This is a genomic window from Rahnella perminowiae, from assembly GCF_019049695.1.
GTDB classification, from domain to species: domain Bacteria; phylum Pseudomonadota; class Gammaproteobacteria; order Enterobacterales; family Enterobacteriaceae; genus Rahnella; species Rahnella perminowiae.
In genome coordinates, this window is record NZ_JAFMOT010000188.1 from 287,363 (window position 1) to 345,033 (window position 57,671).

Annotated in this window: 52 protein-coding genes, 1 pseudogene and 1 other annotated feature (2 of these 54 running past the window's edge); of the genes and pseudogenes, 16 read left to right on the forward strand and 37 right to left on the reverse strand. The window is 49.5% G+C overall.

All coding sequences use genetic code 11. The features are described from left to right. On the reverse strand, positions 1-909 hold the 5' portion of the coding sequence (locus J1781_RS24885; RefSeq protein WP_129951720.1) for a protein adenylyltransferase SelO. The gene continues 546 nt to the left of window position 1, outside the view; the window shows 909 of its 1,455 coding nt (coding positions 1-909); it begins with the start codon at positions 907-909; the stop codon falls past the left edge of the window. 142 nt (positions 910-1,051) lie between these two features. Next, positions 1,052-1,837, reverse strand: a complete 786-nt coding sequence (locus J1781_RS24890) for an EAL domain-containing protein (protein WP_238483617.1) — start codon at positions 1,835-1,837, stop codon at positions 1,052-1,054. Positions 1,838-2,515: 678 nt separating this feature from the next. Between J1781_RS24890 and J1781_RS24895 the strand changes: the two are divergent. Next, a pseudogene (locus J1781_RS24895) lies at positions 2,516-3,110 on the forward strand (IS3 family transposase); the annotation flags it as partial. Between the two features lie 402 nt (positions 3,111-3,512). Here the strand turns inward: J1781_RS24895 and J1781_RS24900 are convergent. The 24 genes from J1781_RS24900 to thrS all read right to left on the reverse strand — a co-directional run bounded on the left by J1781_RS24900 (position 3,513) and on the right by thrS (position 25,052). Beyond that, positions 3,513-3,998: an Hcp family type VI secretion system effector gene (locus J1781_RS24900; protein WP_129990440.1), complete on the reverse strand. Its 486-nt coding sequence runs from the start codon at positions 3,996-3,998 to the stop codon at positions 3,513-3,515. 15 nt (positions 3,999-4,013) lie between these two features. Next, complete coding sequence (locus J1781_RS24905) at positions 4,014-4,340, reverse strand: DUF1493 family protein (RefSeq protein ID WP_037037295.1); 327 nt, start codon at positions 4,338-4,340, stop codon at positions 4,014-4,016. Then, the gene (locus J1781_RS24910; protein ID WP_217218593.1) at positions 4,334-4,798 is read right to left on the reverse strand and encodes an STM2901 family protein; all 465 of its coding nucleotides are present in this window, start codon (positions 4,796-4,798) and stop codon (positions 4,334-4,336) included. The genes J1781_RS24905 and J1781_RS24910 overlap by 7 nt, the downstream gene beginning before the upstream one ends. A gap of 171 nt (positions 4,799-4,969) precedes the next feature. Further along, positions 4,970-5,206, reverse strand: a complete 237-nt coding sequence (locus tag J1781_RS24915) for a hypothetical protein (RefSeq protein WP_217219166.1) — start codon at positions 5,204-5,206, stop codon at positions 4,970-4,972. Between the two features lie 481 nt (positions 5,207-5,687). Further along, positions 5,688-6,167 carry an NlpC/P60 family protein gene (locus J1781_RS24920; protein ID WP_129951722.1) on the reverse strand — a complete coding sequence of 160 codons (480 nt, stop codon included), beginning with the start codon at positions 6,165-6,167 and terminating at the stop codon, positions 5,688-5,690. Positions 6,168-6,321: 154 nt separating this feature from the next. Then, positions 6,322-6,711, reverse strand: coding sequence for a 4-amino-4-deoxy-L-arabinose-phosphoundecaprenol flippase subunit ArnF (gene arnF / locus J1781_RS24925; RefSeq protein WP_129990444.1), 390 nt, complete (start codon positions 6,709-6,711; stop codon positions 6,322-6,324). Continuing rightward, positions 6,708-7,040, reverse strand: a complete 333-nt coding sequence (gene arnE / locus J1781_RS24930) for a 4-amino-4-deoxy-L-arabinose-phosphoundecaprenol flippase subunit ArnE (RefSeq protein ID WP_129951724.1) — start codon at positions 7,038-7,040, stop codon at positions 6,708-6,710. Before arnE ends, arnF begins: the two co-directional genes overlap by 4 nt. Beyond that, positions 7,037-8,707 carry a lipid IV(A) 4-amino-4-deoxy-L-arabinosyltransferase gene (gene arnT, locus J1781_RS24935; protein WP_217139154.1) on the reverse strand — a complete coding sequence of 557 codons (1,671 nt, stop codon included), beginning with the start codon at positions 8,705-8,707 and terminating at the stop codon, positions 7,037-7,039. Before arnT ends, arnE begins: the two co-directional genes overlap by 4 nt. Further along, positions 8,707-9,606, reverse strand: a complete 900-nt coding sequence (arnD, locus tag J1781_RS24940; protein ID WP_129990446.1) for a 4-deoxy-4-formamido-L-arabinose-phosphoundecaprenol deformylase — start codon at positions 9,604-9,606, stop codon at positions 8,707-8,709. The genes arnT and arnD overlap by 1 nt, the downstream gene beginning before the upstream one ends. Before the next feature lie 13 nt (positions 9,607-9,619). Continuing rightward, positions 9,620-11,602, reverse strand: a complete 1,983-nt coding sequence (arnA, locus tag J1781_RS24945) for a bifunctional UDP-4-amino-4-deoxy-L-arabinose formyltransferase/UDP-glucuronic acid oxidase ArnA (RefSeq protein ID WP_217139155.1) — start codon at positions 11,600-11,602, stop codon at positions 9,620-9,622. Continuing rightward, positions 11,602-12,582 carry an undecaprenyl-phosphate 4-deoxy-4-formamido-L-arabinose transferase gene (arnC, locus tag J1781_RS24950; RefSeq protein WP_129951728.1) on the reverse strand — a complete coding sequence of 327 codons (981 nt, stop codon included), beginning with the start codon at positions 12,580-12,582 and terminating at the stop codon, positions 11,602-11,604. The genes arnA and arnC overlap by 1 nt, the downstream gene beginning before the upstream one ends. Beyond that, entirely contained in the window at positions 12,582-13,724 is a 1,143-nt protein-coding gene (arnB, locus tag J1781_RS24955; protein WP_129951729.1) for a UDP-4-amino-4-deoxy-L-arabinose aminotransferase, read from the reverse strand. Before arnB ends, arnC begins: the two co-directional genes overlap by 1 nt. A gap of 360 nt (positions 13,725-14,084) precedes the next feature. Continuing rightward, positions 14,085-14,834, reverse strand: coding sequence for a vitamin B12 ABC transporter ATP-binding protein BtuD (gene btuD / locus J1781_RS24960; RefSeq protein ID WP_217218741.1), 750 nt, complete (start codon positions 14,832-14,834; stop codon positions 14,085-14,087). A gap of 19 nt (positions 14,835-14,853) precedes the next feature. Further along, complete coding sequence (locus J1781_RS24965) at positions 14,854-15,405, reverse strand: glutathione peroxidase (RefSeq protein WP_217156274.1); 552 nt, start codon at positions 15,403-15,405, stop codon at positions 14,854-14,856. Positions 15,406-15,477: 72 nt separating this feature from the next. Further along, a complete protein-coding gene (gene btuC / locus J1781_RS24970) occupies positions 15,478-16,485 on the reverse strand; it encodes a vitamin B12 ABC transporter permease BtuC (RefSeq protein ID WP_129951731.1) in 1,008 nt (335 codons plus the stop codon). A gap of 152 nt (positions 16,486-16,637) precedes the next feature. After that, positions 16,638-17,060 carry a DUF2502 domain-containing protein gene (locus J1781_RS24975; protein WP_217218740.1) on the reverse strand — a complete coding sequence of 141 codons (423 nt, stop codon included), beginning with the start codon at positions 17,058-17,060 and terminating at the stop codon, positions 16,638-16,640. 779 nt (positions 17,061-17,839) lie between these two features. Beyond that, the gene (gene ihfA / locus J1781_RS24980) at positions 17,840-18,136 is read right to left on the reverse strand and encodes an integration host factor subunit alpha (RefSeq protein WP_004089944.1); all 297 of its coding nucleotides are present in this window, start codon (positions 18,134-18,136) and stop codon (positions 17,840-17,842) included. A 4-nt stretch (positions 18,137-18,140) separates the two neighbouring features. Continuing rightward, a complete protein-coding gene (gene pheT, locus J1781_RS24985) occupies positions 18,141-20,528 on the reverse strand; it encodes a phenylalanine--tRNA ligase subunit beta (RefSeq protein ID WP_217234335.1) in 2,388 nt (795 codons plus the stop codon). Between the two features lie 14 nt (positions 20,529-20,542). Then, a complete protein-coding gene (pheS, locus tag J1781_RS24990; RefSeq protein ID WP_129951734.1) occupies positions 20,543-21,526 on the reverse strand; it encodes a phenylalanine--tRNA ligase subunit alpha in 984 nt (327 codons plus the stop codon). A gap of 100 nt (positions 21,527-21,626) precedes the next feature. Then, positions 21,627-21,751, reverse strand: a sequence feature (Phe leader region). After that, positions 21,702-21,746 (reverse strand): pheST operon leader peptide PheM, encoded by a 45-nt coding sequence (gene pheM / locus J1781_RS24995; protein ID WP_133845469.1) that lies wholly within the window; start codon positions 21,744-21,746, stop codon positions 21,702-21,704. (Overlaps the previous feature by 45 nt.) A 125-nt stretch (positions 21,752-21,876) precedes the next feature. After that, positions 21,877-22,233, reverse strand: a complete 357-nt coding sequence (rplT, locus tag J1781_RS25000) for a 50S ribosomal protein L20 (protein WP_013576134.1) — start codon at positions 22,231-22,233, stop codon at positions 21,877-21,879. Between the two features lie 42 nt (positions 22,234-22,275). After that, on the reverse strand, positions 22,276-22,473 hold the full coding sequence (gene rpmI / locus J1781_RS25005) for a 50S ribosomal protein L35 (protein WP_013576135.1): 198 nt from the start codon (positions 22,471-22,473) through the stop codon (positions 22,276-22,278). A gap of 95 nt (positions 22,474-22,568) precedes the next feature. After that, a complete protein-coding gene (gene infC / locus J1781_RS25010) occupies positions 22,569-23,120 on the reverse strand; it encodes a translation initiation factor IF-3 (protein WP_013576136.1) in 552 nt (183 codons plus the stop codon). 3 nt (positions 23,121-23,123) lie between these two features. Beyond that, the gene (thrS, locus tag J1781_RS25015) at positions 23,124-25,052 is read right to left on the reverse strand and encodes a threonine--tRNA ligase (RefSeq protein WP_095921433.1); all 1,929 of its coding nucleotides are present in this window, start codon (positions 25,050-25,052) and stop codon (positions 23,124-23,126) included. A gap of 289 nt (positions 25,053-25,341) precedes the next feature. Between thrS and J1781_RS25020 the strand changes: the two genes are divergently transcribed. Beyond that, complete coding sequence (locus J1781_RS25020) at positions 25,342-26,022, forward strand: MarC family NAAT transporter (RefSeq protein WP_129951735.1); 681 nt, start codon at positions 25,342-25,344, stop codon at positions 26,020-26,022. Positions 26,023-26,045: 23 nt separating this feature from the next. Here the strand turns inward: J1781_RS25020 and J1781_RS25025 are convergent, their stop codons facing one another. Continuing rightward, entirely contained in the window at positions 26,046-26,681 is a 636-nt protein-coding gene (locus J1781_RS25025; protein ID WP_013576139.1) for a transglycosylase SLT domain-containing protein, read from the reverse strand. A 322-nt stretch (positions 26,682-27,003) separates the two neighbouring features. Between J1781_RS25025 and J1781_RS25030 the strand changes: the two genes are divergently transcribed. Beyond that, positions 27,004-27,873, forward strand: a complete 870-nt coding sequence (locus J1781_RS25030; RefSeq protein ID WP_217218970.1) for a fructosamine kinase family protein — start codon at positions 27,004-27,006, stop codon at positions 27,871-27,873. Positions 27,874-27,978: 105 nt separating this feature from the next. Here the strand turns inward: J1781_RS25030 and J1781_RS25035 are convergent, their stop codons facing one another. Continuing rightward, positions 27,979-28,527 (reverse strand): YniB family protein, encoded by a 549-nt coding sequence (locus tag J1781_RS25035; RefSeq protein ID WP_129951737.1) that lies wholly within the window; start codon positions 28,525-28,527, stop codon positions 27,979-27,981. Between the two features lie 182 nt (positions 28,528-28,709). Here J1781_RS25035 and hxpB point away from each other — a divergent pair, with 182 nt between their 5' ends. From hxpB to J1781_RS25060, 5 genes are all read left to right on the forward strand, one after another. Next, positions 28,710-29,375 (forward strand): hexitol phosphatase HxpB, encoded by a 666-nt coding sequence (hxpB, locus tag J1781_RS25040; protein ID WP_217234336.1) that lies wholly within the window; start codon positions 28,710-28,712, stop codon positions 29,373-29,375. A gap of 305 nt (positions 29,376-29,680) precedes the next feature. Continuing rightward, the gene (gene kduI, locus J1781_RS25045) at positions 29,681-30,517 is read left to right on the forward strand and encodes a 5-dehydro-4-deoxy-D-glucuronate isomerase (RefSeq protein ID WP_129951739.1); all 837 of its coding nucleotides are present in this window, start codon (positions 29,681-29,683) and stop codon (positions 30,515-30,517) included. A 78-nt stretch (positions 30,518-30,595) separates the two neighbouring features. Next, positions 30,596-31,357, forward strand: coding sequence for a 2-dehydro-3-deoxy-D-gluconate 5-dehydrogenase KduD (gene kduD, locus J1781_RS25050; RefSeq protein ID WP_129952134.1), 762 nt, complete (start codon positions 30,596-30,598; stop codon positions 31,355-31,357). Between the two features lie 152 nt (positions 31,358-31,509). Next, complete coding sequence (locus tag J1781_RS25055; RefSeq protein ID WP_129951740.1) at positions 31,510-32,067, forward strand: metal-dependent hydrolase; 558 nt, start codon at positions 31,510-31,512, stop codon at positions 32,065-32,067. 188 nt (positions 32,068-32,255) lie between these two features. Continuing rightward, positions 32,256-33,647, forward strand: coding sequence for an L-cystine transporter (locus J1781_RS25060; RefSeq protein ID WP_217157171.1), 1,392 nt, complete (start codon positions 32,256-32,258; stop codon positions 33,645-33,647). Between the two features lie 87 nt (positions 33,648-33,734). Here the strand turns inward: J1781_RS25060 and kdgR are convergent, their stop codons facing one another. Next, positions 33,735-34,526, reverse strand: coding sequence for a DNA-binding transcriptional regulator KdgR (kdgR, locus tag J1781_RS25065; RefSeq protein ID WP_217157173.1), 792 nt, complete (start codon positions 34,524-34,526; stop codon positions 33,735-33,737). A gap of 239 nt (positions 34,527-34,765) precedes the next feature. Between kdgR and J1781_RS25070 the strand changes: the two genes are divergently transcribed. Then, a complete protein-coding gene (locus J1781_RS25070) occupies positions 34,766-36,163 on the forward strand; it encodes an MFS transporter (protein ID WP_129990452.1) in 1,398 nt (465 codons plus the stop codon). A gap of 55 nt (positions 36,164-36,218) precedes the next feature. On the opposite strand, the gene htpX is transcribed toward J1781_RS25070, so the two are convergent. From htpX to J1781_RS25090, 4 genes are all read right to left on the reverse strand, one after another. Continuing rightward, complete coding sequence (gene htpX / locus J1781_RS25075; RefSeq protein ID WP_129951744.1) at positions 36,219-37,100, reverse strand: protease HtpX; 882 nt, start codon at positions 37,098-37,100, stop codon at positions 36,219-36,221. Between the two features lie 289 nt (positions 37,101-37,389). Further along, positions 37,390-39,462 carry a carboxy terminal-processing peptidase gene (gene prc, locus J1781_RS25080; RefSeq protein ID WP_129951745.1) on the reverse strand — a complete coding sequence of 691 codons (2,073 nt, stop codon included), beginning with the start codon at positions 39,460-39,462 and terminating at the stop codon, positions 37,390-37,392. A gap of 19 nt (positions 39,463-39,481) precedes the next feature. Then, positions 39,482-40,171 (reverse strand): RNA chaperone ProQ, encoded by a 690-nt coding sequence (proQ, locus tag J1781_RS25085; RefSeq protein WP_015697850.1) that lies wholly within the window; start codon positions 40,169-40,171, stop codon positions 39,482-39,484. 95 nt (positions 40,172-40,266) lie between these two features. After that, a complete protein-coding gene (locus J1781_RS25090) occupies positions 40,267-40,764 on the reverse strand; it encodes a free L-methionine (R)-S-oxide reductase MsrC (RefSeq protein WP_129951746.1) in 498 nt (165 codons plus the stop codon). A gap of 257 nt (positions 40,765-41,021) precedes the next feature. On the opposite strand from J1781_RS25090, the gene yebS reads away from it, so the two are divergent. The 5 genes from yebS (at position 41,022) to J1781_RS25115 (ending at position 48,996) form a co-directional block, all read left to right on the forward strand. Continuing rightward, complete coding sequence (gene yebS / locus J1781_RS25095; RefSeq protein WP_129951747.1) at positions 41,022-42,269, forward strand: membrane integrity lipid transport subunit YebS; 1,248 nt, start codon at positions 41,022-41,024, stop codon at positions 42,267-42,269. Then, positions 42,238-44,868: a PqiB family protein gene (locus tag J1781_RS25100; RefSeq protein WP_217234337.1), complete on the forward strand. Its 2,631-nt coding sequence runs from the start codon at positions 42,238-42,240 to the stop codon at positions 44,866-44,868. The genes yebS and J1781_RS25100 overlap by 32 nt, the downstream gene beginning before the upstream one ends. Positions 44,869-44,952: 84 nt before the next feature. Further along, complete coding sequence (gene rsmF, locus J1781_RS25105; RefSeq protein WP_217234338.1) at positions 44,953-46,470, forward strand: 16S rRNA (cytosine(1407)-C(5))-methyltransferase RsmF; 1,518 nt, start codon at positions 44,953-44,955, stop codon at positions 46,468-46,470. A gap of 368 nt (positions 46,471-46,838) precedes the next feature. Continuing rightward, positions 46,839-48,560 carry a sensor domain-containing diguanylate cyclase gene (locus tag J1781_RS25110; protein ID WP_129951750.1) on the forward strand — a complete coding sequence of 574 codons (1,722 nt, stop codon included), beginning with the start codon at positions 46,839-46,841 and terminating at the stop codon, positions 48,558-48,560. A gap of 193 nt (positions 48,561-48,753) precedes the next feature. Beyond that, the gene (locus J1781_RS25115) at positions 48,754-48,996 is read left to right on the forward strand and encodes a YebV family protein (RefSeq protein ID WP_013576157.1); all 243 of its coding nucleotides are present in this window, start codon (positions 48,754-48,756) and stop codon (positions 48,994-48,996) included. A gap of 43 nt (positions 48,997-49,039) precedes the next feature. Here the strand turns inward: J1781_RS25115 and J1781_RS25120 are convergent, their stop codons facing one another. From J1781_RS25120 to J1781_RS25135, 4 genes are all read right to left on the reverse strand, one after another. Continuing rightward, positions 49,040-49,690, reverse strand: coding sequence for a hypothetical protein (locus J1781_RS25120; protein WP_129951751.1), 651 nt, complete (start codon positions 49,688-49,690; stop codon positions 49,040-49,042). A gap of 95 nt (positions 49,691-49,785) precedes the next feature. Continuing rightward, on the reverse strand, positions 49,786-50,178 hold the full coding sequence (locus J1781_RS25125) for an ASCH domain-containing protein (protein ID WP_129951752.1): 393 nt from the start codon (positions 50,176-50,178) through the stop codon (positions 49,786-49,788). Positions 50,179-50,274: 96 nt separating this feature from the next. After that, a complete protein-coding gene (locus tag J1781_RS25130; RefSeq protein WP_217234339.1) occupies positions 50,275-53,118 on the reverse strand; it encodes a WG repeat-containing protein in 2,844 nt (947 codons plus the stop codon). Then, on the reverse strand, positions 53,118-55,880 hold the full coding sequence (locus J1781_RS25135) for a WG repeat-containing protein (RefSeq protein ID WP_217234340.1): 2,763 nt from the start codon (positions 55,878-55,880) through the stop codon (positions 53,118-53,120). The genes J1781_RS25130 and J1781_RS25135 overlap by 1 nt, the downstream gene beginning before the upstream one ends. 516 nt (positions 55,881-56,396) lie before the next feature. On the opposite strand from J1781_RS25135, the gene J1781_RS25140 reads away from it, so the two are divergent. Then, positions 56,397-56,654: a DUF1883 domain-containing protein gene (locus tag J1781_RS25140; RefSeq protein WP_129951755.1), complete on the forward strand. Its 258-nt coding sequence runs from the start codon at positions 56,397-56,399 to the stop codon at positions 56,652-56,654. Positions 56,655-57,014: 360 nt separating this feature from the next. Continuing rightward, positions 57,015-57,671, forward strand: the 5' portion of a protein-coding gene (locus tag J1781_RS25145; protein WP_217234341.1) for a M20 aminoacylase family protein. 522 nt of this gene lie beyond the right edge of the window; the window shows 657 of its 1,179 coding nt (coding positions 1-657); its start codon is at positions 57,015-57,017; the stop codon falls past the right edge of the window.

The window sequence follows — 57,671 nt, forward strand, 5'->3', positions numbered from 1 at the left end:
TTGTGCCAGACGATGCAGATTCCAGAATGCCACCGCAGGCTGATTATCGTAGCTGTAGCGTCCCTGATGATCAGAGTGATTACAGATATAACCTGGCTGATAATCGTCGAGGAAGCCATAAGGACCGTAATCGATGGTCAGCCCGAGAATCGACATATTGTCGGTATTCATCACACCGTGGGCGAAACCAATACTTTGCCATTGCGCTATCAGCCGGGCAGTACGCTCCACCACCTCGGTAAACCATTGCTGATAACGTAACGCATCAGCCTGGTGATTTTCCAGCAACTGAGGCCAGTGATGTGCGATGACGTAATCTGCCAGCTGCTTCACCTGCTCAGGCTGTTTACGGTAATAGAAATGCTCGAAATGACCGAAACGGATATGACTTTCTGCCACACGAATCAACATCGCACCGCGCTCAGGCTGCTCGCGGAAAACCGGCTCATCACTGGTGGCAATCGTCAGCGCGCGCGTTGTCGGTACCGATAAATGATGCAGCGCTTCAGAGGCCAGAAACTCACGCACCACAGAACGTAAAACCGCACGGCCATCGCCCATCCGTGAATAAGGTGTCAACCCTGCCCCTTTAAGGTGCCAGTCGAAGCGTTTTCCTGAAGGTAAAACCTGTTCGCCCAGTAAAATACCGCGTCCGTCGCCCAGTTGCCCGGCCCACTGGCCAAACTGATGCCCGCTGTAAACCTGAGCCAGAGGTTCCATGCCCGGGAAAATTTTTTCACCGCACCAGTATTGGCGATGTTCAGCATCAAAAAGTGATTCATCCAGTCCCAGTTCACGCGCCAGCGGTTCGCTGTGATAAAGAAGTCGTGCGCCTTTTAGCGGCGTCGGTTGCAACTGTGTGTAAAAGCCAGGTAACTGCTCAGCATAATGATGTTCAAATCGCGGCATAAATCCCCCTTTTTGATAGTGTAGGACTGCAGGGCATTAATTAACACGGAGGAAATGCAGGGAGATTATTATCCGCAGATATCAAAAATCCCGGAACAGCAGGTGCTGGCCGGGATCCTGAGCGTAAAACTGCGTGTCACGACTAATGAAACTGAGCAGGCCGGATGAGCAGGCTGTCCAGTTCGGCGGGCTCTACACCAGGCCATAGCAATCCCTTCATTCCCTGTATGTCCGCTTTACGTAACGCGTCGAAATAGTCCTGCGAGTCTAGCCCGTCGACCACAATATTACGGCAAAATCGACTAACATTTCTTACCAGCGAGGGCATTACAATGGTGAAATTTTCACCCTCATATAACTGCCAGAAAAGATTTTTGTCGAGCTTCACCCACTGAAAAAGATGGTCAAAAATGGGTGCCATGGTGATGCTGCCTGAGCCGAAGTTTTCCAGCCACAGTGCAAAATATTTGTTTAATGCCACCACTTGTTCATTATTCCTGCCTTCGGAAAGTCGTGGAAACGACTCACTTAAATTCAGATGAATGAAAGTATATGTGCTGAAAGCATTGCGAAGATTTTCATCTTCCAGCAATAAGGCCACCTGTTTTTCCTCAACACTGATATTCAAAATAACCTGATTATCGGTAAACCATTGGGCATGCTCACACGCCCATATCTGTTGCTCAGTGAGAAATCGTAATAACTGCTGCGGTGTTAACAGGTTCAGAACCAGTTCTGTAGGCATCACTAACTTACTGTCAGCACTGGAAAAACGGCAAATTAATTCTACAGCCAGTAATTTCCCTTCAATGGTGTAAACCGGCTGGCACAGATAGCTGCTGTTAAAGGCCGTATCGAATTGTATTTTCATTTTTGTCCAAAACATCAACGGCACGGCTAATTGATTAATAACTTTTTTGACTATCAATCAGATCATAAAGATACCGGAGCCCCGGGGTATGACCAAAACATTAAAGAAATTGATATCAAGAAAGAGCCTCTCCGATTGTAAGGGTACTGCGACGATCACGCGAACGGCTGCGAAATCAAAGTTTTTTAAAATGCCCTGCGCCTTGCGGCCTTCTTTTTGAGCTTTATATCATTCAATGCAGACATTTCAGACTAATCTTATCGCCAGACATAAGAACGTGCAACTTGCCTCGTGAGCGCTACCCGTCATTTTTAATCAAGAATTTCTGTGGTGTTTTGTGCCGATGCACAATAATGGATGTTACTAAATATTTTAGCTAATGGTTATAGTGTCTTATGAAATATTGCGCAAGTAGGAGCATTCACCACCGGGCTTTTTAGGTGGGATCAGTGAGTTTTTATAACGTTTTAATAAACCGGCACTATCCGCCATCAGGCCGGTAACCATTGCGGAGAAAAAGTACAGGCGCAGTGCAATCTAGCAGCATCCGGAGGCCATCCTTTCAACGGCCTCCGGAATCCCCGCCGTTATCTGATACAGCGCACCAGCCAGTTTTGCAGTTCAGTCAGTTCAGCCTGCATCGCGGGATAGAGGGCCATGATATGCAGGCAGGTTTGCCTGACCTCCTGCGCATGATAGCGCGTTCCTGCCAGTTTTTCGGCTAGCCGGCCTGAGCTAGCCGGCCTGAGTGTGAAGCGCAGACGACGTCGTAAGGGTCTGGCGACTGAGCGGCTTCCGCTGCTTCGCCCGGATGCGCCCAATCTGACCTGGTCAATGGATTTCGTCATGGATGCACTGGCCACCGGTCGCAGGATCAAGTGCCTTACCTGCGTCGATGACTTCACAAAGGAATGCCTGACTGTCACTGTTGCCTTTGGGATTTCAGGCGTGCAGGTCACGCGTATTCTGGACCGTATTGCGCTGTTTCGCGGCTATCCGGTTACGATAAGAACTGACCAGGGGCCGGAGTTTACCTGTAGCACTTGACCAGTGGGCCTTTGAGCATTGCGTGGAGCTGCGGCTTATTCAGCCCGGTAAACCGACACAGAACGGATTTATTGAGAGTTTTAACGGACGCTTTCGCGATGAATGCCTGAATGAACACTGGTTTAGCGACATCAGTCATGCCAGGAAAACCATCAGTGAATGGCGTCAGGATTATAACGAATGTCGCCCACACTCCACGCTGAATTATCAGACACCGTCTGAATTTGCAGCGGGCTGGAGAAAGGGTAATTCTGAGAGTGAAGGATCCGACATTACTAACTGAGCCTTGTATCTAATACTGGGGGGAGGTCAATTTTCACAGCCTTTGTATTATCCATATTTAACAAGGAACAAATTGTAGAATTGGGTAGCTCATCTGATATTATTAGTGCTTTGTGTAATATTGCACTTGCAGCGACTGCTGTTTATGCCACTAAGAAGTGGTTTCAACAAAAACTATTATCTAACACATTAGATGTATCGCATAATCGACATTAACTCCAGTTACAAATTTGATTGAGTCATTACCCCCATGTAAAGTAAAGTGGGGGTTATATTATCCGATAACCCCCATCCTTCCAAACCTATATTTTTTATTTATTTCCACTCGAATAACTCTATTATTTGATAACTAATACTTACTGATCGTATTATATCAATAGGGGCTATATCAGCCCCAAATGTATTATGCTGTAGTTCGTTCGTTCCAAGCATCGGTATATTGAATGTTGCCATCAACATACTTCCAAGTGATTTTTTCATAACGTAGTGCAACGTTTTCCATATGGCCTGTGCCAGGACAGCCACGGGTATCGTGCATCATTGGAGTTACCGAAATGACTTTCACATTTTCAAGCAGAATGTTGAAGTACTCGACTTCCTGCCCTGCATCGTTGATACAATACCATTTGATTTCGGCAGAGTGTAACGTTTGACCTGTACCAACTGCCTTGTATAAGTAAGGACTTGATGAGTCGATTTCCTTATCAAACTGGAAAGGGGCATGTTGTCGAGTGCCTGTTAGCTTCCCTGTGTTGCTATCAGTTGGGATACTCAGGTTATGGTGAATCGATCTTAGTTCTATGCTTCCTTCACGATCCTTTACATCAGATGAACCACGGATATTTGCACCGCCATCGTCTTTAAGCCATAAGTGAACTGGTACAGCCATTGATTTAGCTCCTTGCTAATCGTACAACCATTTACCGGCTTTTGCCGACTCTATCAACATACCAATAGTAAAATCTGGTACCTGAACTGGAATTACTTTTTTGAATGGATTCCAAGAAACGCGTACATCTGGGTAATATGTTTCAGTACTATAATTACCTTTTTCAACATTGAACTTTGCAAAGTACTCATTCATTAAATCATCAATTTCATACTCATCAATGCTTAGGTCAGTATCGAGATCTGTATCAGGTGTTAGTTCTACCTTTTTAATATTGAACAAATATGTACCGGCATAAGGTCGGATGAAGTCATAGATTTGTTGTTCAACATTGTCTACCATAATTTATCATTTTCCCTTGCTATCATGTTGTAATCACGAATTGACTTGTAAGTGATTTCAGAAACATCAGCAGCAAGTACGATAATACCAAGTAAGGGAATACTCCGGCCTACGAATGGGGCTATATTACGTACCATGACTCGTCTTGTTGTCCAAGGCGTGTATCCCCCTAACCAAGTTGGTAGCGAGATTCCAAAAGGAAATTTCGACTTCTTAAAGACATTACGTGCTGCTTTAGATGCGTATGAAGTACCTTTAGTAGCCCCCATTGGTTTCGCTCTGGTTGATTGATCATTTCTGCCAGAAAGAATTGCAACTATAGCTCCGAAATCTACGATACCTAAACCGAATTGATCTACTGTATGTTCGCAGAAGATCATAAAAAGCATCTCACCAGCAGTTAAATTTGACTTACCCGCATAAAAGTAAGTTCCATTTAGTTCTTCAACCGTATCCATACCTTCCCCTTTTACGTGACGTCTAAAGAGTATACAACTGATTAAAATTATTAAATATTAAAAAGACTGTACGAAATATCTGAATTTACCTTCCTTCGTGATTTAGATCATTCAACGCGGTCTTCGTCTCATCATATAATTTCTAATATTCTGTTATGATGAACTATATTGTTACCCTTCTGCATTCATTAGTGATTTAATGTTATCAATACTGTCTTGTAGTTCTTTTAGTTGAGCATCAGATTTATCATTGTTTCCATATGCGTCTACAAACGCCGTGAGGCTGTTTAAATCTTTCTGTAGTGCTACGAGGTCTGTTACTAATAGATCGTCTGTAACGTTTTCTACGTAGCTTGTGTTAGCCATTAGGTAATCAGTACGTAATTCTGCTTTTGTTTTTTCTGCCATTTTATTTCCTTATAAGTTTTTGTAAAATTCTGCGGTAGCACGTAGTCCATATTTTTTATTCAAGTGTGTGTAACTTGCCGTGGTTCCCTTCTGTTCTTTGTATTTAGTCAGATAGTCCCTGATTACCTCCCTGAGTTCATTACCTATCGGGGAGCTATCACTTAGTGGGGATTTCTTGACAGTGTTATAAAGTCCGTTTGACTTCATTCCTTCTTTCTTCCAATTCGGTTTCCTTTTCTTCATAGTATGTTTCCTTAGTTGATGCCTTGCGGCGTGGCTCGGTGGCGACTTACGGATACTTGCCCAATCACTTTGTAGTAGTTGCTATTGGGTAAGTACTATTTGTTTTCACTTCTCAGTAGTCGAAAGGCCAAATAAAACGGGCGTTCTTTGACTTCCCGTAAGGGGCTGGCAAAAACGCAAGTATGATCTTATTATCGATTTTATATAGACTAACGACCAAAGGGAATTTGGTGCCGCGTCAGATGCGGCGCGCCTGCCAGTAGACTTTACGCCAGTAAACATTATCAAGCGAAGAACGGGTTACGCCCTGACTGGTCGAGGCATGGATAAACTGATCGGCCGTGTCATAGATACCGACGTGAAGACCATTTTCACCGCTGCCGGTTTTGAAGAAAACCAGGTCACCGGGTAATAATTCATCACGTGGTACTTTGGTGCCAATTTTGGTCTGGTCGGCGGTAGTTCTCGGCAGCACGACGCCAAATCGGTCACGGTAAGTGCGGAAGACAAAACCAGAACAGTCGACGCCGCTCGGTTGTAATCCGCCGTAACGATACGGGGCACCATGCCACTGGCTGAGCTGGTCGTTAAGCTCGGCCACGACAGTAATAGAATCGGCAAACCTGCCGCTTGGCGGCGGAGCGTGGCTGCTGCAACCGTTAAGAATTAATGCGGCAACAGCCAGCAGGGAATACATGGATACAGACGACCAGCGCATAGTGCATTCCTTCTCGAATAGCGTCACGGCATGACCAGATGCGAAGGTTTACGCGCACCGGATAAGTCGCCGTTATCTAAGAACTAATAGAATTTAGCGCTATTTTATCCGTCATCCAATGTTTAATGCTGTTTTTTATCGTCAGAAAATACATTTAATGAGATTTTTTTACGGGTTTACTGTGAATCAGCCAGACACCTGACAGGATAAGCAACCCGCCAAGGGTTTTACTTAAGCTGATGCTTTCATTGAACCAGGGCAAAGTGACTGCGGCCACATACACCAACACATAACTGAGACTCAGTAAAGTATATGCCCGGTTGAGCGGCAGATAATGCAACGCAAAAAACCAGCATCCCATCGATAAGACATAGCCACACAGCCCTGCAAAAACGGCAATCAATGCACTTAAATGACTCAGAATAAAGGGAGCGTCTATCGCTGCCAGTGAAAACACCGGGATCTGCACCATGCCCCATTTCATCAGCAATTGTGCCGCAGTGACCAGCAACACGCTTCCCGTACCCCAGAGATATCCTTTCATAAGCTGAAACTCATTACGGCTATACCACACATGATCAGCCCAACGCCGCACCAGTGACGCGCATCGACAACTTCACCGAAACACCCGCGGGCACAGAGCGTGATGAAAACGAAATTCAGACTGAGCATGGGATAAGCCAGGCTCAGCGGCAGGAGTTGTAATACCCGCAACCATAACAGCATGGCGATACCGAGCAACAATATCGCCAATCCGAGCCAGCGTAAAACCTTCGCCATGCCCTGCCCGGCGACCTGTGCGGCCTGCTTCTGACAAAGCTGACCGGCACAGGTGATAACGCTGACGGCAAGAACCAGAAAGAAACCGGTCATGGCAGTTTTTTGTAGAACAGCAGCGCCTGACGATCAACTTGTACCTTTTGATCCGCAGGAGGCAGAGAGGATTTTACGGCAGCATTACGGTCAAGCCTGAGGACCAGAGAGACGTTTCCTTCCTGGCGTGCTTGTTGCAGCCATTGTGAAAAATGCGCCGCATCGACAAAATTGTTCCTGGCATCCGGATAACTCAGACCGTATTGCAACTCACCCTTTTCATCAAACATCAGAATGTCGCTGCGTTTGAGCGCCCACGCGATTGCGGTCGCCACGCCCACGTTGTCTGTCAGTACATAACGACTGTCTTTTAACAACGCCATATTTTGTGTCAAAAAGGGCTGTGGCTGTTTGGAATCCATCACTTTCTTAGGAACAGCCTGTCCGACCAGCAACGCCAGCACCAGCGGGCAAAGAGCAGCCCAATACCAGCGCTTTGTCAAATCCGTCAGCGATATGGCTCCCGCCAGCGCCCATACCGCAAAGCACAGAATACCAATCAGCGCATGGGGTAACTCCGAACGGCTGAACACGGCTTTAATGTGGAACGGCAAAATTCCGGATATCACCAGTACAGCGGCCGCCATCAGAAGACCAAAAGTGATGTTGATCACACCATTCGCTTTCAGTGTACGCAATTTCCCTGACTGACAGATTTGATTGAGATGATCGGCCATCAGCAAGGCAACCGGCGCAAAGCACGGCAAAATATAGGTCGGCAGTTTACCTTTGGCGATGCTGAAGAAAATCAGCGGCATGATTGCCCAGCTCAACAGGAAAAATAATTCCGGTCGTACGACCCGTTTAGTCCAGCCCGCCCGCAATGCGCCAGGTAACAGTCCGAGCCACGGCAGCGCGCCCAGAAAGAGTACCGGCAGGTAATACCAGAAAGGTGCCTTATGCTGAGCATCAGCCTCAGCAAAACGCTGAATATGTTCAACCCAGAAGAAGTAATTCCAGAAGTCAGGCTCACGGTGTGCTATCGCCAGCACCCACGGCAGGCTCAGTGCCGCCGCGCTCACAATCGCCAGCGGGCCCCAACCAAGCAGGGTTTTAAAACGCTTCTCGCGCCAGATAATCGGCAGTACGGCAATAACCGGTAACGCCAGCGCCAGAAACCCCTTCGTCATGAAGCCCATACCGCAGGCCAATCCCAGCGCTATCCAGCTTATGGCTTTTTGCGGTGTAGGCGAAACCCGCAGGCAGAACCAGGTCGCCACCATGGCCGTGGTCATCCACAAGGTGATCATAGGATCCAGAACACTGTAAGTGCCGATACTGAACACCAGTGTCATGGAAAGATAGATCAGCGCCGCTGTGTAAGCCGTCTGGCGGTTACGCCACATAAGATGTGCCAGCCAGAACACCAGAATGGCACTCAGCAGGGTGCTGAATACCGAACCAAAACGCACAGCAAAATTACTGTCACCAAAAATCATCTGGCTGATGTTGTTAAACCAATAGCCTGCCACCGGTTTTTCAAAGTATCGCAATCCGAGAAGATGAGGCACAACCCAGTCGCCGCGCTGGAGCATTTCGCGGCTGATTTCAGCATAACGGGTTTCATCAGGTTGCCATAACAGGCGGCTATTAAGAGGAACAAGATATACCAGCGCGAAAAACACCAGGATCAGGGTGCTCCATACGCCTTTAATTGTTTTCGACATCAGGAAAAACCTTCTTGCTGACAACCTAACCAGCCTTCCCTTCCCGGGAAACTGGCGCGAACCACTTTGCCTCTTGGCAATGAACTCAGATCTTGCGGCAGCAACTCACCCAGCGCGCAAAACTGTATCCCCTGTGCAGATGCACGGGTCAGTAATTCATCGAACTTTTGAGCCAGTGACATGCCTTCTACTTCCGCATGAATGGTATAAACCGGTACACCGCTATCTTTCGCAATAGCATCAAGAATAAAGTCGTTGAAGTTATCGGCGTTAATCTCACCGCCAGCCACTTCGTCATATGTCGGTAACGTCACAGGAATCTGTACGGTACCCAGTGTTCCATTTTTCAGTACCGGCAGGAAAGGTCGCGTTCCGCGGCAATCACTGTTGTAGTAAAAATGGAAACGTTCTTTGACTTCAATGACCCGCTCATCGGCACGCCAGCCCGCCACCGCAGAGCATTCAACATCGTGACCCAGACTTTTTTCCAATGCATCCAGCCCCAGCCGGATTTGCTCTTCCAGCTGTTTCTCGGACCATTTCCCCACTTTTGCCTGCCAGCCCTGATGATCCCAGGCGTGCAGCCCCACTTCATGACCTCGTTTGGCGGTTTCTTTCATCAGATAACCGAGATCACGCGCGATAAGTTTACCCGGCCACGCAGTGCCTGCCAGTAAAATATCCCAACCGTAAAGGGACGCCGCATTAGAACGCAGCATTTTCCACAGGAAGCGCGGTTTAAGCAGGCGCCATAAATGACGCCCCATATTATCCGGGCCAACGCTGAAGAAGAAACTGGCGGTAATTTTATGATTGGCAAGCGTTTGCAGAAGCTGAGGGACACCCTCGCGGGTGCCACTCCAGGTATCCACATCAATGCGCAGACCCACTTTCTTCATGACGGGCACCCTGTCAGGCTTTGTCAGCGTCAGGATTTACTGAGCGCAGGAAGAAATCCAGGGTTTCAGCAACGGTTTTATCCATACCAATTTCCGGTTTCCAGTTCAGCAGACGACGGGCATTTTTGATGCTCGGCGTACGATGCTCAACATCCTGATAACCCTTACCGTAGTAAGTGCTGCTTTCCACCAGATTGAAACCGGCAAACGGCGGGAACTGCGCGCGCAGCGGATGCGATTCAAAGCTACTCAGCAGCATCTCTGCCAGTTCACGAATACTTGCTTCGTTGGTCGGGTTACCGATGTTGATGATCTGACCATCACACAGATTGTCACGGTTTTCGATAATGCGGAACAATGCTTCGATACCGTCGTTAATATCAGTGAAGCAACGCTTCTGCTCACCGCCATCCACCAGTTTGATAGGCGAGCCTTCAACCAGATTCAGGATCAGCTGAGTAATGGCGCGGGAGCTGCCGATACGCGCGGCATCCAGATTGTCCAGTCGTGGACCCATCCAGTTGAACGGGCGGAACAGGGTGAATTTCAAACCTTCTTTCGCACCATAAGCCCAAATCACGCGGTCCAGCAACTGCTTAGAAACAGAATAAATCCAGCGTTGTTTGTTGATCGGGCCGACAATCAGGCGGGAATGATCTTCATCGAATTCTTTGTCATCACACATACCGTAAACTTCAGATGTTGACGGGAAGATGATGCGCTTTTTGTATTTCACACAATCGCGGACGATTTTCAGGTTTTCTTCGAAATCCAGTTCGAATACACGCAGCGGATTACGGGTGTATTCGATTGGCGTTGCGATAGCCACCAGTGGCAGAACAACGTCGCATTTTTTGATGTGATATTCGATCCACTCTGAATGGATGCTGATATCACCTTCCACGAAGTGGAAATGCGGATTGCTCATGAAGCGGCTGACCGCATCGGAGCTGATATCCAGACCATAAATTTCATAGCGGTCTTCGCGCAGCAGACGCTCACTCAGGTGGTTACCGATGAAACCATTTACGCCGAGGATTAACACGCGGGTACGACGTTTCATCACCGCCGTTGGCAGTGTCGCGACACGCATATCCGGCATGATGCCCAGTTCAAGCGCCAGTCGGGAGCCCTGAACATACAGACCGTTTTCGCTCTGGCCGGCCAGAATTTCCAGCGCACCTTCGCCACAGGCGATGGTCAGCGGATCAGAAGAAAGCACGGTGCCCGGTTGTTTGTCGTGCTGAGTAGTCAGCGGACGTGCACGCCATACAGTCAGTTTACGCTGTCCCAGATAAGAGAACGCACCCGGGTAGGGTTCAGTCACCGCACGGATCAGGTTATTGATTTCTGTGGCAGATTTGTGCCAGTGAATTTCACCGTCTGCTGCAGTACGGCGGCCAAAGTAGCTGGCCTGCGTTTCATCTTGCGGGGTCAGGGTGAGGTTGCCCGCCTTCATTTCAGGCAGCACATCCGTCAGTAAGGCTTTAGCCGCTTCACGCACTTTGGCATGAAGTTTCAGCGCAGTATCATCGGCAGTAATAGCCACTTTACGCTGACCAACGATGTCGCCTGCGTCAGGACGTTTAACCATTTTATGCAAGGTCACGCCCGTTTCAGTTTCGCCATTCAGAAGCGCCCAGTTAACCGGTGCACGACCGCGATAACGCGGCAACAATGAACCATGCAGATTGAAGCCACCCTGCGGTGCCAGAGATAAAATCTCTTCGCTCAACATATTGCGGTAGTAGAAAGAGAAAATAATATCGGGCTGTAAAGCACGGATGCGGTCGACCCACAACGGATGGTTAACATCTTCAGGCGCATAAACCGGCAAATCCAATTCAGCACCCTGACGCGCAACGGAAGAAAAGAATTGGTTCTCATTCGGGGAATCAGTGTGGGTGAAAACCGCCTGAACATCGTAACCCGCATCAACCAGAGCCTGTAAACCAACACAACCAATATCATGATAGGCAAATACAATCGCTTTCATCACTCTTCTTCCTGACTGTTGTCTTCGGTACGAACGCCGACGACTTTTTGAACAAAATAACGGGGACGTGCACGAACATCGTTATAGATCCGCCCGATGTATTCACCGAGTAACCCCATACCGACAAACTGCGCACCGATAAACATGAATAACAATGCAAATAGCGTGAACACGCCTTCCGCAGCCCATTCCGGGCCGTTAATAAGGCGCATTAAAATAAGGAAGACCGCAAGAACGAAACCGAAGATGGCGATCGCACTGCCGACAACACTGAGCATTCTCAGCGGTGTTGTAGTCAGACAGGTGATCAGGTCATACATCAGATTGATCAGTTTCATCAGACTGTATTTGGAATCACCAAATTCACGTTCGGAATGCTGAACCGGAATCTCCACGGTTTTGCGCGCGAATGTGTTAGCCAGGATAGGAATAAACGTACTGCGCTCATGGCAGTGCAGCATGGCTTCGATGATGTGACGGCGATAGGCCCTTAACATGCACCCGTAGTCACCCATCGATTTACCGGTAGCGCGCTGGATCATCATGTTGATCATTCTGGACGCGGTTTTACGGAACCATGAATCACGACGGTTAGCACGTACAGTGCCGACAACGTCATAACCTTCATCCGCAGTGGCGACCAGACGTGGAATTTCTTCCGGCGGGTTTTGCAGATCGGCATCTAAGGTAATAACCAGATCACCCGTAACATGGCTGAAACCGGCCATTATTGCGGAGTGCTGACCATAGTTACGATTGAGTAAAACAGCAATGATATGACTGTCAGGTTGTTCGGCAGCAGCAGAAAGCATATCGCCGGAGCTGTCGGAGCTGCCGTCATCGACCAGAATGATTTCATATTGCTGGGTTAATTGTTGGCAAGCGGCCTGCGTGCGCGAAAGCAACGCTGGCAGGCTTTCTTCTTCGTTATAGACCGGAATAACTACCGAGACTTTACGGATAGGTTCGTAATGCGCCACTACTGCGCCTCCAGAAGAGAAAAAAGAGCTGCGACAACGCGATCCACATCGCTGTCCTGCATATCAGGGAACAACGGCAGACTGCACAGACGTGCGGAATTCCATTCGCTGTTTGGCAGATTCAGGTGCGGATAACGTTCGCGGTAATATTTTTGGGTGTGAGCGGCTCGGAAATGTAAACCGGTTCCGATGCCCTGCTCTTTCAGGCGTTCCATCAGTGCGTCACGACTGATACCACAACGCGCTTCGTCCACACGTATCATGAATAAATGCCACGTATGCAGATGCGGATAAGCCGGCACATTCATGGGCAGATACGGTGAGCCCTGTAATTTATCCAGATAACGCTGGGCCAGCTCCGCACGGCGGGCATTCATTTGTGCCAGACGCTTAAGCTGCACGACAGCGACAGAGGCATGAATGTCGGAGAGATTATATTTAAAGCCTGGCTCGACCACTTCAGCCTGCGGTTTCCGCCCCAAAACCTGACGATCAAATGCATCAACAGCCAGACCGTGGAATTTCAATGCACGCACTTTATCAGCCAGAGCATCATCATCCGTGGCAATCAGGCCGCCTTCGGCGCAGGTCATATTTTTGATTGCGTGGAATGAGAAGATTGCGGTGCCCCGGGCTCCAATCCAGCGGTCACGATATTTGGTGCCTGCAGCGTGCGCGGCATCTTCTATTACCGCAATATTGTGCTGATTTGCCACGGCATAAATAGGGTCAAGATCTAAAGGCGCGCCCGCGTAATGAACGGGAATAATTGCTTTGGTTTTTGGCGTTATGGCTGCGGCAACCGCTTCGGCACTGACCATTAACGTGTCAGGATCAACATCAATCATGACCGGTTCTGCGCCGAGCAAAACAATCATGTTGAGGGTGGAAACCCAGGTCTGAGAAGGGGTAATCACTTCATCGCCGGGACCGATGCCGAGCGCCATCAGGGTGACGTGCATGCCGCCGGTGGCGGAACTCACCGCAATAGCATGTTTACAGCCGAAAGCGGCAGAAAAATCCTGTTCAAGCTGATGTGTCTGTGGCCCGGTGGTGATCCAGCCAGAGCGTAATACCTGCCCCACAGCCGCTATTTCTTCTTCGCCCATAGACGGACGGGAAAAAGGCAAAAAGTTTTCCATTACGCTATCCCAAAAAGGTAATTAACCGGTAATGACTGTAGACCGCATTTATTTAACAGTAAGTAAACGCCGCCATGAAATTATGGATCTTATGATGTCGGTTTAATCTTAATTTAACCTTAAGGTTTTGCCAGTTTTGCGAAGTTAAACAGAAAGTAAATAAACGAAAATAAAATAGCGCAAACCGAATAAAACCCATCAATAACAACTGATTAACTTGCTTATGATTTTTATAAAAAAAATGAACTTTATTAAAAAAATGCATTCTTTGCGCTTTTTATGAGCAAATAAGAATTGGGGCAAAGGGTAAACCCCGATAATAATATAATTAAACCGCTATGCATTAAGCTCAGGTAAATCTCAGGTCGCCATTATCCATTGTCTGCCGGCCAGTTCGTGTATCTCAAATGCCACTTTGTATACGTCTGATAATTTTTCAGACTGCATGACATCAGCACATTTTCCCGCCACCATTACCTGACCTTGAAACATGAGCCAGACCTGATGTGCGTAATGCAGTGTGTGGTTTAAATCATGATCGCTTAACACCACGGAACGACCTGCTGCACAAAACTCCGAAAGCAGTTGGTCGAGCGCCTTCTGCTGGGCAACATCCAGGCTGTTCATCGGCTCATCAAGGAATAAAAGCTGACTATCCGGATTCACCGTCGGCCATACCTGCAGGAGAGCAGCCGCCAGCCTTACCCGCTGCCATTCTCCACCGGATAAATGCGTGACCGGGCGGCCAAGCTTATCGCTAAGATGCAGAGCCTCACACAAACATGAAACCGTGCGCTCAAGAGCACCGGGATCAACTTTTTGCGGCTGATGTAGGGATAAATATTGAAATACCGGCATCAGGGATGCCGGCGTCAGTTGCTGACATAACCAGGCACGAAGACGTGCCAGCCTGGGGCCGGGGATATCGGACAGCCGTTGTCCGTCGAGAGTCACCTCCCCTCCCCCTTCTGACATCCCTGCCAGACGGGCCAGTAACGTGCTTTTCCCGGCACCATTTGGGCCGATGATATGGATCCGGCTGCCCGGCTCAATCTGCGTGCTAAAGGCACGAAGCCGACCGGACACGGTTATCTGGCGACATTCCAGCATCGGTGTGTTCACACGCACATTATTTCGCCAGCGCGACTTTGATGGTTTCCATCAGGATTGGATCTTCCGGTGCCATATCCGGTGCGAAACGCTGGACAACGGTGCCGTCCCGGCCGATCAGGAATTTTTCAAAGTTCCACAAGATGTCATCGGGCTTCAGGGGCTGGCGACCTTTGCTGGCCAGGCGTTCATAGAATGCACTGTCCTCCGGTTTTACTGCTGTCGGACACGCCGCAATCAGCGCGGAATACAGCGGATGACGGAGATCTCCGTTGACATTAATTTTACTGAACATCGGGAATTTCACCCCATATTGGGTCGTGCAGAAGGTTTTGATCTCATCTTCAGTACCGGGTTCCTGCGCACCGAATTCATTGCACGGGAAGCCCAGCACTTCAAAACCACGGTCATGCCATGCCTGATAGATATTTTCCAGACCTTCATATTGTTTGGTCAGACCACATTGTGAGGCCACATTCACGACCAGTAATACAGAACCTTTGTACGCGCCGAGCGTCGTGTCTTCGCCATCGATAGTTTTCAGAGAAATATCAAAAATTTCATTACTCATATTTTTGTCCTGCCAGGGGTAGGTGAGGAAAAGGGGTGTCAGGAAACAGCATAGCTGACACACCAAAAAGGATCAGCGGATTTGTCCGGTTCTGATCAGCAACCAGATAAATACCGGTGCCCCCAGGGTGGCGGTGACTACACCGACCGGTAATTCTGCCGCAGATAGACCAATCCGGGCCAGCACGTCCGCTAACAGCAAAACTGAAGCGCCGCAAAGCGCACAGGCAGGCAACAAACGACGCTGATCCGTGATTCCGCAAAGCCTGAGAATATGCGGGATAATCAGCCCGATGAAACCAATCACGCCCGATAAGGCGACACTCAAGCCGACCATCCAGCCGACGGCAAGCACCAGAATATAGCGCCAGATATTCAGCGATATGCCGAGTTGCCTCGCCTGCTGTGTTCCAAGCGACAGCAGGTTAAGCGTATTACCTTGCATGACCAGCCACAATAAAACGGGCAGTAACATCAACCCAAGCCAGATCTGACTCCAGTCAACGCCGCCAAATCCGCCCATCATCCAGTACATCAGTTGCCGTAAATCGAGATTATTGCTGAAATAAATGGCCCAGGTCATTAAGGCACTGCAGGCAATCCCAATCGCAATCCCGACAAGCAGCATACGGGCATTTGTCAGAAGACGTTTACGGGCGATATACAGCAAAAAGAAAGTGACTATAAGCGCCCCGGCAATGGCCGCCAGGCTCATAACCCAAACAGGCAACAGACCGTGGCTTAACATCACACATAAGACCAGCGCAACGCAGGCACCATTGGCCACACCGAGTAAACCTGGCTCAGCAAGAGGGTTTTCGAACAAGGACTGCATTACTGCGCCAGACGTCGCGAGACTTGCCCCCACCATTATGACAGCGACAGTGCGCGGAAACCGTAATTGCCATACGAAGAGACGTGCCTCAGTACCCAGCCATTGGTCCGGCCACAGCCAGCTTTCGCCCGCACTCAGGCTTAACGCCCCTGTCACTAATAACAGCATGCTCAGCCCGTATAACCAGCGGCGGTCACGATTTCTCTGTTGCTGTTCAAAAACTGAAAAGGTCTGCGGGATAGACATGCAAGGCAGATTCCTGAGTCTGACGGTGAGTGACTATCCTACCGATATTAGGCAGTTAGCTCTAGCGAAGAACAGGCGAATGCGATAAATAGGAAATAAAAAAGCCGGTGGCTAAGCACCGGCTTCAAACACGTTGGGGATCACCGCAAGAATTAATGTCCCTGATAACCGTTTGGCGGGATCGGCTGCCCGTTCCCGTGATGATCATTATTATCACGGCGTTCATCATTACCATGATGGCCCTTGTTATCATGATGCTCATCATGGGGACCATTACCGTTTGGATGACCCTGATTATGTCCCGGGGTGTCGTGGTTGCGCTGAGGGGGTTTAGCGTCCCAGCGATTGCCATGCCAGTACATACCATGTTCATTACGTTCACCGTAATGATGCCCCTGGTGATCGTGCCACCACTGCGGTGGACGCCAGTCATAACCATCCCAATAGTAACCGCGCTGGTCCTGATCCCCGAGATGAAGTGATACGCCAGGTACGTTGAGGTCAATAGAAACATTTGCCTGTGCGATCACAGGCAAAGCCAGTGCACAACAAAGCAATAAGAGAGATTTTTTCACGTTAGTCACGCCTTCTTTATTTTTTATGACGTGTTTTTTATATCAGTCAGCCAGGGAAGTGAATATAAGAAATAAACGTTTTTTCGGATAACTTGCTCTGAGCTTACAATAAAAAAACAAATATTTCCTGATTGAAATAATTCAATCCGACGGTGTTTATTAACTATTCAATTCTTATGGAGACGCTAACAAATCTTAACGCAAGGCTGACAACAACCCGCCTGCATTCTATTTATACTCGCCCTGTTTATTCAAACAAAGGATGTATTTTATGCGTCGTGTTTTAGCTCTATTGAGCATTGCTCTGGTTGCCGTCAGCCTCAGCGGCTGTTTATTCCCACCATTCTGGGGCCCAGGTGGTGGAGGTCACGGCGGCGGTGGCCATGGTGGCGGTGGTCCGCGTATGTTCTATAACCAATAATCACATGTTATATTTTTACGCTTAAGCTGCCGGTTAATTTTTCGGTAACTTGGTTCAGTTAATGATGTACGCGCATTATTTACTGAATAAAATGAGTTATTTATCTTCGGGGCTTTGGCCCCTTTTAATTTTAATGGCTTCGTAAAAATCAGCTCGGGAAATAATGAATCTCGCTGACTTTGTCGCCCTGAAATTTAATCTATCAGACTAATCCTGAACAGCCTACCCTTTTAACACTATCTTTTCACTTTCCGTGATTATTACTGATAAGCGTGAAAACTTATTGCGTGTTGTGTATTGATGAACATAAAACGCAGGCAAAAAAAAGGCCGCTTTCGCGGCCTTTTGATGTTTTCACTTATTCTTTCGGAGTAGCATTCTCTACACGACTTTTCAATTTCTGTCCCGGACGGAAAGTCACCACACGACGCGCCGTGATCGGAATATCTTCGCCGGTTTTCGGGTTACGTCCCGGACGTTGGTTTTTGTCACGCAGATCAAAGTTGCCAAAGCCAGACAGTTTTACTTGTTCGCCATTTTCCAAAGCACGACGTACTTCTTCGAAAAATATTTCAACAAGGTCTTTGGCATCCCGTTTGCTCAGCCCCAGCTTTTCAAACAGGTGTTCTGACATTTCAGCTTTAGTAAGCGCCATAGGTTCAATCCCTCAAGGATGCTTGGAATCGCTGTTTTAGAGCCTCTACGCATTTTGCAACGGTAGCGGCGATCTCCTCTTCTTCCAGTGTACGGCCGGTATCCTGCAACACCAGACTAATAGCCAGGCTCTTATAACCCTCAGCTACGCCCTTGCCACGGTACACATCAAACAAGTTTACGCCAACTACCTGATTTGCGCCAACTTTCTTGCACTCTGCCAAAATATCGTCTGCGGGCACGTTTTCGGCCACTACAACAGCAATGTCACGACGGTTCGCCGGGAAGCGAGAAATCTCTTTCGCATCAGGCAGTACGCGGTCTGCGACCTTGTTCCACAACAGTTCGAAGACGACGGTACGACCATTAAGATCGAGTTTACGTTCCAGCTCAGGGTGTACTACACCAATGAAACCAATACGTTCGCCGTGTAAATAAATCGCAGCGCTTTGCCCGGGATGCAACGCAGGATTTGCTTCCACCTTGAACTGTACATTGTTCATTTTGCCGGTAAGCTCAAGAATAGCCTCAAGATCACCTTTCAAATCGTAGTAGTCAACTGCCTGACGCGCCAGATCCCAATGCTCTTCATTTTTGGTGCCGGAGATCACCCCAGACAGCATGACGTCCTGACGGATACCTAAATCGGCTTGCGTATCAGGGACAAAGCGCAGGCCACTTTCAAATAAACGTACGCGACTTTGCTGACGATTCTGGTTATTTACCACTGAAGTCAGCAGACCTGACCACAGGGAAAGACGCATAGCGGACATTTCCACCGAAATCGGGCTAGGCAAAATCAGCGCATCTTCGCCCGGATGCAGCAGAGCCTGCACTTTTGGATCGACGAAACTGTAAGTGATCGCTTCCTGGAAACCGCGGTCAACCAGCAGATTTTTCACACGTTTCAGCGAAAGGTTCGCTTCACGGTGTTTGGTCATCACCAGGCTGGCTTTAACCGGGACATCAGGAATATTGTTGTAGCCGTAAACACGCGCAACTTCTTCCACCAGGTCTTCTTCGATTTGCATATCGAAACGCCAGCTTGGTGCGACAGCTACCCAGTGGTCGGCGTGATGCTGAACCTGGCACCCAAGGCGGGTCAGAATGTCAGTCACCTGTCCATCTTCAACGTGATGCCCGATCAGGCGATCCAGTTTTTCACGACGCAGAATGATGGTTGCCGCTTTCGGCAAATCCGCTTCGGAAGTGGCGTCGATAACCGGCCCCGCTTCCCCGCCGCAGATGCTCAGCAACAACGCAGTGGCGCGTTCGATGGCTTTGAATTGCAACTTCGGATCAACACCACGTTCATAGCGATGTGATGCGTCTGTGTGCAAACCCTGGCGACGTGCACGGCCTGTGATCGACAGTGGCGCGAAGAAAGCAGACTCCAGCAGGACATCCTGCGTTTCATCGTTCACACCGGAATGCTCGCCACCAAAAATACCGGCCATGGCGAGCGCTTTCTCGTGATCCGCGATGACCAGCGTATCTTCTGCCAGTTTCGCCTGTGTACCGTCGAGCAGGGTCAGCGGTTCGCCTGGCCGGGCCATACGTACTACAATGCCGCCGCTGATGCGGTTCAGATCAAACGCATGCATTGGCTGACCGAGTTCGAGTAACACGTAGTTAGTGATATCCACCACGGCATCAATAGAACGCGTACCACAACGACGCAATTTTTCACGCATCCACAGTGGCGTTGGCGCTTTAACGTTAATGCCTTTCACTACGCGACCCAAATAGCGCGGACACGCTTGCGGGGCCTGCACATCAATGGAAATAGTGGCATCAATCGTTGCCTTGACCGGGTTCATTTCCGGCTCAACCAGTGGCAACTGGTTAATCACCGCAACATCACGCGCCACGCCGAGGATACCCAGGCAATCGGCACGGTTTGGCGTTACGCTGATTTCAATTGTGGCGTCATCAAGTTTCAGGAATTCGCGGATATCAGTACCGACTGGCGCATCCAGTGGCAGTTCAATGATACCGTCGTGATCTTCTGAAATACCTAATTCGGAGAATGAGCACAGCATACCTTCTGAAGGCTCACCACGCAGTTTTGCGGCCTTAATTTTAAAATCACCCGGCAATACAGCGCCGACTGTTGCTACTGCAACTTTAAGGCCCTGACGGCAGTTTGGCGCACCACAAACGATGTCCAGCAGACGATCGCCGCCCACATTGACTTTCGTAACACGCAGTTTATCGGCATTAGGATGCTGACCGCATTCGATAACTTCACCGACAACCACGCCATTAAATGCGCCTGCCACTGGCTCAACGCCATCAACTTCCAGGCCGGCCATGGTAATTTGGTCTGATAACGCTTCGCTGCTGATGGCTGGATTTACCCACTCACGCAACCAGAGTTCACTGAATTTCATGTGATATTCCCGCCTTACTTAAACTGTTTGAGGAAACGCAGATCGTTTTCGAAGAATGCACGCAGGTCAGTCACGCCATAGCGCAACATTGTCAGACGTTCCATCCCCATCCCGAAGGCAAAACCGGAATACACTTCAGGGTCAATGCCCACGTTGCGCAGTACATTCGGATGCACCATGCCGCAACCCAGCACTTCCAGCCATTTACCATTCTTGCCCATCACATCCACTTCTGCGGAAGGCTCAGTGAACGGGAAATAGGAAGGACGGAAACGGATCTGCAAATCAGCTTCAAAGAAGTTATTCAGGAAATCGTGCAATGTGCCTTTCAGGTTGGAAAAACTGATGCCTTTATCGACAATCAGACCTTCCATCTGATGGAACATCGGCGTGTGCGTCTGATCGTAATCGTTACGATAAACGCGGCCCGGCGCGATAATACGAATCGGCGGCTGCTGGTCTTTCATTGTACGGATCTGAACACCAGAAGTTTGTGTACGCAGCAGGCGCTTGGCATCAAACCAAAAAGTATCGTGATCGGCACGGGCCGGATGATGACCTGGAATGTTCAGGGCATCAAAGTTGTGATAGTCATCTTCGATTTCCGGGCCGGTTTCCACGGTAAAACCTAACTCACCAAAAAAAGTTTCAATGCGGTCGATAGTACGGGTCACCGGGTGCAGCCCACCGTTTTCGATACGACGACCAGGCAGGGAAACATCAATCGTTTCTTCAGCCAGACGGGCATTCAGTTCGGCGGACTCCAGCGTATTTTTACGCGCGTTCAGGGCTTCCTGAACCTGCGCTTTCGCTTCGTTGATGACTGCACCCGCAGCCGGGCGTTCTTCCGCTGGTAATTCACGGAGGGTTGTCATCTGGAGTGTCAGGTGGCCTTTCTTACCCAGATATTCGACACGCACATTATCCAGTGCGGCGATATCCTGAGCACTCTCTACGGCTGCCTTGGCATTGGCAACCAGTTCTGCGAGATGTGGCATTGCTTTCCTCTTCTTCTGGCCAATATGGCCCGATGTAAAATAACCGTGATTAATCAGGGGCGCGATTTTGACCCTGAACCTTAGTTGTATAAAGCACAGATACAAAAAAGCCTCCACGAGGGAGGCTTAGGCGCTACTTTTCGTTTCTTCTCTTACGCGCGAAAGCCTTCCTGAGTCAGGCGCTAAAGTAAAAAAAGAAACGGAAAATAGCAGTGTTCATGCTTGCGTTACCTTATCGGTTGTAAATCTTGTGCCGGAATTCAAACGAAACGGTGGTTATTAAACAACGAAACAGAATGTTTTTAAACACAAAATATAAAAGAGGGAGCAAGCTCCCTCTTTTACCTGACTTACGCCAGAGCTGCTTTCGCTTTTTCGACCAGTGCAGAGAATGCCACTTTGTCGAATACCGCGATGTCAGCCAAGATCTTACGGTCAATTTCAATAGAAGCTTTTTTCAAGCCGTTAATGAATTTGCTGTAAGACATGTCGTTCTGACGAGCTGCTGCGTTGATACGCGCGATCCACAGCTGACGGAACTGACGTTTCTTTTGACGACGGTCACGGTAGGCGTATTGACCAGCTTTGATAACAGCCTGGAATGCAACACGATATACGCGAGAACGGGCACCGTAGTAGCCTTTCGCCTGTTTTAAGATTTTCTTGTGACGTGCACGTGCAATCACACCACGTTTTACGCGAGCCATATGCTCTCCTGAGTTTTATATTCTAGATGAAAAAAAGTGTATTTATGCGTACGGCAGACATGCAGAGACCAGACCCAAATCGTTCTTGGATACCAGGCCTTTTGGACGCAAGTGACGTTTACGCTTAGTAGCTTTTTTGGTCAGAATATGACGCAGGTTTGCGTGCTTACGCTTAAAACCACCGTTGGCGGTTTTTTTGAAGCGTTTAGCGGCGCCGCGTACTGTTTTGATCTTTGGCATTTTAAATTCCACTTCGCATTGTTATTAACATGAATCAGAAAGGCGAATCCAGCATACGCGGTGCGGGCACCGCGCAGCAGGATTACTTGGAAGCCTTACTGTTTCTTCTTAGGTGCGAGCACCATGATCATCTGACGACCTTCGATCTTCGTAGGGAAGGATTCGACAACGGCCAGTTCAGAATCTTCACACAGGTCTTTACGGACGCGGTTAAGCACTTCCATACCGATCTGTTGGTGCGCCATTTCACGCCCACGGAAACGCAGGGTGATTTTAGCTTTATCGCCATCTTCCAGAAAGCGAATCAGGTTGCGTAGTTTGACCTGATAGTCGCCATCATCGGTACCAGGTCGGAATTTGATTTCCTTAACCTGAATAACTTTTTGTTTCTTCTTCTGCTCTTTGGTCGACTTGCTCTTCTCGTAGAGGAATTTGCCGTAATCCATGATTCGACAAACTGGCGGCTCGGCATTCGGACTGATTTCTACTAAATCGACGCCCGCTTCCTCAGCTTTTTCAAGAGCTTCATTCAGACTGACAATACCAATCTGCTCGCCATCGACGCCTGTGAGGCGAACTTCTTGCGCGCGAATCTCTTTGTTAATGCGATTAGGACGCGCCGGTTGAACTCGTTTTCCGCCTTTAATACTTTATTCCTCCAGTTGATGAAGACTTCTGCTGCGGATTTCCGCCAGCAGTTTGTCAACGACTTCGCTAACATCCATGCTTCCTAAGTCTTTGCCGCGGCGGGTACGAACAGCAACTTTGCCTGCTTCGACCTCTTTATCGCCACAAACTAACATATAAGGAACACGGCGTAGCGTGTGTTCGCGAATTTTAAAGCCAATCTTCTCATTTCTCAAGTCGGCTTTAACGCGAATGCCTGCATCTTGCAGTTTTTTAGTTAATTCTTCGACATAGGTAGCTTGTGCATCAGTGATGTTCATGATCACTACCTGAACCGGAGCCATCCAGGTCGGGAAGAAGCCAGCGTATTCTTCAGTCAGAATACCGATGAAGCGCTCCATCGAACCCAGGATAGCACGGTGAATCATTACCGGAACCTGACGGTCGTTACTTTCGCCAATATAAGAGGCGTTCAAACGACCAGGTAATGAAAAGTCGAGCTGCACGGTACCACACTGCCACGCACGATCCAAACAATCATGCAAGGTAAATTCAATTTTCGGACCGTAGAACGCCCCTTCACCTGGCTGATATTCGAACGGAATATCGTTTTCAGTCAGCGCAGCCGCGAGATCATCCTCAGCACGTGTCCACATTTCATCAGTACCAATGCGCTTCTCAGGACGGGTGGATAATTTCACCACGATCTTTTCGAAACCAAAAGTGCTGTACATGTCATACACCATACGGATACAGCTGTTTACTTCGTCACGTACCTGCTCTTCAGTACAGAAGATATGGGCATCATCCTGAGTGAAGCCACGAACTCGCATCAGGCCATGCAATGCGCCGGAGGGCTCATTACGGTGGCAACTGCCGAACTCAGCCATACGCAATGGCAGGTCGCGGTAGGATTTCAGTCCCTGATTGAAGATCTGAACGTGTCCCGGACAGTTCATTGGTTTGATGCAATATTCCCGGTTTTCAGAAGAAGTGGTGAACATCGCTTCTTTGTAGTTTTCCCAGTGACCGGTTTTTTCCCACAGCACGCGATCCATCATGAACGGACCTTTTACTTCCTGATAGTCATAAGACTTCAGTTTCATGCGTACAAAGGCTTCCAGCTCGCGGAAAATAGTCCAGCCGTCGTTGTGCCAGAACACCATGCCCGGAGCTTCTTCCTGCATGTGGTAGAGATCAAGCTGCTTACCAATTTTACGGTGGTCACGTTTACCGGCTTCTTCCAGACGCTGAATGTATGCATTCAGTTGCTTTTTATCTGCCCATGCGGTGCCGTAAATACGTTGCAGCATTTTGTTATCGCTGTTACCACGCCAGTATGCACCGGAGGTTTTCTGCAGTTTGAAATGATGGCAGAAACGCATGTTCGGTACATGTGGGCCACGACACATATCCACATATTCTTCATGGTGATACAAGCCCGGACGATCATCATGACTGATGTTTTCATCCAGGATCGCCACTTTGTATTCTTCGCCACGGCTTGCAAAGGTGTCACGCGCTTCCTGCCAGCTGACTTTCTTTTTAATAACGTCGTAATTCTTTTCAGCCAGTTCGTGCATGCGCTTTTCAAGCAGTTCGATATCTTCCTGAGTCAGCGTGCGATCTAAATCGACGTCGTAGTAGAAGCCATTATCGATAACCGGGCCGATTGCCATTTTGGTGTCTGGCCAGAGTTGTTTAATGGCATGACCCAAAAGGTGCGCACAGGAGTGGCGCAAAATTTCAAGACCGGCTTCGTCTTTAGCAGTAATGATCGCCAGTTGCGCATCAACCTCAATCAGATCGGTGGCATCAACCAGTTCGCCGTTAACACGACCCGCGATACAGGCTTTCGCCAGACCAGGACCGATATCAAGGGCAACATCCAGAGGAGAAACGGGGCGATCAAAAACGCGCTGGCTTCCATCAGGAAGAGTAATGACAGGCATGCTAATTCCTTAATCTACAGTGGTGCCCCACACGACAGAGCACATCTAGAAAAATATTTGAGTTTAAATTCACGTAGTTATTCACGCTATTTAGCTTTACCTTGCCAAATATAGGCACCCTGAATACTGCACGGTCTTGTACCGGGATGCGACGCGAAAACAGCCGACAAGTTTACCACCCGTAAAGTGCGAATTTCCAGCAACCTGTGTTGCTAATCGCGGATATTTTTCGTGTAATCTTCTCTGAGACGCTAAGGTAACCAGAGATGCATTTGAAAAAGAGAAGAAGATGACAGAAATCAGGCAATTATTTGAGGTACTTGGACTGGGTCTGGTGGTGCTGCTTCCGCTGGCAAATCCGCTGACAACCGTTGCCCTGATGCTCGGCCTTTCAGGGAATATGACCACTCAGGAAAGGAACCAGCAGTCGCTGATGGCCTCAGTGTATGTCTTTATCATCATGATGGTGGCGTATTACGCAGGACAAGTGGTGATGAATACCTTCGGGATTTCCATTCCCGGTCTGCGTATTGCGGGGGGACTCATCGTCACCTTTATCGGTTTCAGGATGCTTTTCCCTCAGCCGCACGTAGAAGAAAGAATCCTTATCGAAAACAAAACGGCTGAAATGAAGAAGCAGGATTCGCCAAATATCGCTTTTGTTCCTCTTGCGATGCCAAGTACCGCCGGACCAGGCACTATCGCCATGATTATCAGCAGTGCTGCGACGGTCAAGTCATCTGACTATCCGCACTGGATCATTATCGTTGCGCCGGTGATGATTTTCTTTTTAGTGGGTTTGATTTTGTGGATATCCCTGCGCAGTTCCGGGGCGATTATGCGTCTGGTCGGGAAAAGCGGAATTGAGGCGATTTCACGTCTGATGGGATTTTTGCTGGTGTGTATGGGCGTTCAGTTCGTTATCAACGGCATTATCGAGATTATTAAAACCTTCCCGCCAGCAGCCTGAGCCGCTGGCGGGAAAAACCATGCTTATCGCATCGCCAGATAGGCATTGTTCACTTTCCACAGATAGCGTGGGGCTTGTGGTGCCGGATGTTTTTTCTGTACATGGGCAGAAAACTCTGCGGGCGTCATCAGATTGATTTTCGCAATCGCATACGTTTTATCTTTATCGAACGTTCTCAGCAATGCCCCTGCTCCGTTCACATAGGCCAGCGTAGTGGCGTAACGGCGGGTTTCAGGGTTATTAATGCCGGCAAGCTGCTGTTGTAAAATGCTTAAATAAGCCGTTCCAAGGTCAATGTTAACCGCCGGATCTTTTAAATCACGCGGCGTGGGCTGACCGTAACGTCCTTTCATCCGGTAGGCATCGCGTCCTGCCGTTGAGGCCTTTAGCTGCATTAACCCAATCGCATTCGATTTGCTGACAACGGTTGGGTTATATCCAGATTCGACCTGAATGATCGCTTTAACGAGTGTTTCGTCGACGCCGTAAGTATTTGCCGCCTGGTGAATAACATCACCATAAGGCCCCGGATGCATTAATGAAGTATCGCGCTGAGGTGGCGGCGATGGATTCAAAAAACGCGTGGTCTGAACCGGTGTTTCTTTAGCGCAACCCGCCAGCAATAGCGCGGCCATCAAATAAAGAATGTTTGGTTTCACGTTATCTCTCTCGCGACTGGGACGAGATGTAGCATATACATCTTCTTCCCACACCTGAATATATTTTTCGTCTATTATTATTATTGCTTTGTTAAACAAGGGGGTTGAGATGATGTCGATAAGACAATTCCGCTTATAAAACCTGTTTCAGGTTACTTATTCCTAAATTAATCGGTTCGCTGATGGCATTTCCTATTTAGCCATCTCAGAAATGGCATAAATTGACATCATCATCTGATTCAGCCGTGCGCCGGATCGGGTTTTCGAAGCGCGAAAAACGCTAACTTAATGAATTATCGGGCCAGTCAGAAGGGGTAATACCATGTGGCAAGCCATCAATCGTTTGTTGAGTGAACACTTAGGTAATGCTGAAATCCGCGAACGTGTTGAGCTCCCGGGGGGCGAAATCCACCCTACCTGGCGGCTGAGTTACGGTGACAGGGATGTGTTCGTAAAATGTAATACACGCGAAATGTTGCCTATCTTTGCCGCTGAAGCCGATCAGCTTACCCTGCTTGCGCGCAGCCAGACCGTCCGGGTACCGGAAGTTTATGGCGTAGGCAGTGATCGTGATTACAGTTTCCTCTTACTCGAATATATCCCGCAAAAACCGCTGGATGCACATAATGCCTATGTTTTAGGTCAGCAACTTGCCACGTTGCACCAGTGGAGTGAGCAACTGCAATTCGGTCTGGATTTCGATAATGAACTGGCGACGCTTCCGCAGCCCAACAGCTGGCAACGACGCTGGGCCACCTTCTTTGCTGAACAGCGTATTGGCTGGCAGCTACAACTGGCTGCAGAAAAAGGGATGATGTTTGGCAATATCGAAGATATCACGGCCATGGTTTATGCACGCTTGCAGAATCATCAGCCGCAACCTTCACTTTTACACGGCGATTTATGGCCGCATAACTGTGGTTTATCGGATGATGGTCCGGTGATTTTTGACCCTGCCTGCTACTGGGGAGACCGGGAATGCGATCTGGCTATGCTGCCGTTGTATCCTAATATCCCGCCGCAATTATATGACGGTTATCAAAGTGAAACTCCGCTCCCTGATGACTTCATTTCCAGGCAACCCGTCTACCAGTTATATTACCTGCTTAACCGCAGCAATTTATTCGGTGGTCAGCATCTTGTGGTTGCACAACGCGCCATAGAAAGACTGCTACACGAAGATATCAGTTAGCAAAATTAATCTTTTAGCCCTGAGAAAATATGGCCTGAACACGTCAGTATTCAGGCCATATTTATCATGCTTACCGAAAAGCGTTATAAATATGTCGTCAGTATGTCAGGCAATTAATCCTAATAATTTCAAAATGAAATAGCCGATGACAGCGATGATAATTGGCAAAATATACAATGGGAAATACTGCACCAAAATAGTGTGTCGCGGTATCACGATACGCTCTTCGATTTGCGGACGCGTACGTCCTTCAACCCCTTTCGCCTGTTCCAGAATAAGCTGATCCTGAATCCCTTCGCGAATGTGTTTCACCTGACGGGACATTCTCGCGCCGGAAGCCTGAAGTGCCAGACCCACAAAAATCAGCCAGTAGATGACAAAGAACATGACGTTCGCGCTGGTAACACCCTGTCCTAAAGCAGGCACCGGTGAGTTGTACCAAAAGACATTGAGAAACGCCGTATTGAACTTCACCATATCCACCATCACATGGACGAAATCCAGCATGACCGCGTTGATGCCCTGCTCCGTTTTAGTGTGCTCATTGATAAAAGTCAGCAAAGAAATCAGCGTTGAAAGCAGAGCAGGAATAAAGATGATCCATCCCGCTATTCGTTTAATGACTGCCACACGTCCGGCTTGTTGGTACGTCATGAATTCCCCTTGTTAGGATACCTAAAGCAACGGCTAAGTTTACCCACAGAAAGGCTGCTCCGCCCAATGTTTTAATCAGTTAGCATGGCAGTGCCGGGACAACAGCCCTCCGTCTTTGATTTCACCTACATTCCCGCCAATGTTAGAGTGGGTTTCTATTTATTGTAAGGGAGTCCGCTTTCATGGCTTATATCCGCCCTGTTAATGCAGCAATTTTCGATATGGATGGTCTGTTAATTGATTCTGAACGTTTATGGACTCAGGCTGAGCTGGACGTTTTCAGTCGCCTGGGGGTTGATATTTCCCAGCGCCATTTATTGCCGGATACGCTAGGTTTGCGTATCGATCAGGTGGTCAGAATGTGGTATCAGGCGCTTCCATGGCGGGGTCCGGATCAGGAAGAAGTGTGCTCGATGATCATCGCCCGCACGATTGAACTGGTGGAGCAAACCCGGCCACTGCTGCCTGGCGTAAATCATGCCCTTGAACTTTGCCGTGATCAGGGGCTTAAAATTGGTCTTGCCTCTGCATCACCGCTGTTTATGCTCGATACCGTGCTGGAAATGTTTAATTTACAATCTTTCTTTGAGGTTCGTGTTTCTGCGGAAAAGCTGCCTTACAGCAAACCCCATCCTGAGGTCTATCTGCTGGCTGCGGGAGAATTACAGGTTGATCCCCTGCACTGTGTGACGCTCGAAGACTCTTTTAATGGCATGATCGCCACCAAAGCCGCGCGTATGCGCTCGGTGGTAGTGCCGGACCACGAATACAGTATGGATCCGCGCTGGGCGCTCGCCGATGTCAAACTTTCTTCCCTCGAACAACTGCATGTGGTGCATATCAGTTAACTTTATACGCAGCCGCACATGCGGCTGCGTAATTTCAGGACTTCCCTCCTGCCTGAATGTCCTCATCCCACATTTCCACTGCGAAATTTTTTAAGCTTCGTTTAATGTCGTAAATCTTGAACTGACTCATAAAATAAATAAAACATCATTTCATTTTTATTGAATTAACATGTCAATCAACCTATGATTTCTGCAACAAGGACGAGCCGGGAGCTCTCCTGCTTCTGTACCCTGTCACTGCCACGCAACGGTCAGACTCGCCCGGTAAGTCCTCCTTAATCTCGTCATCTATGAGAGGCATCCACATGCAAGTTCGTCAAAGTATCCACAGCGACCACGCTAAAACACTTGATACCGCTGAATTACGCCGTGAATTTCTCATTGAGAAAATTTTCGAGAAAAATGCCTACACCATGACCTACAGTCATATTGACCGCATCATTGTCGGCGGTGTCATGCCCGCTGAAAAAACGGTATCCGTGGGTGATGAAGTTGGTAAACAGCTTGGCGTAAGCTATTTTCTTGAGCGTCGCGAACTCGGCGTGATCAACATTGGTGGTCCGGGCCTGATCGTGGTTGATGGTACGACATATGAAATCGGTCATGAAGAAGCGTTGTATGTCGGCAAAGGGGCACAACGGGTTGAGTTCAGCAGTGTTGATCCGTTAAAACCGGCTAAGTTTTACTACAACAGCGCACCGGCTCATACCACTTTCCCAAACAAAAAAATCACGCTGGCGGAAGCCTCTCCGCAGACCATCGGTGATGCAGCCACCAGTAACCGCCGCACCATCAATAAATTCATCGTGCCTGACGTTCTGGAAACCTGCCAGCTGACCATGGGGCTGACCAAACTGGAAGAAGGCAGCCTGTGGAATACCATGCCTTGCCATACCCATGAACGCCGTATGGAAGTGTATTTCTACTTCAATATGGAAGAAGAGACGGCCGTGTTCCATATGATGGGGCAACCACAGGAAACCCGTCATTTATTAGTGCACAATGAACAGGCCGTTATCTCTCCAAGCTGGTCAATCCACGCCGGTGTGGGCACCAAAAACTATACCTTTATCTGGGGCATGGTCGGTGAAAACCAGGTATTCGACGACATGGATCACGTCAAAGTCAGCGAACTGCGTTAACTCCTCCCCGCTCTGCTTTAACCGGCAGAGCGACTCATCTTTTATGGCGAACGCGCCGTGGCAAAAGAGACTCTGAATATGATCCTCAGTTCATTTGAATTAAGCGGCAAAGTCGCCATCGTCACCGGTTGCAATACCGGGCTGGGCCAGGGCATGGCGCTAGGCCTTGCGCAGGCGGGATGCGATATCGTGGGTATTAACCTGTCAGCACCTGCAGAAACAGAAAAAAAGGTCACCGCGGCAGGTCGCCGATTTCTCGATCTGAGAGCAGACCTGAGCAGCATTCAGGGTATTCCGGAGCTGATTGAGAAGGCTGTCGGAGAATTTGGTCATATCGATATTCTGATCAATAACGCCGGGATTATCCGTCGCGAAGATGCCATCGAATTCAGCGAGAAAAACTGGGATGATGTGATGAATGTGAACAGTAAAACGCTGTTCTTTATGTCTCAGGCAGCCGCGAAACAGTTCATCAAGCAAGGCAACGGCGGCAAGATTATAAATATTGCCTCTATGCTCTCCTATCAGGGTGGAATAAGGGTGCCTTCCTATACGGCGTCAAAAAGCGCCGTAATGGGTCTGACCCGACTGATGGCCAATGAATGGGCGAAGCACAACGTCAATGTGAATGCGATCGCCCCAGGATATATGGCGACCAACAACACGGAACAGTTGCGTGCAGATGAAGAACGCAGCAAAGAAATCCTCGACAGGATCCCCGCCGGACGCTGGGGTCTGCCAGAAGATGTGATGGGGCCGGTCGTCTTTCTGGCGTCAAAAGCATCTGATTACGTTAATGGCTACACGATTGCCGTCGATGGCGGTTGGCTTGCGCGTTAATGGCACCATAAGTGACACCGAAAGGCGTCTGTTTATACGCCTTTCTTGTTTTTTATCAGCTCGTTGACAATTAGTTACAGGGCATCTCTTCCAAGATTGTGACAGTTTCACTTATACTGGATAAAATAACAGTTATCCAGTTCGGACGCGTCATGACGGCGGAAGGCCATCTCATTTTCTCAATAGCCTGTGCAGTATTTGCCAAGAAGGCACAGCTTTCTCCCGAGCTGGCGCATGGTGACTGGTGGCATATCATTCCCGGCTCTTTGCTTACTTGTCTGCTGCCTGATATTGATCACCCCAAATCGGTGCTGGGACAGCGTCTCAAATGGCTGTCAGCCCCCATCGCGCGGGCTTTCGGTCACCGCGGGTTCACTCACAGTTTGCTGGCTGTGGCCGGTGGGATTTTTCTTTTACGTACTCATTTCCCTCACGACTGGGTGATCCCAGCTGACGCTTTCCACGCCATGATTATTGGTTATCTGAGCCATATTCTGGCTGATATGCTGACACCCGCAGGTGTGCCACTGCTCTGGCCTTGTCGGTGGCGTTTCCGGTTACCTTTAATTAACAGTCAGCAAGGGAATCAGCTCGAACGGACACTCTGCCTTATTCTGGTCGGTCTGACCCTTTTCTGGCCAGACTGGACGCCCATCATTGGTGCAATAAATCCGGATTTTTTTAATCACCTGCTGAAATTATTCATCTGAACAGAATGAAACACTGCCAGATTGGCTAAAATCAATACAAATATCACCAAAAAGTTATAACGAATTACTTTTGGATATAAATAGTCAGGCCATCAAACTGTTATTCTGCACCCCAATGCTTTGGGATGGTGCAGTCCTTTCCGGAAACACCCGTTTCATTTATCAAAATTATAAGTTTGGAGTCTGGTATGAATCTTCCGCTCGTTCTTAACGTAGTGGTTTTCGTTGCCCTGCTTTTGCTGCTGGCGCAAACCCGCCACAAGCAATGGAGTCTGGCAAAAAAAGTTTTGCTGGGTCTGGCTATGGGTGTGGTATTTGGCCTGGCTTTACAGCTGATCTACGGTTCCGATGATCCGGTACTGAAAACCTCAATTACCTGGTTCAATGTTGTCGGTAACGGCTACGTCCAGTTGCTGCAAATGATCGTCATGCCGCTGGTGTTTGTCTCTATTCTGAGCGCAGTGGCGAAACTGCATAACGCGTCATCGTTGGGTAAAATCAGTTTACTGACCATCGGCACCCTGCTGTTCACCACGCTTATCGCTTCTCTGGTGGGTATATTCGTGACCGGCCTGTTCGGTCTCACCGCTGACGGCCTGGTACAGGGCACGCAGGAAACGGCGCGGCTGACGGCAATTCAGACTAATTATGTCGGCAAAGTGGCTGACCTGAGCGTGCCTCAGCTGATTCTTTCCTTTATACCGAAGAACCCGTTTGCTGACCTGACAGGCGCTAGCCCGACATCCATTATCAGCGTCGTGATCTTCGCTGCCTTCGTGGGCGTCGCGGCCCTGCAACTGGTGAAAGATGATGCAGAAAAAGGCCCGCGTGTTCTGGCCTTCATCGATACCCTGCAGGCATGGGTGATGAAGCTGGTGCGTCTGGTTATGAAACTGACCCCGTATGGCGTACTGGCTCTGATGACAAAAGTCGTCGCAGGTTCGAATGTTCAGGATATCATTAAGCTGGGCAGCTTCGTTGTGGCGTCTTATCTGGGGCTGGGCATCATGTTTGTTATTCACGCGGTGCTGCTGTCATTCACCGGTGTTAATCCGGCGAAATTCTTCCGTAAAGTCTGGCCGGTGCTGACTTTTGCTTTCACCAGTCGTTCAAGTGCCGCGACCATCCCGCTGAGCGTTGAAGCGCAGACACGCCGTCTGGGTATCCCTGAATCTATCGCCAGCTTTGCGGCATCTTTCGGGGCAACGATTGGTCAGAACGGTTGTGCTGGTCTGTATCCGACCATGCTGGCTGTGATGGTTGCCCCCACGGTTGGCATCAACCCGTTTGATCCCGTATGGATTGCAACCTTAGTGGGTATCGTTACCCTGAGCTCGGCCGGTGTTGCCGGTGTGGGTGGCGGTGCAACGTTTGCCGCCCTGATCGTATTGCCGGCCATGGGGCTGCCGGTTACACTGGTTGCCCTGTTGATTTCTGTCGAACCCCTGATTGATATGGGACGTACCGCGCTGAATGTCAGCGGTTCAATGACTGCCGGTACCATCACCAGCCAGTTGCTGAAACAGACAGATAAATCCGTAATGGACTCTGAAGAAACAGCGGAGCTGGCACACCGTTAATTTCAGATTGCTACCAACAAAAAACCGAAGCCAGTGGCTTCGGTTTTTTTATGCCTGAAATAACGCAGTATCTGAGAACACGGTAATTCAGAACGGATAATCGTGAAAACCGATTTGCTCTGAAATATTACGCGCGGCAGTATGCAACATTTCCACATAATGACTTTTGCTTTCTTCTGAGAACCGTATCGTCGGGAAAGAAATACTCAGACCCGCAATGACCACACCAAAGCGATCGAATACAGGCACTGCGATACAACGAAGCCCTTGTTCCTGTTCTTCATTATCTTCACCGAACCCCTGCACGCGAACCTGATCCAACGCAGTCTGCAAATCGGCAGCATTCATGATGGTATTTTCAGTGCTGCGGGTAAATTCAATCACCTGCAACAGCGCATTAACTTCGGTTTTATCGCCCCACGCCAGCAGCACCTTACCGATTGCCGTGGTGTGCAGCGGATTGCGCCGACCAATGCGTGAATGCATACGCAGGTTGTACATCGAGTCAATTTTATGGATGTAGACAATCCCGTCTTCATCCAGTGCGCCCAGGTGGATGGTTTCGCGGGTCAGACGGGATAATTCGCGCATCTGAATATCAGCGCTGCGGATCAGATCGACGTTTTGCAACGCCCTGGCACCCAGTTCAAATAACTTGAGCGTGAGGGAGTATTTCTCGGACTCCCCCTCCTGTGCAACATACCCCAGAGATTTCATCGTCTGAAGAAAACGGTAAACGGTGCTTTTGGACATCATCACACGCTGAGAAAGTTCAGTGATACCGATCTCACGCTCTTCCCCGAGCGCTTGTAAAATGCCAAAAACTTTCAGGACTGAGGAGACGGAATCGGGTTGCTTATCAAGATCTGCGATAGCCATAGGATATATTACCTGCTCGCGTTGAGATTGTTTCAAAAAAAATAGAACGTGGTTTTTATTATAATGGCAAGCCTCGCTGAGAAGCAATCAACCCATTGATCAAGAATGTAAGAACTGTTAAGCCAGTTTCATTCCCGACAGACAGATAAAAAATTCATTACCTCATGTGACAATTGTCACTTTACGTTAATTAGCGTAGTAATATTCCCCTCTATGATGACTACGCACTGACAGGCCTCATGACTCCTTCACCTGCTGACGGGTTACCCGTCCCACAACGATATGGTGCTATTCTGACCATTGCGCTCGGTATTACCGTTTCTGTACTCGATGGTGCTATCGCTAACGTTGCGCTGCCCACTATCGCTAATGATTTCCATGCCAGCCCGGCAACCTCTATCTGGGTGGTTAACGCCTATCAGCTGGCGATCACGATTTCCCTGCTTTCGCTGGCTTCGCTCGGTGATATCTTCGGCTACCGCCGTATCTACCAGACGGGATTGCTGGTATTTAGCATCACCTCGCTCTTTTGCGCCTTATCGGATTCATTGATGACACTGACTGTCGCCCGCGTGTTACAAGGTTTCGGGGCGGCAGCGATCATGAGTGTAAATACCGCGCTGATACGAATTATTTATCCGCAGCGCTTCTTAGGGCGTGGCGTCGGGATTAATGCGCTTATCGTCGCCGTCTCAGCGGCGGCGGGGCCAACGATTGCCGCCGGTATTCTGTCGGTGGCCTCCTGGCAATGGCTGTTCGCTATCAACGTTCCGATTGGTATCGTTGCGCTGCTCCTCGGGTTGAAGTTTTTACCGGCCAATGCGACACGAAGTCAGGGGCAGCGTTTTGATATCATCAGCAGCGTGATGAATGCCCTGACCTTCGGGCTGCTCATCAGTGCCATCAGTGGTTTTGCACAAGGCCAGAACCACACGCTGATCCTGGGGGAAGTCATAGCCCTCCTGATCATCGGCTGGTTCTTTGTACGCAGACAGCTTTCGCAGCCGTTCCCGCTGTTGCCGATCGATTTATTGCGTATTCCTATTTTCAGCATGTCACTGGGTACTTCGCTGTGTTCTTTCAGTGCCCAGATGCTGGCTTTCGTTTCTTTGCCCTTCTTCCTGCAAAATACACTCGGCTTGAATTCCGTGGAAACGGGTCTTCTGCTCACCCCCTGGCCGCTGGCGACGATGGTGATGGCACCGATTGCCGGGCGTCTGGTTGAACGTTTTCATCCGGGAATGCTGGGGGGAATCGGGTTGGTCGTGTTCTCATTCGGGCTCTTTTCGCTGTCATTGCTGCCACCAGAGCCTTCTCATCTGAACATCATCTGGCGCATGTTGCTCTGTGGGGCCGGTTTTGGTTTATTCCAGTCCCCCAACAACCATACGATCATCACGGCTGCACCGCGAAATCGCAGTGGCGGAGCAAGCGGACTGTTGGGAACCGCGCGTCTTTTGGGTCAGACAACTGGCGCGGCGATGGTTGCCCTCATGTTTAACCTGTTCCCGCAACATGGCACCCACGCATCGCTGATACTTGCGGGGACGCTGGCCGGAACCGGCGCGCTGGTCAGCTTGCTAAGGATGACGCAGAAAACCAGCAGCCAGAAAGAGGCGGATAACCTGAAATCCTGACATAAAAAAACCCGGCAACTTGCCGGGTTTTTTATCAGTAATGACCAAAGGCTGGTTACTTGATATATGCACCGCTGCGCAGCGCTTCGATACGTTTATCCAGCGGTGGGTGAGACATAAACAGCTCACTGAATGATTTGGATTTACCGTTGATACAAAATGCCATCATGCTGCCCGCTTCCTGTGGTTCGTGACTGGTTTTCAGACGCTGCAACGCAGCAATCATTTTCTCACGGCCTACCAGTTTTGCAGAACCCGCATCCGCATGGAATTCACGGTGACGCGAGAACCACATCGTAATCATGCTGGCCAAAATACCAAAGACCAGCTCCAGCACGGTCGCCACGGCAAAATAAATTAACGGGTTGCCGTTGCTGCTCTCTTCGCCATCCCGGTTGCCGGAAAGGAATCCGGAAGCCACCTGTGCGATAATACGTGAAATAAAGATCACAAAGGTATTCACGATCCCCTGAATCAAGGTCATGGTCACCATATCGCCGTTAGCAATGTGGCTGATTTCATGGGCAATAACCGCCTCGGCTTCGTCCTGACTCATGCTTTGCAGCAGTCCGGTACTCACGGCCACCAGAGAGGCATCACGGCGCGCCCCAGTTGCGAACGCATTAATATCGGGCGCGTGATAAATCGCCACCTGTGGCATCGCAATGCCCGCCTGATGAGACTGACGGCGTACTGTTTCCATCAGCCAGCGCTCAGTTTCATTACGAGGCTGTTCAATAACTTCCCCGCCCACAGAGCGTAACGCCATCCATTTCGACATCAGCAATGAGACAATTGCACCCCCGAAGCCAAACAGCCCGGCCATGATCATCAACCCCGGCACGCTGCTGTGCTGAATGCCAGTCAGGCTGAGCACCAGCCCGAATACCAGCATAACGGCCAGGTTAGTCAGCAGGAACAACGCTATACGCATCATAAAATTTCACTTCCTCATTGTTACTTCATTGTTATTAGCGAGTCATACCGCCGGCACATAGCACCCGGCTGTACTGATCCTATGGGCTTCTTATCAGGATTCAAGAGCCCGCGCGTTCTGAAGACCTGAATTCACAATACTTTACATTTTGAAGCGTTTTATTCACAGAGTGACCTGAAATATCAACATTTTTCCGTATCACTCTGCGGGATACTTTCGAAGCTTCATACAAAACACACGCATAAAAAAAGCGCACCGGAGTGCGCTTTCAGTATGGCTTTCACAACCGTTATTTCGCCGGTGCCTGATCAGCCTGAGACTTTTCCAGATTACCGAGATCAACAGCAATATGGTCAGCTTCATCGAGGTAAGGATCCGGAGCAACATAATCTTTCGGCAAATCGTCGAGAGATTTCAGCGGTTTCTTCCCTTCACGCTTGAAGCGTTCATTCAGACGACTCAGACGCAGTGCATCATCCTCTTTATCTTCTTTATCACGCTGTGCGTAATTCAGAGAGGCAATGTTACGTTTGTCTTTCAGCGCCTTGTAATGGGCAATGTCTTGCTGGATGTACTGGAACTCAGGATTTTGCGCAATACGGGCTTCATGATCTTTCAACAATTCAGGCAGGAACGGCTTCATGTCGCCTAATTTGGTGTAAGTCGCCGCATTAATGCTATCCCACGGAAGTGCGTTATCTTCGAACTTCTCGCCGGTTTCAATCGATTCAATACCGGTTGGCATCAGGATATCCGGGGTAACCCCTTTACGCTGAGTACTGCCGCCATTGATGCGATAGAACTTCTGGATAGTATATTGCACAGAACCGAGCGCAGGCCATTCAGGTCGCAGCATCTGATCGTAAATACGGTTCAGCGAACGGTACTGCTGAACCGTACCTTTACCAAAGGTCGGTTCACCGACAATCAGCGCACGGCCATAATCCTGCATAGCGGCCGCGAAGATCTCTGATGCCGAAGCACTGAAGCGATCAACCAGAACCACCAGCGGACCTTTGTAATAAACGACGCCATCGGTATCGCTGTCCTGCCGGATGCGGCCATTATTGTCACGCACCTGAACGACCGGACCACTTGGAATAAACAGACCCGACAGCGAAACTGCTTCCGTCAGGGCGCCACCACCGTTGGTACGCAGATCGATAACTAAGCTGTTAACGTTCTGCTTAGCCATTTTTTGCAACTGAACTTTGACATCATCCGTCAGGCCCACATAGAAGCCAGGAATGTCCATCACAGCGACTTTTTGGGCGCCAACATTCTTGATGGTCATTTTGACGGCGCGATCTTCGAGACGAATTTTCTCGCGGGTCAGCGTAATCACATGGTTCTTGGCATTTTTACCCGCAGGCAAGATCTGCAGACGGACTTTGCTGCCTTTGGGGCCTTTGATCAACGCGACCACATCATCAAGACGCCATCCGATGACATCCACGATTGGAGTCTGTTTGCCTGCCTGAACCTGCCCGACACCTACGATACGATCACCAACCGCAATGGCTTTACTTTTGGCCGCCGGGCCACCAGCAACCATAGAATTGATGACGGTATAATCGTCGTCACCTTGCAAGACGGCACCAATACCTTCCAGAGACAAACTCATTTCGGTATTAAACTGCTCGGTGCTGCGCGGAGACAGATAGTTAGTGTGCGGGTCAATTTCATGCGCAAAGGCATTCATAATCAACTGGAAAACATCTTCGCTGTTACTTTGCGTCAGGCGTTTCATCGCAAAATGATAACGCTTGGACAACACATCACGAATTTCCTGATCGTTCTTGCCGGTCAGTTTGAGGTTCAGCTCGTCATATTTGACTTTTGCATCCCACAATTTGTCCAGCTCAGCACGGTCTTTCGGCCACGGTGATTTACTGCGATCAAGTTCAATCGTGTCATTGCCGGTGAAATCCATCGGACGCTCAAGCACTTTTAATGCGTAGTCATAACGTTCGAAACGGCGTTTTTGAGCCAGATTGAATAAAGCATATGGCGTGGTTAACTGACCGGATTTCAGTTCCTCACCCAAGGTGGCACGTTTATCAGTAAATTGTGCGACATCGGAAGCCATTAATACGTTATGGCCATAATCGAGCATGTTGAGGTAGCGGTCGAAGATTTTCGCTGAGAAATCTGCATTAAGGTCGAACTGACGATAATGTGAACGGGTAAAACGAGCAGTAACACGCTCGCTCACCGTTGCATCCTGCGGATCCTGCGTTAAATTAGGAAGTTGAGCGAGAGTTACCGGTGTACTCTCGTTCGCTGCAAAGCTGGTATTCACCAGCCCTGCACTTGCCATTAACAGACCCGCGATAACGCTTAATCTGACAAATTTGTTCATGCCTGAGTTGGCCTCCGTATCAGAACTGCAAATGTTCTGCGCGTACAATCATCGCCAGACCCGAAGAGAGTTGAACGCGGACACCGTCTTTGGCAATTTCCAATACGGTGGCATCCATAGCACTCTTACCTGCTCTGACTTTGATTTCCTGGCCAATTTGCAGTTTTGAAATGTCTGTTACTGGCACCTGACGCGGTTCACGTTTTTCCTCACGCGGTGGGCGAGGTGTACGTGGTTTGCGATTTTCCTGACCAGCCACAGCTGCGGGCGCATTTTCACGACGCGGCGCAGGTTTTTTAGCGGCCGGACGTGGACGACGTGGCTCAGTGGTTTCACCGGCTTCACGACGTTTAGCCTGTTGTTCTGCACGTTGTGCCTGAACACGGGCTTTCGCTTCTTCCAACTGTTTACGGGCATGTTCTACGTGCTGCTCTTCAAGAACGCCACATGAGTTACCATCAAGGTCAACACGTTCCGCACCAACTTTAACGCCGTACAGATAACGCCAACTTGAGGTATACAGACGCAGAGCAGAGCGCAACTGAGTTTTGCTCAGATTCTCTTCACCTTGCACGCGTTCGACCAAATCCGCAAAAATACCAATCTTTAACGGGCGTGCTTCGCCTTCGGCGGTAAAACAAAGCGGGAACCGCTCAGCCAAAAAGGCGATGACTTCTTTACTACTGTTCAACTTAGGTTGATTTTCCATGAAATTTCCTGATTACAACGGGTTTGCCAACCGGCGCAGGCATGAACAGGCGACATTATAATGACGCCATTATTAAATGCCACGTTATCCGACGATCAACTTACAATCAGATTGACATATTTTTCAGCATCGCAGTTTTCGAGATGCTGGCAAAGCCCGCTGACTAACTCTGTCAGCCCCTGTTCATCCGCTTCATCGAAGCGCTGATAAACGGTGCTATCAATGTCTAATACGCCGATCACTGTGCCATTAACGGTCACTGGCAGAACAATTTCGGCATTACTTGCTGCGTCACAGGCGATATGGCCGGGGAAGGCATGAACATCCCCCACACGCTGTACGGCATTTTCCGCGACTGCGGTACCGCAGACACCTTTTCCTACCGGAATACGCACACAGGCAATTTTACCCTGGAATGGCCCGAGCACCAGTGTTGTACCGTCCAGCAGATAAAAACCTACCCAGTTGACGCCATCAAGACGCTCAAAAAGTAAGGCGCTTGCGTTCGACAGAGTCGCAATAAAATTGTTTTCTCCGGCGATCAAGGCGTTCAAATCACGTTTTAATTCCGTGTAGAATGCTTCTTTATTCATGTAGTAACCAATAATAACCTAAGGGCACTGAGCCGTTCTGTTGTGCTTAACCTCTATAAAATAAGCATTAAATGCCCATATGAACAAGGTTAATCCTGTGTGACATCAAAAAGACTCACCTACAATAACTGTTTGCCGACCGCATAATACGTTATTTTGTCAAAAAAACCTGGCTGATCTTGGCGTGATGGCCTCGCCTGCCCCCCTTTGGGGATGCGTAATTGTAACAACAGGTATTCTTTACTATTCCAGGTACTATGAAAATACACACAATATCAGCCCAGTTACCGCATGTTCGCTACCAGCGTTGCCATGAATGTGATTACCTTTTCTCGCTCCCGGCGTTGAAGCGGACGCAAACGGCACATTGTCCGCGTTGTAATGCCAAGGTAGAGAAAGGCAAAGTCTGTTCCCTCCCCAGGCTGATCACTATGGCCATCAGCATTTTGTTGCTGATGCCTTTCGCCTACACCGAACCGCTGATCAGCATTCGCCTGCTCGGCACGCGCATTGATGCCAGCCTGCTCGAAGGCATCTGGCAAATGTCGCGCCAGGGCGATCCGGTTACGGCAAGCATGGTGGCGTTTTGCACCATCGGAGCGCCGCTTACCCTGGCGATTTCTATACTTTATCTGCATTTTGGCCGTAAGCTGGGAATGAATCTCAAGCCCGTATTGCTGATGCTGGATCGCCTGAAAGACTGGGTCATGCTCGATATTTATCTGATTGGGATGGCCGTCGCCAGTATCAAGGTCAAGGAATATGCGGATATCAACGCCGGCATTGCGCTTACTGCGTACCTGATGATGACCGTGATGGTCACGCTGACAATGATTAATCTGAATATTGAGCAGTTGTGGGAGGAGTTTTATCCGCAGCGCAGGCCGAAAGGCGTGCCGTCTTCACTGCGCTTGTGCCTTGCCTGCAAATTCACGGGATTACCGGACGAACGCGGGCGCTGTCCTCGCTGTCACGTGCCCATGCGTCTACGCTACAAACACAGTTTGCAAAAAACCTGGGCGGCGCTGATGGCGGCAATGATATTTTTAATCCCGGCCAATTTGTTACCCATCTCCATCATTTATGCCAACGGGCAGCAACTGAAAGACACTATTTTCTCTGGCGTCGTTTCGCTGGCCACCTCAGGGAACATACCGATTGCCGCGATTGTGTTTATCGCCAGCGTACTGGTGCCTTTTACCAAAGTGATTGTGATGCTGACGCTGTTACTCAGTATCCATTTTAAAGCGATTCAGGGATTGAAAACGCGTATCCGCTTACTGCGACTGGTCACCTGGATAGGACGCTGGTCGATGCTGGATTTGTTTGTTATTGCCTTAATGATGTCGCTGGTAAACCGTGACCAGCTTTTGTCTTTTACAATGGGACCGGCTGCCTTCTACTTTGGCTCTGCCGTAATTCTGACCATTCTTGCCGTTGAATGGCTTGATAGCCGCTTGATTTGGGATGCACATGCAACAGGAAACGCCGAATACTCCGACTGAAGCACGGATAAAACACAGGCGCCGGATTTCGCCTTTCTGGCTTCTGCCGTTTATTGCTTTACTGATCGCCGGATGGCTGATTTACAGCAACTATCAGGAGAGTGGGAATACTGTGACGATCGATTTCCAGTCGGCAGCGGGTATCGTTGCGGGCCGTACTCCTGTGCGTTATCAGGGGGTTGAGGTTGGGACAGTAGAATCCATCAGCCTGACTAAAGATCTGCGTACCATTCAGGTAAAAGTCAGTATCAAAAGCGATTTATCTGACGCCCTGCGTGAAGGCACACAGTTCTGGCTGGTTACTCCGAAAGCATCACTGGCCGGGGTTTCCGGGCTTGATGCGCTGGTGGGCGGTAATTATATCGGCATGATGCCGGGACCAGGTAAAGAAAAAGATCATTTCGTTGCCCTCGATACTCAGCCTAAATTCCGCCTGAATACCGGTGAACTGATGATTCATTTGCATTCGAAAGATCTGGGCTCACTCAGCACCGGTTCGCTGGTGTATTACCGCAAAATTCCTATCGGGAAAGTTTACGATTACGACATTGAAAGTGGTAATGACGGCGTCACCATTGATTTGCTGATCGACAAGCGTTTTGCCGGTCTGGTGAAAGACAACACGCGCTTTTGGAACGTATCCGGCTTTAAAGGCGACTTCAGCCTGAACGGCGCGAAAGTGCAAATGGAAAGCCTGGCCGCACTGGTTAACGGTGCCATTGCAATGGATTCGCCAAATGAAGGTAATCCGGCCAAAGCAGATCAGTCTTACGTGTTATATCCGGATCTGGCGCAGAGCCAGCGCGGGGTTGAGATTAATCTCGATTTACCAAACGGTAACGGCTTGTCAGAAGGACAGACACCGCTGATGTATCAGGGGTTGCAGGTCGGTACGCTGACCAATGTGACGTTGCAGCCAGACAATAAGGTGGTCGGTAAACTGACTGTCGACCCTTCGGTAGTCGATCTGATGCGCACGGATACACGTATCGAAATGAACAGCCCGAAAATTAGTTTGAACAACGCTAATCTCAGCCAGCTGCTGACGGGGAATACCCTGGAATTGATCCCAGGCGATGGCGAACCGCAAAAGCATTTCGTGGTGCTTGACAGTAACCAGCGTCTGCTCCAGAACCCCGGCACTGTCAAGATTCAGCTGATTGCGCCGCAAAGCTATGGGATTGATGCGGGGCAGCCGATCAAACTTTATGGTATCAACGTCGGTTCCGTCATCGACCGCACGCTGACTGACGAAGGTATTCTGTTCAATGCCGCGATCAAGCCGGAATATAAAAACCTCCTGCATAAAGACAGCAAATTTGTGGTCAACAGCCGCCTGGATGTGAAGCTGGGTATTGATGGCATGGAAGTGCTGGGCGCCAGCGCGCAGGAATGGGTCGACGGGGGTATCCGCCTTATTCCTGGAAGCAAAGGGGAGCCCGCGCCCAAATACCCGCTTTACAGCAACGCAGAAAAGGCCGCTGAAGGCATTCAGGGCGATCAGCCTGGCGCCACGCTGACATTGACGGCAAAAAACCTGCCAGATATCCAGGCAGGATCGGTGGTGCTTTACCGTAAGTTTCAGGTCGGGCAAATTGTAAATGTACGCCCGAAAGCGAACGAATTTGAAGTCGATGTGTATATTCAGCCGCAATACCGGAACCTTCTGTCAGAAAAAAGTATTTTCTGGGCTGAAGGCGGTGCGAAAGTACAACTCAATGGCAGCGGTCTGACCGTTCAGGCCTCGCCATTAGATCGTGCGCTAAAAGGCGCCATCAGCTTTGATAATCTTGAAGGTGTCTCCACCAGCAAAGGGGTGAAACGGGTTCTGTATGATTCCGAAACTTCTGCCCGCGCCGTTGGCAGTCAGATAACGCTGAACACTTATGATGCCAGTAAGCTTTCCGCTGGCATGCCAATCCGCTATCTGGGCATTACGATTGGTCAGGTCGAATCACTGAAACTCGATCCGCAGCTTAATCAGGTTTCGGCCAAAGCTGTGCTGTATCCGGAATATGTGAATGATTTTGCCCGTCGCGGTTCACGCTTCTCGATTGTTTCGCCGGAGATCTCGGCTGGCGGTGTCAGCAATCTGGAAACCCTGCTCCAGCCTTACATCAACGTTGAAGCAGGCAAAGGGGTTCCGGCGCGCAATTTTGACCTGCAGGAATCCACCATCACAGACTCCCGTTACACCGACGGTCTCGGCATTGTTGTTGACGCTGCTGAAGTCGGCTCATTGCAAATCGGTACGCCGGTGTTGTTCCGGGGTATCGAAGTGGGAACTGTCTCAGGCTTCTACCTTGGCGCGATGGCTGACCGGGTCAACGTGACGCTGAGAATCAGCAAAAAATACCAGTATCTGGTGCGTGAAAACTCCGTTTTCTGGCTGGCATCGGGTTATGACTTGCAGTTCGGTCTGACTGGCGGCGTCTTTAAAAGCGGCACATTCCAGCAGTTTATCCGCGGCGGCATCGCTTTTGCGACCCCGCCGACAACGCCGCTGGCGCCGAAAGCCGCCAATGGCAACCATTTCCTGCTCAATCCGGAAGCGCCGAAAGACTGGCAGAAATGGGGTACCGCCATTCCTAAAAACTAACCAATATGATTTTCACCGGAGGCCACCTCAGGGTGGCCTTTTCCTTTCCGGACTATGACTCAGGCCCTCCCCGCAAAGCGAAATATGCTAAACTCCGCGGCTGAAAACTTATTCAGCTCTGGAACCGCATTCTTGTCAAAGCTCACCACTGCCAGCACTTTTGCTGATAAATTACCCGCCGCTTTTTTGGAAGCTACCCGTGCCATCATGCCTGCCAGCCTGAGCATGGAGGATTTCATCGCCGCCTGCCAGCGCCCTCTTCGCCCCAGTGTGCGGGTCAACACCCTCAAAATCAGCGTGGAAGACTTTCTTACACTCGCCGGCAGTTATCAGTGGGATTTAGAGCCTGTGCCCTGGTGCGCCGAAGGTTTTTGGATCAACCGCCATGCGCTCGATGAATCGCGCTTAGGCAATGCCTTATCGCATCTTGCAGGATTGTTCTACATTCAGGAAGCCAGCTCTATGCTGCCGGTCACCGCGTTGTTTTCGCATGATACTCCGCCAGCTTTGGTGATGGATATCGCCGCCGCACCGGGTTCAAAAACGACCCAGATAGCGGCGCTGATGGAAAATCAGGGGGGCATCGTTGCCAATGAATATTCCGCAAGTCGGGTAAAAGTTTTACATGCCAATATCAGCCGCTGTGGTGTCAGCAACACGGCACTGACACACTTTGACGGGCGTGTATTTGGTGCCGCATTGCCGGAAACTTTCGATGCGATTCTGCTGGATGCCCCCTGCTCCGGCGAAGGGGTTATCCGTAAAGATCCTGATGCCATGAGCAACTGGTCTGAAAACAGCGTTTCAGAAATTGCCGCCACGCAGCGTGAACTGATCGACAGTGCCTTTCATGCGCTGAAACCAGGTGGTGTACTGGTTTATTCAACCTGCACCCTCAACGCACAGGAAAATCAACAGGTCTGCCAGTGGCTGCTCGATACGTACGCTCATGCGGTGGAAAGTGAGTCGCTGGCTGATTTATTCGCGGGTGCGCAGAAAGCGGTAACGCCGGAAGGTTATTTGCACGTATTCCCTCAGGTTTATGACAGTGAAGGTTTCTTCGTCGCGCGTTTTCGTAAAACGGACTCTGTACCGCGCTTGCCTGTTCCGGGGTATAAAGTAGGCCGTTTTCCTTTCTCTCCGCTTTCCCGTCTGGACAGCGCGGAAATTATCAAAGCCGCCGCTCAGTCCGGGCTTTCATGGCCGGAAAAACAATACACGTTGTGGCAGCGTGACAAAGAGATCTGGATGTTCCCGGCGGTATTGGAACCCCTGTTTGGCAAGGTGCGCTTCTCGCGTATTGGTATACGGCTGGCAGAACGCTTTCCAAAAGGCTTCCGCTGGCAGCACGAAGCCGTGGTGGCGTTCAGCTATACTGACGCTAAAAACCGTTTTGACATTGACGATGAACTGGCGCAAAGCTGGTTCCGCGGCGTCGATATTTATCCGGAAACTCCCCCTCCGGCTGATGAATGTCTGGTGACATGGCTCGGTCAGCCGTTGGGATTAGCAAAGCGGATCGGCAGCAGGATTAAAAATAGTTTGCCGCGTGAACTGGTCAGGGATGGCGCGATCCGACCACAGATTTTATCGGATGATTAATTAATCCGACACTTTTGCAAACTTCTGTGCCATCAAATCATCCTGATGGCGCAGAATATTCTATCTGATTACTATCCGTAGCGATAAAAATTCATCCCGGTAAGTTTTGGTGAATTCTGTTCATCGTAGTCTTTAGATGAAATCCGGATGACAAAGTGTATAGAACCCTTACTTAGTCAAAATTTTATGCTGTATATAGTCGATAATTATTTATATTATCCAGAAAGGTTTATTGAATTATAAGTAGGAATAATCCTACCGTGACATGTATTATTGCCATCAAGATAACATTGCTAGTGATATATCATTTTCAGATATAAACCTTAATGCCTGATGTTGAGTAAAGACCTGCCAGTCGGAGAAGTGTCATGTCGGATGAAATGAAACTCGAATCAGCAGATGGACTGCTATTACAGCAAATGGCCAGCCTGCGGGATATCATCGATAACAATTCTGACTGGATCTGGGAAGTCGATACGCAGGGGCGTTATGTTTTTTCTTCGAATAAATGCATCGAGTTTCTGGGAGTTCCGCCTGAAAAAGTATTAGGAAAAACGCCGTTTGACTTCATGCCACCCGATGAAGCCAAACGGGTCGGCGAGCAGTTTGCCGCTATCGTCGAACGGCGCGCACCTTTCGGTGGTCTGCTAAACCGCAACATCCGCCCTGACGGTACGGAAGTCATTCTTGAAACCAGCGGTGTTCCGCTGTTTGACAATGAAGGTAATTTCCGGGGTTATCGGGGGATCGACCGCAACCTCACCAGCCTTGATCAGGCTCCTGGTCAGCGCCTCTTCCAGCTTGAAACCATTTATTCCAATGCACCGGTCGGTTTGTGTTTTATTGACCTGCAAATGCGCTATGTCACCGTAAACGATGCCATGGCGAATATTATCGGTTTGCAACCATACGAAGCGATTGGCCGTAAAGTTGGCGTGTTCCTGCCCGGCCTTTCTCCGTTGCTCAATAACGCACTGGAACTTGCGCAGCGCAATGAAACCACGCCGGACCGCGAATTCTCCATCCCCGGTAAGAATCAAGTTTTCTTTGTCCGTATCAAAGCGGCCTGTGATACACAAAATCAGCTTAATGGCCTTTCCGTCGCGATGACGGACATTACCAGCCTTAAACGGATGGAACGGGCACTGCGCGAAAGCCAGGAGCATTACCGCAATATGGTTGAGCTGAACCCGCAAATCCCGTGGACAGCAGATCCGCGCGGCCTGCTTAACGACGTCAGCTCACGCTTCCAGCGGATCACCGGCATGACGCGCCAGGATATTCTGGCAGATAAGTGGATCCAGAGTATGCATATAGAAGACCGCCGTGCTGCCGTACAAACCTGGGAACATTGCCTGAAAACAGGCGCACCACTGGATATTGAAGTTCGCTTCTGCCACGTTGACCGCGGCTGGAACTGGATGCGTATTCGTGCGGCAGCGAGTTATGCCTCCGACGGCTCTATTCAGCGCTGGTACGGTACCGCTGAAGATGTTCATGAACGTAAATTGCTGGAACTGAAACTGGTCAAAGCTAACCGCCGTCTGGAAATTCAGGCGCGCACAGACTCACTGACCAAATTACCGAACCGGCGTGAGTTTAAAAAAGTGCTCAGCCACGAATATATGCGTGCCAAGCGTAACCGCACGCCGCTGACCGTGGTGATGATAGATATCGATTACTTTAAACATTTTAACGACCACTACGGACATCTTTCCGGTGATGCCTGCCTGCGCCTGGTAGCCCGTACCTTGCGAAAATCACTCAAACGCAGTACCGATGTCGTGACACGTTTTGGCGGCGAAGAATTTGCCGCGATCTTGCCGGATACTGATTTGAAAGGTGCGTGGATTGTGGCACAGCACATTATGGAATCAATTGAAGCACTGGGTATCAAGCACAGCTTCAGCGAATTTAACCGCGTGACCATTAGCCAGGGAATTGCGACTTATATGCCAGATCAGGATCCGGACATTGAGGATCAGTCGGATATTGTGAGCGCCGCTGATGAAGCTTTGTATCTGTCAAAGAACAATGGTCGCAACCAGATTAACGCCATGCCCGTCTCCGTCAGGTTTAATCAACTTTAATCTTTTGTGCAGCCGTGCGCTATTTGCCGTGCGGCTGTTTTATCTTCCCCTCCTCTTTCTTTTGGCTGTTTTCTGCTTCGTTAAAAATTCGGCTGGCACTTTTTGTGCTGTCAGCTATCCTCATATAAGGAGGCCAACTGGTCGTACCTGATGTTACTGAAATCACACGCGTCACTCTGGCAAGGAGTACCTGATGGGAAAATCGAGCATAAGAATTGGCAGTTACGAAATTGACGATGCACATCTCTCGACGCCTGAAGCAAAAGGCGGCGATAAAGTGCACATCCCCTGCAAATCAGATCCTGATTTGTGTATGCAACTTGATGCCTGGGATGACCACACCAGTGTTCCGGCCGTAGTGGATGGTCGTCACTCGGTGCTATACAAGGAGAAGTATGACGAACAGAAAGATGAGTGGATCATGCGACTGGAGTAATACCGCATGGCGAACGGAATTGTGTTCGCCATGCCGCTTGCGGTCAGCCAGCGTTTTCAACCAGTGAAATACCCCGTCCGGCAAAAAAGCGGGCAAAGACATCCACCGGTAATGTGACATCCTGCTGCGTGCGAATATCATGACCGGAGGGATTATGAAAGGTTATATACTTTCTGTCAGCATGCGTCACCAGCACCAGATGCCCACCTTTAAACGGCGGAACAGTCTCCGGTATGCGAATTGACGGATGCACCGAAGCCATGAAGAACCGGTGACCGGCCATTTGTGCAGCAATATCCTCAGCAAAAATCCCCACTTTGACGACTGCTTTCAGCCCCAACTCCTGCCGTACATACTCAACAAAAGGCGCATAAATCAATCCCTTAATGTTATCCCCCTCACGCACATAGGTGCCATATGGCAGGCTGTGTTGAGTCAGGTTAAGAACAGGCACTACTTTTCCGAAAACAGCTGCCAACACCATTTTCAGACAGCACATCCCACAGACATGGTTTGCCCACTCAATAAATTCCTGCTGACTAGATGCGCCAGATTGTGCCCAGAGTTTGATATCACTCAGTTCAAGTTCACCGGCAATAATGCCGGCAGCGCAATCAGGGTCTTCCCATTGACTGAAATAAGGTATACCGGAAAGGGTTGTAAAAGCGCGATGAGACACTGGATTCACGGACATGACATATTCCTGAACGCCGGACAGACCACTTCAGACTGTTCATATAGCGACGGGGATTTAAGGCCTGATTTTCCTTATCAGACCCCCTCAGAGATTTAGAACTTCTCTATCATCCGAAACTTCATCAGTAACAATGGCATAGTGGGTTCAAACATCTCGTACTCTTCGAAGAAACGCTGATGTTCAGCGCGCCAGTAAGCCAGCGTGCGGTCGCCTTCACCTTCTTCCCAGGCGTGTTGTTCTGTCACCTGATCAAAAGGAACTTGTTTCACTTCGGTCAGTTGTACGGCACACACCGGATTATTGCGGCCATCAACCACCACAAAGACTTCGCCTGGTTCTGGTTCCGGGTCATCATCAAGATTAGAACAGGTGGCGGTTTTTATGCCTTCAATAACACGCTTAGCCAGTTCGTCTGCTGACGACTCGGTATCACCAAACGACCAGCGCTCTGCATCCCTGTATTTAAGTGGGATCTGCGGAATCATAATTTATCCTTTCAATTGAGATAGTTCACTGCCATAACAGTTAAACATTAGCACAAAAAAACCCGCCGCAGCGGGTTTTGCAAGCCGTAACATGTACTAAGGTCTGCAGTTCTCCGGCATCGCTACCGGCCACTGTCTTTCACTGCCGGTGCCATATAAAACGGCAATACCGCATTCCCTATCGACCCTTGCAAGCGGTTTACCTGTTTTATCAATCATCATCGACATCGCAGGTGTTGAAACAACGGCAACCCCGCTGTCAAAGGGGGACACGGCACTGAATAGCGGGGCAATGACAAAGTTACCCTGCATATCGACAAAACCGTAATTATGGTTAGTTTTGGCGAAGGCCAGGTCATCCACAGGCAACCCTAAGTCTGCATACGCCATGCCTTCGGCTTGTTTCCCCTGAGCGTTTATCCAGGTTTTCGTACCGTCTGAGCGTGTCAGTACAGCGTGATCATTCACCATCAGACTGGCTTGTCCCTGTACCGTCAGCATCAATTTACCGGTGTTATCGACATAACGGGTTGCTGGCGCGCCATCCTGCGGGTCATAAGAGACAGACCATGCGCTGGCTGACGGCATTGACCATCGGCCCTGAGGCATAGCCGCTACCCGCACACCTTTATCATCGATCAGCTCATACCCTGCAGGTGTCGAACGCAGAGCGCGGCCTTGTACAAAAGCAGAGCTTTGGGCAACTTCCGCCACTGGCTGAATTTGCCATTCTCCTTGCGCAGAAATATAGCCTTGCTGTGGTTTACGGGATAATTTTACCCAATCACCCAGCGCACTGATACGGGTTTGCTGTTCATGCAATTCAATGTTGCCTTGAGGATCCAAAAGCCAGGACTGCCCTGCGAAAGAGGTGGCAAGAATACGTCCATCACTGAACTGAGTAACTGATAACCCGGCCGTTGGAGCGATTCTTGCTTTCGCATCATTGCCTATGATTTCAGCAACCACACTGGATTCAGTTTGGTCAGCGGCGGCCGGTTGGGTCAGTAACCAGAGTGCAGAATTGATGCGTTTTGCCTTCGCATATTTCGCTTCAACAATGGTTTTACCCTGGCTGTCCACGATGCCCCATAGGCCCCCCGGCGCTCTGAAGGCCGCCAGCCCGTTGGCGTAGTCACCGACATCCTGATAAGAGGGCTGAACAACCGTTTTCTGCGTGTTGATATCAAAGATGCCCCAGAGCGCGCCGTCGGCTGCAGTTTCACGATAACGGAACCAGCCATTACCAACAGACTCAATCTCGAAAACGCCAGGCAAATCATAATGCTTACCTGCGTGATCCAGGGCAGTCAATTTCCCATCGAGATAATCAAGCGCATAGCCATGAACAAATGGCGAAATATTGTCTTCTGTCAGCGGGATAACCATTTTGCCCTGCGCATCGATAACACCGGTTCCCTCAGCCGTTGTAACAATAAACTGTTCGATATTGCCGCTTGCATCAGCAGGTTGAATATCCTGCCATTTGCTCTCAAGCTGAAGCGAGCCGTCCGGACGCAGGAAGCCGGCACCGTTTTTAGCGTTTCCGGAACCGGGGCGAATCAACGCCAGGGGTGATTGTGCAGAAGTGGCATCATTACTGATATTCAGGGGTTCAATCCGGCTTCCATCAAGGGTACTGATATTCTTCTGAGTCAGTAACGCCTTTCCGGATGCATCCACAATATTGACAACCTCTCCTTGTTCGTTACGCAACCACAAACGGTGGTTGATCACTTCTGCGCCGGTAATCTGCGCCAGCCATCCCACATTCTGCGAGCCACCGATTATTCCTCCGGACGGTGCAACAATCGCATTAACCTTTTTCGGATTACCTTTAGTGGTGATCAGATATTCACCGGTGTCCTGCTCCCAGGGTTCACTGCCAACGGGCAACGAAAGAGGTTGCTTACGTCCAGGTACGTATAATGTCAGAGCGTCTTTAGTGACGGGATTCAACACATAATCACCGGAGACATACAGTGAAGAGGCCTCTGCTTCGCTAAAGGTTGCGATAACCCCAGCGGAATTATCCAGTAACTTGATCCCTTCCGCAGTTTTCGCCAGCCAAAAAGCCCCGGTTTCTTCACTGACAGACAAGTACTTTTGTTCATCCGGTACGCCGTCGGTACGAATTAACGTAATTCCTTCCGCATTTTTCGCCATCGCGACAGAAGGGTTTTGCGGATCAAGAGTAATCGCGCTGTATTGCGGCAGAACACGCCAGGTAAGATTACCATCAACAATGCCGTAGCCTTTGCTGGCGTTAAAAGCGATAAAGAGATCTTTCGGGCCAAAAGGTTCCACGACTTCCATTTTGTCGGTCGCCACATGGCGGACACCGTCAGGCGAAAGCAGAACACTGTTATACGTCAGACTCAGGCGGGCCGGAACGCCGTCACTAAGGGTGGCGTCATCGACTAATTCATCCAGCGCTTTACCGACCTGTGCCCCTTTGCGGTCAATAATCTGGGTTTTTCCGCCTGCCGTCACCACAGCCAGCCCGGATTCAGTAAAGGGCTGAACATGATCAAAAGCCGGCGGAATCATCCAGTTTCCGGTCAGATCGATAAATCCCCACTTGCCTTGTTGCATGGCAGCGGCGGTACCAAAATGATAGTCACCGACTTTTTCAAAAACGGGTTTAATGACCAGTTGTCCCTGGTTATCTAAAAAGCCCCAACGTTCGCCCTGCGTATCCGCTGCAGGCAAAAGCACTGCTGCACGGCTTTCATGTACATCGCGGATACATACATTCTGAACCGCAGGCAATGCATTATGCGTTTGCACCTCCGCCTGTGACGCCGGTAACGGAGCAAAACAACTGTCGGGTTCAGCCGCAGTTGCAGAGGCTGTCAGCGTCAATAAGGCCAGTGTGCTGCTGGTATTCAGCGCACAACGGAGTGCATTTCGTAGCCTTGAAGATTTGCTGACAAACATTAATTACCCCCGTTATCGCATGCAGGAGCCTTGGCTGGCCAGAGATAAGCCCCTTTTGCATCCACAATGACACGCTGATTACAGCGCACCTGAATTTTAGCCTGCACAGCACCATCACTGTTAAGCAAGCTGACCACGCCTTTACCCCCTGCCCAGGCATGTTTCTCGCTGAAATCATTCGCCCAGTCGAACTTAGGTAAAATAGCAAAGCGCCCGGTAGTATTGATATAGCCCAGCAGATTCCCATAAGTCGATTTCTTCATGGCGGTAGCAAAATTATTGCTCATTGCGCCCACCTGATCGAAGTAAGAACCGATCAGCTTCTTCCCTTGCTGATCAACAAAACCATACAGGCCGTTGCCATCGCGTACAGGGATCACCCCGGAGCTGGCTTTATCCGCTTGCAGACTATTGAGCCCGGCGAAACGCTGAATTTCGTTGCCGTCATTGTCATACAACACAGTCTCGCCGGTAGCGTCATCATTCATGACCAAACGCGCCATCGAGTTCAGCGCCTGAGCCTGCTCAAACCCCTCTAAAGGCACCGCCCCATGATCATTAATCAGTGTAATACGGCCATCACTGACAGCACGGCTCAGATTAAGAGGTGGGATGAAATTAAATTCAGCGGTATAAAGCGGCTGAATTTGCCAGTCACCCCGGCTGTTAACTGCCCCGAAATGAGGGGAAAAACTGAGCATAACCCAGTCGCCATCAACAGAGCTTGAGGATGCAGTAATTGCCTTGCTGACAGGAAAACGCCCTGCATTATCAAGCAATGCAACACCACCTTCGGCAGGTTGAACCAGCCAGTGGTGGTGTCCTACTGGCAGCGGTCTTGAGAGTAAATCTGTTGCTAAAGTCTGACCGCTTTCAGCGCTGTAGAGGCTGTAATGGCTGGCAAGTGCACCGCGTTCACCTGGCTGATCGTTATCGGAAAGAGTAAAGACACCCTGCCCGATATACTGGAATTTACCGCTACGGCCCGCATCAGGCGCGATCGCCCAACTGCCGTCGGTTCTGATAACGCCCCAGCCCGCATCTGTCTGCGCCAGCGCGTAACCGTCGTTAAACGAATCAATCTGGATAAACTGAGGAGAAACTTTGATGCTTTTGCTCGCGATATCCCATAATCCCCAGCGCTGAGCGTCTTTTTCACCCTCAGTATAAAACAGCAGCCCGGATGACAAACGCTGAGTACCTTGCTGAATATTTGCCGGAACGTCAATCGCGTTACCACTACGATCAATCAGGTGCTTAACCTCTGTATTTCCAGCGTTGTCAGTGGCCCAGGTATAGTCACCGTTAAACGGGGAAATTTGGGTAAATACTGGCTGGATAACCCATTTGCCTGTCGCATCGACCGCTCCTGCTTTTTTATTCTCCGTGTGGATGATCAACGGTGCCTGAGAAGCATCTCCGTCAACCGATGCCCACTGCGGATCAGAAAGCACATTTCCCTGGGAGGTGAGAATTGCAGGCGGTTTTGTTGTATCAGCGGGCGTCAGAACTGCCCATGGCAGGCTGTTTGCTGCATGGCTATCTGCTTGCGCCAAAGAACTGATGTCATCGGTCATTGGCGACGTACCCAGCGGCCTGAGCTGGTAATCTTTCAGCGCTGTCAGCGTGGCATCGTTAAGAAGTGCTACGCCGTTATTGTCATAGATCTGCGCAACCTGAGGCGTTTTACCCTCAGATTGCATCACCCAAAGGCGGTTCGCCTGTTGCAGAACTTGCGGCTTATTCACTTTCAGCGAAGTAACGTGGTTATCAGCACCAATAATCACAATACCTTTACTGCCCGTTCCCAGCGTAGCTTTGCCCCAGACAAGGATATTCTCAGATTGATCTGCAGGAATATCCTGTACTTTTTCCAGATTATTGCTGAGCAGTTGTTTGCTGTTATCTGTGCCTGTAACCAGCCAGCTCCCCGACACCAGCAGACGCACCGATTTATACTGCTCTTTGTTTAACGAGACACCCTGCCGGTCAACGAACATCCAGACGTTCTTAGTTTTCACCGCAACGACATCGCCGCCAAGTTGCGGCTCATCACGGGTTTTCAGGATCATCGGGTCAATTGCCCAGTCACCCTTTTCGTCCAGATATCCCCAGTAACCGTCTTGTGCAGAATCCCGCTTTTTAGCCGGGATCAGCCCGGACTGAGGCAAGTCCAGGGCAATAACATCATCAGGAAGGGAAAGGGAACGATCCGTTGAGGCATTCCACAACGCAGGAGAAACTTGTGTTTGTACGCTTGCCAGTGCCTGACCGCGCACAAATCCCTGGCTGTCCAGAGAAACGGCAAACGGCAACGTTTTTATGACCGCACCTTTGCGATCAATCAGCACCAGACGGTTATCGGTCACGACCAGGGCAGTGCCCTGAGCATTGAAATCGGTTGCCCGCGTAAACTTGGGCTCAATAATCCAGTGGCCTTTTTTATCGATATACCCGAATTTATCGTCTTTTTTCGCAGCAGCCAGATCGTTCACAAAGCCCCGGGCTTCACTGAAATCAGGCCTGATTACCATATGCCCGGTGGTATCCACATAACCCCAGAGTGGTTCGCGGGATAACGCCATCTGCACAGGGGAAAGTCCCTGCTGGAAAGGCAACTGGCAATCCTTGGCTGTTTTTGCATTACCACACGCCCGTAACAGTGCGTCATCCGCATGTGCCGGCAGGCTAAAAAAAGCATTCAGAACCAGGGATAACGCACTGAAGTTTCTGAGATATTTGAATTTTTCGGAGCAATTCATCCGATGCCCTTATAACTGGATAAAATGAGAAAGTGTAGCGCCCGCATTTTTTTCATCACCCGCAAAAGGGGCGCGTGAGACGGCAAAAAATCCGATAATAATCAATTTAAAGCGAGCGCACATGCCATAAGCCTATAGGGTGTCAGCTTGTGAAAGAAAAAGCAGCTATTTTATTACTCTGTAACGAATGAACACACATTATCAATTCGCAGAAAAATACGCTCTGTATGTTACCGTTCATCTGGGTTCCTCACCTGTCGATAACCTGACAACAACATTTCAATTTCCTTATTTGAAATTAGATCATTTTCATTTACATGTGCCCGAGTGGCTAACAATTAATCTTCGGAAGATTATTACAACTATTGATTAAGGTCATTATTCCCCCCTCTTTTGTCTGGTTTTATAGATTCCAGAGCGTTCTGTGACCAATATCACTCCCGGTTCGGGTGGCGTAAGATCAGGTAGTGTTCGGTTGCAGCGTATTTCCGGTGTTTTAACTTATTGGGGGAAGCCATGCCTATCGTTCGAGCCAGATTGAGTCTGTTTGGTGGCGACACTGTCGTCATACGTTGTTCAGAAAAATGTCACATTCATCTGATGTGTGAAAATGATGTTGAGCGAAAAGGACGCCACTCAGGTTTCGGCGATATTTTGACAATTAACGATCAAAATACCGCTTATGTCGGGATCCCTTATAAAGGCGTATGGAATGTGCTTATCGATTCTCAATGTGACTCACTCGAGCATTCAATAAGTTATCTGCCTGCCTGAACACCGCTATTACCTCCCGCCCTCTGCTTTTTATCTGCGACCTTTTATCAGGTGGATGGAAAACCATTTGCCTGATATTTCCTGAATCACCTGCCAGCCCGTTCACCTCACAACGGTACAGGCAACCGCTCACACCATCCAGCAACAGAATACTGAATTGCGTAATGCCACGGAAAAAACTTTAGCTTGCTACATCAATTGCATACCGTTATTGAATTGAACATTCCATTATTTTCAAAAGACCTTTTCCTGTCTCATTTAGGTATTGCCAGCCTGAATTTCACATTGCATTCTGTCAAAGGTAATGACGTGGCACCGGCCATAACGGCCGGATTTCTTTCAGGCAAAAAAGATCCCATAATGAATAAGAAATCACTTTGCACCCTCGCTGACGTGGCGGATCTCCTTCCACAATTGCGCCAGGTTCGCCAGCACCTGCACCAATATCCAGAACTTTCCAATGAAGAATCTGCAACCGCAGCATTCGTCGCTGAAAAGCTAGAATCTCTTGGCTATCAGGTGACCACCGCCGTTGGCGGGTATGGCGTTGTCGGCTCCATGAAGCTTGGCAGCGGGTCCCGCAGCATCGGTATCCGTGCAGATATGGATGCTCTGCCCATCACCGAACAAACGGGCGTAAGCTACGCCAGCCAGTTTCCCGGAAAAATGCATGCCTGTGGCCATGACGGCCACACGACGATGCTGCTGGGCGCCGCCGCGCAGCTTGCGCGCAGCAAAAACTTTTCCGGCACAGCGCATCTTATTTTCCAGCCAGCGGAAGAAATTGGATTTAACAGCGGCGCAGAGCGCATGCTGGCCGAACAGTTATTTGAAAGGTTCCCCTGTGATGCCGTCTACGGGTTACATAATCATCCCGGCTATCCGGTTGGCAAAATGATGTTCCGTTCCGGCCCGTTTATGGCAGCCTGCGACACGGTCAATATCACAGTTCATGGCAAAGGCGGGCATGCGGCCCGACCGCATATGACGGTGGATCCTATACTGGTTGCCAGCAGT

Bases quoted from the DNA above. Each gene is read 5' to 3' on its own strand.
- arnT (WP_217139154.1), bottom strand. From the start codon at position 8,707: ATGTCGAAAACAATTAAAGGCGTATGGAGCACCCTGATCCTGGTGTTT.
- J1781_RS24910 (WP_217218593.1), bottom strand. From the start codon at position 4,798: ATGGATACGGTTGAAGAACTAAATGGAACTTACTTTTATGCGGGTAAG.
- btuD (WP_217218741.1), bottom strand. From the start codon at position 14,834: ATGCTGGAATGTCGCCAGATAACCGTGTCCGGTCGGCTTCGTGCCTTT.
- ihfA (WP_004089944.1), bottom strand. From the start codon at position 18,136: ATGGCGCTTACTAAAGCTGAAATGTCAGAACACCTGTTTGAAAAGCTG.
- J1781_RS25070 (WP_129990452.1), top strand. From the start codon at position 34,766: ATGACTCCTTCACCTGCTGACGGGTTACCCGTCCCACAACGATATGGT.
- prc (WP_129951745.1), bottom strand. From the start codon at position 39,462: ATGAACAAATTTGTCAGATTAAGCGTTATCGCGGGTCTGTTAATGGCA.
- J1781_RS25030 (WP_217218970.1), top strand. From the start codon at position 27,004: ATGTGGCAAGCCATCAATCGTTTGTTGAGTGAACACTTAGGTAATGCT.
- arnA (WP_217139155.1), bottom strand. From the start codon at position 11,602: ATGAAAGCGATTGTATTTGCCTATCATGATATTGGTTGTGTTGGTTTA.
- J1781_RS25100 (WP_217234337.1), top strand. From the start codon at position 42,238: ATGCAACAGGAAACGCCGAATACTCCGACTGAAGCACGGATAAAACAC.
- proQ (WP_015697850.1), bottom strand. From the start codon at position 40,171: ATGGAAAATCAACCTAAGTTGAACAGTAGTAAAGAAGTCATCGCCTTT.
- rsmF (WP_217234338.1), top strand. From the start codon at position 44,953: ATGCTAAACTCCGCGGCTGAAAACTTATTCAGCTCTGGAACCGCATTC.
- J1781_RS25035 (WP_129951737.1), bottom strand. From the start codon at position 28,527: ATGACGTACCAACAAGCCGGACGTGTGGCAGTCATTAAACGAATAGCG.
- arnF (WP_129990444.1), bottom strand. From the start codon at position 6,711: ATGAAAGGATATCTCTGGGGTACGGGAAGCGTGTTGCTGGTCACTGCG.
- yebS (WP_129951747.1), top strand. From the start codon at position 41,022: ATGAAAATACACACAATATCAGCCCAGTTACCGCATGTTCGCTACCAG.
- arnE (WP_129951724.1), bottom strand. From the start codon at position 7,040: ATGACCGGTTTCTTTCTGGTTCTTGCCGTCAGCGTTATCACCTGTGCC.
- htpX (WP_129951744.1), bottom strand. From the start codon at position 37,100: ATGATGCGTATAGCGTTGTTCCTGCTGACTAACCTGGCCGTTATGCTG.
- thrS (WP_095921433.1), bottom strand. From the start codon at position 25,052: ATGCCTGTCATTACTCTTCCTGATGGAAGCCAGCGCGTTTTTGATCGC.
- pheS (WP_129951734.1), bottom strand. From the start codon at position 21,526: ATGCCACATCTCGCAGAACTGGTTGCCAATGCCAAGGCAGCCGTAGAG.
- J1781_RS25110 (WP_129951750.1), top strand. From the start codon at position 46,839: ATGTCGGATGAAATGAAACTCGAATCAGCAGATGGACTGCTATTACAG.
- J1781_RS25060 (WP_217157171.1), top strand. From the start codon at position 32,256: ATGAATCTTCCGCTCGTTCTTAACGTAGTGGTTTTCGTTGCCCTGCTT.
- J1781_RS24965 (WP_217156274.1), bottom strand. From the start codon at position 15,405: ATGAGTAATGAAATTTTTGATATTTCTCTGAAAACTATCGATGGCGAA.
- kduI (WP_129951739.1), top strand. From the start codon at position 29,681: ATGCAAGTTCGTCAAAGTATCCACAGCGACCACGCTAAAACACTTGAT.
- hxpB (WP_217234336.1), top strand. From the start codon at position 28,710: ATGGCTTATATCCGCCCTGTTAATGCAGCAATTTTCGATATGGATGGT.
- J1781_RS25120 (WP_129951751.1), bottom strand. From the start codon at position 49,690: ATGTCCGTGAATCCAGTGTCTCATCGCGCTTTTACAACCCTTTCCGGT.
- J1781_RS25125 (WP_129951752.1), bottom strand. From the start codon at position 50,178: ATGATTCCGCAGATCCCACTTAAATACAGGGATGCAGAGCGCTGGTCG.
- rplT (WP_013576134.1), bottom strand. From the start codon at position 22,233: ATGGCTCGCGTAAAACGTGGTGTGATTGCACGTGCACGTCACAAGAAA.
- J1781_RS25140 (WP_129951755.1), top strand. From the start codon at position 56,397: ATGCCTATCGTTCGAGCCAGATTGAGTCTGTTTGGTGGCGACACTGTC.
- J1781_RS25055 (WP_129951740.1), top strand. From the start codon at position 31,510: ATGACGGCGGAAGGCCATCTCATTTTCTCAATAGCCTGTGCAGTATTT.
- J1781_RS25090 (WP_129951746.1), bottom strand. From the start codon at position 40,764: ATGAATAAAGAAGCATTCTACACGGAATTAAAACGTGATTTGAACGCC.
- J1781_RS24905 (WP_037037295.1), bottom strand. From the start codon at position 4,340: ATGGTAGACAATGTTGAACAACAAATCTATGACTTCATCCGACCTTAT.
- J1781_RS25020 (WP_129951735.1), top strand. From the start codon at position 25,342: ATGACAGAAATCAGGCAATTATTTGAGGTACTTGGACTGGGTCTGGTG.
- J1781_RS25135 (WP_217234340.1), bottom strand. From the start codon at position 55,880: ATGAATTGCTCCGAAAAATTCAAATATCTCAGAAACTTCAGTGCGTTA.
- btuC (WP_129951731.1), bottom strand. From the start codon at position 16,485: ATGTCTATCCCGCAGACCTTTTCAGTTTTTGAACAGCAACAGAGAAAT.
- kduD (WP_129952134.1), top strand. From the start codon at position 30,596: ATGATCCTCAGTTCATTTGAATTAAGCGGCAAAGTCGCCATCGTCACC.
- kdgR (WP_217157173.1), bottom strand. From the start codon at position 34,526: ATGGCTATCGCAGATCTTGATAAGCAACCCGATTCCGTCTCCTCAGTC.
- arnD (WP_129990446.1), bottom strand. From the start codon at position 9,606: ATGAAGAAAGTGGGTCTGCGCATTGATGTGGATACCTGGAGTGGCACC.
- J1781_RS24900 (WP_129990440.1), bottom strand. From the start codon at position 3,998: ATGGCTGTACCAGTTCACTTATGGCTTAAAGACGATGGCGGTGCAAAT.
- J1781_RS24915 (WP_217219166.1), bottom strand. From the start codon at position 5,206: ATGGCAGAAAAAACAAAAGCAGAATTACGTACTGATTACCTAATGGCT.
- pheT (WP_217234335.1), bottom strand. From the start codon at position 20,528: ATGAAATTCAGTGAACTCTGGTTGCGTGAGTGGGTAAATCCAGCCATC.
- rpmI (WP_013576135.1), bottom strand. From the start codon at position 22,473: ATGCCAAAGATCAAAACAGTACGCGGCGCCGCTAAACGCTTCAAAAAA.
- arnB (WP_129951729.1), bottom strand. From the start codon at position 13,724: ATGGAAAACTTTTTGCCTTTTTCCCGTCCGTCTATGGGCGAAGAAGAA.
- J1781_RS25130 (WP_217234339.1), bottom strand. From the start codon at position 53,118: ATGTTTGTCAGCAAATCTTCAAGGCTACGAAATGCACTCCGTTGTGCG.
- J1781_RS24920 (WP_129951722.1), bottom strand. From the start codon at position 6,167: ATGCGCTGGTCGTCTGTATCCATGTATTCCCTGCTGGCTGTTGCCGCA.
- J1781_RS25115 (WP_013576157.1), top strand. From the start codon at position 48,754: ATGGGAAAATCGAGCATAAGAATTGGCAGTTACGAAATTGACGATGCA.